Source organism: Curtobacterium flaccumfaciens (assembly GCF_004361695.1).
Classification (GTDB): Bacteria; Actinomycetota; Actinomycetes; order Actinomycetales; family Microbacteriaceae; genus Curtobacterium; species Curtobacterium flaccumfaciens_B.
Genome location: NZ_SNVW01000013.1, coordinates 55,700 through 102,906, shown reverse-complemented (window position 1 = coordinate 102,906; position 47,207 = coordinate 55,700). Strand labels below are relative to the sequence as shown.

Below are 47,207 nucleotides of genomic sequence, written 5' to 3'. Positions count from 1 at the left end.
AACGCCCGGTCACATTCCGAACCCGGAAGCTAAGCCTCTCAGCGCCGATGGTACTGCAAGGGGGACCTTGTGGGAGAGTAGGACGCCGCCGGACTTAACGTGCAACACCAGATGTGGCCATCGGCCCTCCATCGAGAACTCGTAGGGGAGACCCTCGTTCTCGGGAGGCCGGTGGCCATTTCTGTTTCTGCCGCAGGTCACTCGACGTGCGCGCTGGTCCGTGATGGACTAGGGCGGAGCACCGGGTGATCGGTGCGGCACCGACACAACGACACAGCGGACTATCGCACGGGCTCGAGCTCGTGCACGCAATGAGGAGCAACGGTGGCGAACGACGACGAGCAGCGACGGAACGACGGCGACCGCGGAGATCGACCTCGGCGTGATGGTGACCGATCCCCTCGGGGGGATGGTGGTAACCGGTGGTCGTCCGGCCCTCGTGACTTCGAGCGTCGGGAAGGGGAGCGTCGCGACGCCCCCCGCCGCGACGGAGATCGTCCGCGCACGGGTGGGCCCTCACGTGACGGCGGCCGGTCGTTCCGCGATGGGGATCGTCCGTCTGGTGATCGTGACCGTCGACCCGCGTGGCGCGGTGATCGTGATGACTCGAGCCGGCCTCCGCGCGGGGACGGACCTCGTGGCGCTGATCGACCGCGTCGTGACGGTGACCGGCCGTTCCGCTCGGACCGCCCGGCTCGTGATGGTGACCGTCCGTTCCGTGGGAACGACGACCGGCCGCGTCGCGACGGGAATCGTCCGTTCCGTTCGGACCGTCCTTCGCGTGACGGCGATCGTCCCCGTCGTGATGGTGATCGTCCGTTCCGGTCGGACCGTCCTGCCCGTGACGGCGACCGGCCGTACCGCTCGGACCGTCCTGCCCGTGACGGTGACCGTCCGTTCCGTGGGAACGACGATCGGCCGCGTCGCGACGGGGATCGTCCGTTCCGCTCGGATCGTCCTGCCCGTGATGGCGACCGCCCGTACCGCTCTGATCGTTCGGACCGCCCGGCTCGCGATGGAGACCGTCCGTTCCGTGGGAACGACGATCGGCCGCGTCGCGATGGTGACCGGCCGTTCCGTTCGGACCGTCCTGCCCGTGATGGTGACCGTCCCTACCGCTCTGACCGTTCGGACCGTCCTGCCCGTGATGGTGACCGTCCCTACCGCTCGGACCGTTCGGACCGTCCTGCCCGTGATGGTGACCGTCCGTTCCGTTCGGACCGTCCGGCCCGTGATGGTGACCGTCCGTTCCATTCGGACCGTCCTGCCCGTGACGGCGACCGCCCGCGTCGCGACGGAGACCGTCCGTTCCGCGGAGGTTCCGACCGTCCGCGCGAGGACCGCCCCCAGCGTGACGGTGACCGTCCGTTCCGAGGAGGCTCCGACCGTGACCGCGGTGGCCGTGACGACCGCCAGCGCTTCGGCGACGGCAGCCGTCACGCCGGCGCCCGGTTCGGTGAGGGTGCGCGTGACGACTGGGAGGACCGTGACCCGTACGGCGTCAAGTCCATCCGCCCGCGCCACGAGGACCCGGAGATCCCCGAGGAGATCACCGCGCGCGACCTCGACAAGGTGGCCCGTGCGGAACTGAAGACCCTCAGCAAGGACAACGCCGACTGGGTGGCCCGCCACCTCGTGGCCGCCGCGATGCTCGTCGACGACGACCCGGAGACGGCGAACCAGCACGCCCTCAGCGCGGCCCGTCGTGCCGGCCGCGTCGGTGTCGTGCGGGAGACCGCCGCGATCACCGCCTACCGGCTCGGCGACTTCGCCACGGCGCTCCGCGAGCTCCGGACCTACCGGCGGATCTCCGGGAGCAACGACCAGCTGCCGATGATGGTCGACTGCGAGCGCGGTCTCGGCCGTCCCGAGCGTGCGCTCGAGCTCGGTCGCTCGGTCGAGCGTGCGGCGCTGGACACCGCCGTGCAGGTCGAACTCGCGATTGCGATGTCCGGTGCTCGCCTCGACCTCGGGAATCCCACAGCCGCCCTCGGTGAGCTGGAGATTCCACAGCTCGACCCGTCCCGGGCCTACACCTGGTCCCCGGCGCTCTACAGTGCTTACGCGGCCACGCTCGAGGAGCTCGGCCGTCAGGACGAGGCCGACGAGTGGTGGGCCCGTGTCGATCGTGCGGCCGAGGCGCTGGCCGAGATCGCCGACGAGAACGCTTGGGAGACAGTTGATGTGGTCGAGGAAGAAGTCGAAGGACACGGAGACGACGAGTTCGACGGGGCTGCCGACGAGCACGACGAGCCCGAGCCCGAGCCCGAGCACGACGAGCCCGAACGCGGCCAGCACGACGAGCCCGGCGAGCCCGACCAGCTCGAGCCGCTCGGCGACCCCGAGCCCGAGCACGACGAGCCCGAGCACGACGAGCCCGACGACGACCTCGGCGAGATCGACGACGACAACTCCGTCGACGTCGACGGGTCCGCAGCCGACTGACACCCCGAAGCCGCCGACGGACGGTGTGGACGTCGTCCTCACCGACCTCGACGGCGTCGTGTACCGCGGTCGCAACGCCATCCCGCACGCGGTCGAGGCGCTCACACGCGCCTCGCTGACTGCGCGGGTGGGGTACATCACCAACAACGCGTCCCGTCGCCCGGTCGACGTCGCCGAGCACCTCGAGCGCTACGGGCTCGAGGTGTCGGCCGACGACGTGGTCACCTCGTCGCAGGCCGGCGTCCGGCTGCTCGAGACCCTCGTGCCCGCAGGGTCGACGGTCCTCGTCACGGGCGGCCTCGGTCTGACGAGCATCGTCGAGGAAGCCGGTTTCACCGTCACGGCCAGCGCCGAGGACTCCCCTGCGGCCGTCATCCAGGGGTTCTCGCCGGACCTCGGGTGGACCCACCTCGCCGAGGCGTCCTTCGCCCTCGCCGACCCGGACGTGCCGTGGGTCGCGACGAACATGGACTGGTCGATCCCGGTCGAACGCGGCATCGCGCCCGGCAACGGCACGCTCGTGTCCGCCGTGCACCAGGCGGTCGGTCGGATGCCGGTCGTCGCTGGGAAGCCCGAGCGGCCCATCTTCGACGCCGCGATCGCCCGTTTCGGCGGTGACCACCCGCTGTTCATCGGCGACCGGCTCGACACGGACATCAAGGGCGCGAACGACGCGGGCATCCCGAGCGTGCTGGTGCTGACCGGCATCGACACGGCGAAGCAAGTGCTCGCGGCCGACCAGCGCTCCCGGCCGACGTACATCCTCGGCGACCTCCGAGGCCTGTCGGAGCCGTACCCGGTGACGGTGCGGCGTGAAGACCCGGACGGCACGAAGTACGCCACCGTCGGCGACGTGACGGTCGCGATGCGCGGCCACGTCGTGCGCGTCCTGGACGACGGCGACGCCCTCGACCTGCTGCGTGCCGGCACGGCGCTGATCTGGGACTCCGGGCTCGCGATCTACGGCCTCGACGTCGACCCGAAGCTGTACGGCGGCGAGTAGCGTGTCCCACGTGCCGGACGACGAGCAGGGAACCGACGACTTCGCGCAGCGCACCGCTGCGGTCGAGGCGCTCCCGCTGACCGAGCGCGCGGACGCGTTCGCCGCGCTCCACGACGAACTCCGGACCCGGCTCGAGAGCGGTGGCTCGGCGAGTGCCTGACGACCCCACGGGCGGCCAGGACACTGCGCCCGTCCGGCTCGACGCGCTCCTCGCCGTGCGCGGGCTCGCGAAGTCGCGGACGGCTGCGGCCAAGCTGATCCAGGCCGGTCGTGTGACCGTGGCCGGGGCGCCGGTCGTGAAGCCCTCGACCGCGATCGCACCCACCGCGGCGATCGAGGTCGACACGGTCGACGAGTGGGTGTCCCGCGCAGCGCGCAAGCTCGTCGGAGCACTCGACACGTTCGGCGTCGACCCCACCGGCCGCGTCGCGCTCGACGTCGGCGCGAGCACGGGTGGGTTCACCCAGGTGCTGCTCCACCGAGGCGCGCGTCGGGTCGTGGCGCTCGACGTCGGTCACGGCCAGCTCGACCCCGTCGTCGCGCTCGACCCACGCGTCGCCGTGGTCGAAGGGGTCAACGCCCGCAACCTCACCGCCGCCGACTACGCAGCGCTCGACCCCGCCGCGGCCGAGACCAGCCTGGTGGTGGGCGACCTGTCGTTCATCTCGCTGCGCTTGGTCCTGCCCGCGCTGGTCGAGGCGGTCCCGGCGGACGACTTCGTGCTGCTCGTCAAACCGCAGTTCGAGGTCGGTCGCACCGGTGTGCGCGAGGGCATCGTCCGCGACCCGGCGCTCCGGAACGACGCGCTCATGAACGTGCTCTGGGCTGCCTGGGACCTCGGTCTCGGCACGACCGGGCTCGCTGCCTCGCCGGTCGTCGGCACGCACGGCAACCACGAGTACCTGGCGCGCTTCCAGCGGGATGTCGGTGCCAATCCGACAGAATGGATCGTCCGGGCGACAGAACTGACGGAAGGGACGGCATGAGCGACGACCGGCACATCCTCCTGGTGTCCCACACGGGTCGCCGTGACTCCATCGACGCGGCGGTCGAGGTCTGCGACCTCCTGCACGCGGCCGGCCTCGTGCCGGTGATGCCCTTCGACGAGTACGCGGACATCCGCCGTGCCGAGGCCTCGGTCGGCCAGGTCGACATCCTGGGCGTCGACATCCAGTCGGACCAGCTCGAGATCGTCATCGTCCTCGGTGGCGACGGCACGATCCTCCGGGCCGCCGAGCTCGTGCGGGGGACCGGTGCCCCGATCGTCGGCGTGAACCTCGGCCACGTCGGGTTCCTCGCCGAGAGCGAGCGCGACGGCTTGACCTCCACGGTCGAGCGCGTGCTGGCCGGCGAGTACCACGTCGAGGAACGCGTGACGCTGCAGGTCGACGTGGTCGTGGGGCAGAAGGTCGTCTACACGTCCTGGGCGCTCAACGAGGCGACGATCGAGAAGGCCTCGCGGGAGCGCATGCTCGAGGTCGTGACCGAAGTGGACGGCCGCCCGTTGTCGTCCTTCGGGTGCGACGGCGTCGTCGTCTCGACGCCGACCGGTTCCACGGCCTACTCGTTCTCCGGCGGCGGCCCCATCGTGTGGCCGGACGTCGATGCGCTGCTCATGGTGCCGCTCAGTGCCCACGCCCTGTTCGCCCGCCCGATCGTGGTGGGGCCGGACCGTGTCCTCGCGGTCGAGGTCCTGCGGCGGACCAGCGGAGTCGGCGTGCTGTGGTGCGACGGCCGGCGGACGCACGATCTGCCGCCGGGCGCACGTGTCGAGGTACGGCGGTCGCCGGACCCCGTGCGCGTCGCCCGCCTCAAGGACGCCCCGTTCACCGACCGGCTCGTGGCCAAGTTCCAGCTGCCCGTCGCCGGGTGGCGTGGCCCGCAGCAGGACGACGAGGACCAGCAGTGATCGAGGACCAGCAGTGATCGAGGAGATCCAGATCTCCGACCTCGGCGTGATCGGTGAGACCACGCTCGAGCTCGGCCCCGGCTTCACCGTCGTGACCGGCGAGACGGGTGCGGGCAAGACGATGATCGTCACCGCGCTCGGGCTCCTGCTCGGTGCCCGTGCCGACGCGACCTCGGTCCGCCGGGGCGCATCGAGCGCCGTGGTCGAGGGTCGCTGGCACGTGCCCGACCACGCCGCCGTCGCCGACCGCGTCGAGGACGCCGGCGGCACGGTCGAGGACGGCGAACTCATCCTGACCCGCACCGTCTCGGCCGAGGGCCGCAGTCGTGCGACCGTCGGCGGCCGGAGCGCCCCCGTGGCGGTGCTCGGCGAACTCGCCGACCAGCTCGTCACCGTGCACGGGCAGTCCGACCAGATCCGCCTGACCTCCGCGACCGCGCAGCGTGCGGCGCTCGACGGCTTCGGCGGTCCCGCGCTCGAGAAGGTCCTGCAGCGGTACGTCGCGGCGTACGACACGTGGCAGCAGCACACGGGGGACCTCGAGACCCTCACCCGCGACCGCGACGACCGTCTGGCCGAGGCCGAGCGGCTCCGCGCGGCGTCGGACGAGATCGAGGCCGCCGACCCGCAGCCCGGGGAGGACGTCGAGCTCGGCGAACGTGCCGATCGGCTCGGCAACCTCGAGGAACTGCGACTCTCGGCCGGGCTCGCGCACGAGGCCCTGTCGAGCGAGTCCCTCGACGGTGTGCAGGACGTGGTGGGACTCGTCGAGTCCGCCCGCCGTGCGATCGAGCGTGTGGCCGGCTCCGACGCGGCACTCCAGCCGGTGCTGGAGCAGCTGACGGAGCTCGGGATCCAGGCGAGCGAGGCCTCGGCGAGCCTGTCGAGCTACATCGGCTCGCTCGAACCGGACGCCGGACACGACCTCGAGCTCATCAACGAGCGCCGGGCGCTCCTGGCCGGGCTGACCCGCAAGTACGGCGACACCATCGACGACGTCATCGCGTACGGGCAGCGCGCGAGCGACCGCCTGCTCGAGCTCGACGGCGACGACGACCGGATCGTGGCGTTGCAGACCGCGGTCGAGCAGGACGAACAGGCGCTCGAGTCCGCCGCCGCTGCGCTCACGACTGCCCGCACGAAGGCCGCGGCGGACCTCGCGAAGCGCGTGACGGCGGAGCTGAAGACCCTCGCGATGGCCGGTGCGACCCTGGTGGTCGAGGTCACCGACGCGGGTGAGTACCGGCGGCACGGACGCGATCAGGTGTCGATCCTGCTCCAGCCGCACTCCGGCACGGACCCGCGCCCGATCAGCAAGGGCGCGTCGGGTGGCGAGCTCTCGCGGGTGATGCTCGCGATCGAGGTGGTCATGGCCGGCAGCACGACGGTGCCGACGTTCGTCTTCGACGAGGTCGACGCCGGCGTCGGCGGTGCCGCGGCGATCGAGATCGGCCGGCGCCTCGCGAAGCTCGCGGAGCGCACGCAGGTCATCGTCGTCACGCACCTGGCGCAGGTCGCGGCGTTCGCGAACAACCACCTCAACGTGGTGAAGGACGCCAGCGGTGCGGTGACCTCGTCGAGTGTGCGGCGGCTCGAGGGCGAGGAGCGCCTGCAGGAGATGGCGCGGCTGCTCTCGGGGCTGGGCGACAGTGCCAGCGGTATCGAGCACGCGCGCGAGCTGCTCGACGTCGCCGGCCAGAAGGCCTGACGGCCGCAACGCCGCACGGCCGCACGGCCGCAACGCCTGACGGCGTGACGGACAGGCACCCGACAGACCGGGCCGAGCGGGGCCCGGAGACCCGGCCACGCGCCCGGCGCAACGCCCACGGCGAACCGAGGTCGCGCCTCCCGGCAGTTCTGACGTACGATGGAATCCCGTGGCGGACACTCTCAGCAGCGGTACCCAGGCAAGCACCCAGAACTCGAACACCTCGACCCCCAAGGTGACGAAGCAGATCTTCGTGACCGGCGGGGTCGTCTCGTCTCTCGGCAAGGGCCTGACGGCCGCGAGCCTCGGCAACCTCCTCACGGCGCGCGGCCTCAAGGTCGTCATGCAGAAGCTCGATCCGTACCTCAACGTGGACCCGGGCACGATGAACCCGTTCCAGCACGGCGAGGTCTTCGTGACCGACGACGGCGCGGAGACGGACCTCGACATCGGGCACTACGAGCGCTTCCTCGACATCAACCTGTCGCAGGCCGCCAACGTGACCACCGGGCAGGTGTACTCGACGGTCATCGCCAAGGAGCGTCGCGGCGAGTACCTCGGCGACACGGTCCAGGTCATCCCGCACATCACCGACGAGATCAAGCGTCGGATGCGCGAGCAGGCGTACAACGACCCGCAGCCCGACGTGATCATCACCGAGGTCGGCGGCACGGTCGGCGACATCGAGTCGCAGCCGTTCATCGAGTCCGCTCGTCAGGTGCGCCACGAGCTCGGCCGCAACAACGTGTTCTTCGTGCACGTCTCGCTCGTGCCGTTCATGAACGCGTCCGGTGAGCAGAAGACCAAGCCGACGCAGCACTCCGTCGCCGCGCTCCGCTCCATCGGCATCCAGCCCGACGCGCTCGTGCTGCGCTCGGACCGCCCGGTGTCGGAGTCGAACAAGCGCAAGATCGCGCTGATGTGCGACGTCGACGAGGACGCCGTGGTGAACGCCGTCGACGTCCCCTCGATCTACGACCTGCCGACGCTGCTGAACAACCAGGGGCTCGACCAGGTCATCGTCGACGCGCTGCGGCTCGAGGCGGGTCCGGTCGACTGGACCTCGTGGACGCCGGTGCTCCGTGCCGTGCACGAGCCGAAGAAGGACGTCACGATCGCGCTGGTCGGCAAGTACATCGACCTGCCCGACGCGTACCTGTCCGTCACCGAGGCGCTCCGCGCGGGTGGCTTCGCGCACGACGCGAAGGTCACGCTGAAGTGGGTCGTCTCGGACGACTGCACCACGCCCGAGGGCGCGGCGAAGCAGCTCGGCGACGTCGACGGCATCTGCATCCCGGGTGGGTTCGGCGTGCGCGGCATCGAGGGCAAGCTCGGCGCGCTGCGCTTCGCGCGTGAGCAGGGCATCCCCACGCTCGGCCTGTGCCTCGGCCTGCAGTGCATGGTCATCGAGTACGCCCGGCACGAGGTCGGCCTGACCGACGCGTCGAGCACGGAGTTCGACCCGGAGACCTCGACGCCGGTCATCGCGACCATGGCGGAGCAGGTCGACATCATCGCCGGCGGCGACCTGGGCGGCACGATGCGCCTGGGCCTGTACCCGGCGTCGTTCACCGAGGGGTCGCTCGCGGCCGAGCTGTACGGTGCGCCGGAGGCCTCCGAGCGTCACCGTCACCGCTACGAGGTGAACAACAAGTACCGCGAGCAGATCGCGGACGCCGGCCTGGTCTTCTCGGGGACCTCGCCCGACGGCTCGCTGGTCGAGTACGTCGAGCTCCCGCGCGACGTGCACCCGTTCTACATCGCCACGCAGGCGCACCCGGAGCTCCGCTCGCGTCCGACCGACGCGCACCCGCTGTTCGCGGGGCTCGTCGCGGCCGCGATCGAGCGGCACGAGGCGTCCAGCCTCTTCGACCCGCAGACCGAGGAGCAGGTCGCGTAAGCGCCGGGTCCCCACGATCGGACGGGAGGCGCGGTGCCAGCTGGCACCGCGCCTCCCGTCCGTCCTGGGGTCGCGTCGGGGGCGCGTGCCAGGATGGTGCCGTGACTGACGCGCCCCTCTCCGACGAACCCGCCTCCTTCGAGGTCACCGACTCCACCGTCGTCTTCGAGGGGGCGGTGTGGGAAATCCGACGTGACACGATCGCCTACAACGACCACTCGATGGTCCGCGAGTACGTGGACCACACGGGCGCCGTCGCCGTCTACGCCGAGGACGACGAGGGCCGCGTCCTCGTGATCCAGCAGTACCGGCACCCCGTGCGGCTGCGCGATTGGGAGCTCCCCGCGGGCCTGCTCGACATGGAGGGCGAGGACCACCAGACCGCAGCCGCGCGCGAGCTCGCCGAGGAAGCCGACCTCGAGGCCGACACGTGGGAGCCGCTCGTCCGCTACAACACCTCGTCCGGTGGCAGCGACGAGTTCATCCAGATCTACCGGGCTCGCGGGGTCCGAGCGACGGCGTCGGCGTTCGAGCGCGAGGCCGAGGAAGCCGACATCGTGAAGCGGTGGGTGCCGCGGTCCGAGGTGATCGACGGGATCCTGGCGGGACGGCTCAACAACTCCGCGCTCGTCGTCGCGGCGCTCGCCGTCGAAGCGATCGAGCAGCGCGGGTGACCGGCTCGGCAGTGCAGGGTCTCCGCGACCTGCTCGACGTCGGCACGTGGACGCACGAGCCGGAGGCGGTGGTGCTCGACGGCGACGTCCTGCGCGTCACGGCGGTCGAGGGCAGCGACGCCTGGCGGACCACCTCGTACGGGTTCGTGCACGACTCCGAGCACGCGCTGCTGCAGTCGACCGACGGCCCGTTCTCGGTCGAGGCGTCGTTCGTCCTCGACTACACAGAGCAGTTCGACCAGGCAGGGGTGTTCCTCCGCGTCGACGACCGCACCTGGATCAAGGCGGGGGTCGAGTTCTCCGACGGTGTGCCGCAGCTCGGCGCGGTTGTCACGCGGGAGTTCTCGGACTGGTCGGTGGCACCCGTGCCCGAGTGGGCCGGCCGTGTCGTGACCGTCCGCGCGAGTCGTGACGGGGACGCGGTGACCGTGCGGGCGTGGGCGGGCGGCGAGGAGCCGCGGCTCGTGCGGGTCGCGTACCTCGATCCGGACGCCGTGGTGTCGGCGGGGTTGCTGTGCGCGGCGCCGACGCGGGCCGGGCTGACCGTGACGTTCACCGGGTACCGGGTGGGGGAGCCGGACGGGTCGTTGCACTGAGCGGGCGGGGTCGCTCTCGGTGAGGGTCCGGTCGCTCTCGGTGAGGGTCGTGTCGTTCTCGGTGAGGGTCCGGTCGTTCTGCGGTTAGCCTCGTGACGTGATGCCCCTCGACCGCGCGACGGAGACGTACCTGCGCCACATCGCGATCGAGCGCGGGCTCTCGCAGCACACCCTGTCGGCGTACCGGCGCGACCTCGCCACGTTCGCCGCGTGGCTGGGGACGGCCCCGGTCGTCGACTCCGACGGAGCCGATCGAGCCGGGGGAGCGGCCGTGGTCGACGACGTCGCCCGGATCGCCCGCGCGGACCTCGCCGGGTTCGTCGAGCACCTGGCGACCCGGCCGTCCGGACCGCTCGCACCACGGTCGATCGCCCGGATGCTCAGCTCCGTGCGGTCGTTCACCACGTTCGCCGCGGCAGAGGGCTGGCTCCCGCTCGACCCCGGCGCGTCCGTGCGACCGCCGAAGGCTCCGATGCGGCTGCCGAAGGCGATCTCCGTGCACGACATGGAGCGGTTGCTCGGTGCGGCTGCGACCTCCGACGACGACCCGGTGCAGCTGCGCGACCGGGCCCTGCTCGAGCTGCTCTACGCCACGGGGGCGCGCATCTCCGAGGCGGTCGGGCTGTCGGTCGACGACGTGACGACGCTGTCCGACGACTCGGCGCCCGACGCCGACGGGCTCGCCGTGGTGAAGGTCACGGGCAAGGGCAACAAGCAGCGCGTGGTGCCGCTCGGCAGCTTCGCCCGGGCGGCGATCGACGCGTACCTGGTGCGGGCGCGACCGGTGTTCGCGGCGCGGGGACCCTCGACGCCGGCGCTGTTCCTCGGAGCCCGCGGTGCACGGCTGTCGCGCCAGAGCGCCTGGCTCGTGATCCAGGCGGCGGCGTCACGCGCCGGGCTCGCCGACCACGTGTCGCCGCACACCTTCCGGCACTCGTTCGCGACGCACCTGCTCGAGGGTGGGGCCGACGTGCGGGTCGTGCAGGAGCTGCTCGGGCACGCGAGCGTCGCGACGACGCAGATCTACACGATGGTCACGGCGGACATGCTGCGCGACGTGTACCAGACGTCGCACCCGCGGGCGCGGCGGTAGGGGCGCGGGCGGGCGCGCAGGTCGTGCGCGCGGGTTCGCGGCGCGGGCTCGGGGCGTGCGCGGAGTGCGCGGCGCGGGCTCGCGCCGGCGCGTGCGCTGCGCACAACCGAAGTGCGTTCGAACCGCGGCGATCCACGGCTCGGGCGCACTTCGGTTGTGCGGCGCGACGCGACGGCGGGCGGGCAGCGCGGCGGCGGGCAGCGCGGCCGGCGGGCGTGCGGCCGGCGGGCAGCGCGGCCGGCGTGCGGCGCGGCGCGGGCCCTCGCGACCGCCCGCCCTCAGAACAGGTGGAACTGCGCGGACGCCGCCACCGCCGCCGTCGCGACGGCCACGACGATGGCGCTCGCCGAAGCACTGCGCGCGAGGACCCGCCAGCCGCCGGTCGCGCCGGGACGGAGCATCCCGACCACGCCGCAGAACAGCGCGACCGCGCTGCAGAGCCCCCACGGGTTGAACACGACCGAGGCCGCCGCCAGCAGGACCGCCAGCGAGGAGAACACGCTGACGCGGTGCACCCGGGAGCCGCCGGACGCCCACGACGCCGTCCGCACGACCGACGGCTGGACGGAGAACGACGGTCCGACCGGCGTCACGACCACCGGCACGATCGGCTCCGCGCGGCTCGGCAGCACACGGGTCGCCGCTCCCCAGGCGCGCCCGTCCCACCAGCGCAGACGGCTGGCGTCCTGCGGGTCCGGGAACCAGCCGGCGGCCGGCAGTGTCACTGGTGCTCCTCGAGGTGCGTCGGATGGTGCTCCTCGACGCTACGGGAGCGCGAGGAGCCGCCACAGTCCCATCCCGGGTGTCGGCAGGAAGGGGGACGTCAGGCGGGGACCGGCGCCGCGTCGACCTCGGTGAAGACGTCCTTCACCGCGGCGAGCAGCCGTGCGTTGAAGTCGACGCCGAGCTGGTTCGGCACGGTGACGAGCACGGTGTCGGCGGCACGGACGGCCTGGTCGGCCGCGAGTTCCGCGACGAGGTCCTCGGGCGACCCGATGTACGAGCGGCCGAAGCGGGCGAGCCCGCCGTCGAGGTGCCCGACCTGGTCCTGCCCCTCGACCTGTGCGCGCACGCCGAAGTAGTGCCGCGACTCGTCGTCGATGATCGGGATGATGCTGCGCGAGACGGAGACGCGCGGGGTGCGCTCCCAACCCGATTCCGCCCAGACCCGACGGAAGCGTTCGATCTGCTCGGCCTGCAGCTCGTCGAACGGCACACCGGTGTCCTCGGTGAGGAGCGTCGACGACATGAGGTTCATGCCCTGTTCGGCGGTCCACTCCGCGGTCGCGCGGGTGCCCGCGCCCCACCAGATGCGGTCGCCCAGGCCGTCGGAGAGCGGGGAGATCGCCAGCGACCCGACGGAGCCGGTCATCTGCGGGTTGGCGTTCGCCATCGGTTCGCCGGCGATCGCGCGGCGGAACACGTCGGTGTGCGCCCGCGCCATGTCGCCGCCGTTCTCGTCGGAGGCGTCCGGCACGTAGCCGAACTGCTGGTAACCGGCGAGAGCGGTCTCGGGTGAACCACGGGAGACGCCGAGCTGCAGTCGGCCGCCGGAGATGAGGTCGGCCGCTGCGGCCTCCTCGGCCATGTAGAGCGGGTTCTCGTACCGCATGTCGATCACGCCCGTGCCGATCTCGATCCGGTGGGTCTTCGCGGCGATCGCCGAGAGCAGGGGGAACGGTGCCGCCTGCTGCGGCGCGAAGTGGTGGACGCGGAAGTAGGCGCCGTCGACGCCCGCCTCTTCTGCGGCGACCGCGAGGTCGATCGCCTGCACGAGGGCCTCACGCCCGCTGCGCACCTTCGACCCCGGCACGTCGCGCCAGTGTCCGAACGACAGGAACCCGATCTTGGTCATGTCGATACGAACGCATCCGACGCCGGAGCCATTCCTCGCGACTACCGTGTCCGGCATGGACGACCCCCGCGCGGCCCTCGACGCCGAACGTGCACGCAACGAACGGCTCCTCGCCGACGTCGAGCGGAGCATGCGCGACGTGAGCGACGCCCGGCAGGACGCCAACTCGGACGACGAGCACGACCCGGAGGGTGCGACGCTCGCGTGGGAGCGCGGCTCGCTCGGGGCGGTCCGTGACGACGCGCGCGAGCGGATCCGTCTCGTCGACGCCGCGCTCGCGCGGCTCGACGCGGGCACCTACGGGCGGTGCGCCGTCGGCGGGGAGCCGATCCCGGAGGCCCGTCTCGCCGCCGTCCCGTGGGCCGCGACGTGTGTTGCACACGCATGACGCGCCTCCAGGCTGTCACGACCTGACGGACGGGAGGCGCGGGTCGGCGCCGCCACGCGCCTCCCGTGATGCGCATCCTGCGTCCACCGCGTGCGCCGCGGATTCCCAGCCGGGAGCCCTACCGTTTCGGCATGGAAGGCGACCCGAACGAGCGAGCCGTCGAGCTCCGGCCCGATGACGCTCCTCGTCAGCGCTTCCAGTGGTTCCACCGGATGCGCGCCTGGATCCACGCGCGCCCGCACGTGCACCTCTTCTACAAGGTGCTCATCGGGATCGTCGGCGGGCTGGTCGTCATCATCGGACTGATCCTGGTGCCGCTGCCCGGGCCCGGTTGGCTCGTGGTGTTCATCGGCCTGACCGTCCTGGCGAGCGAGTTCCACTTCTTCCACAAGATCATCGTGTGGCTCAAGGCGCAGCTGCACCGCTTCTGGGACTGGGCGAAGCGGCACGGTCCGAAGCGCCTGCGTGACGCCGCGGACCGGGGCAAGGCCGACGTCGATGCGGCGCACACCGGTGCCGCGCGGACCGTCGGGGTGCGCGCTCGTGCTCGCGGGACGAACTCGGCGCGGCCGGGGCACTAGCCGTCAGCTGGTGCGAGGTTGATCACTCCGTGCGGTGCTGTGGCCTCGCACCATGTGGTCAACCTCGCACCGAACGGGTGCCGGACGGCGGACGGTGGACGGCGGGCGCGCCTAGTCGGTCGGGGCGACGCGGATCGAGCCGGTGGCGGTGCGCTCGACGACCTCGGCGGCGGCCTCCTCGACGGCGGCGGCCTCCTTCGAGGTGAGCTGCAGCACGAGGGCGACGACGGCGGCGAGGACGATGAACCCGCCGTACCCGGCGATGACCGGCACGAGGCCGATCGAGGGTTCGAGCAGGCCGCCGATCACGGCGGGGACGCCGAACGCCAGGTAGCTCACGACGTAGATCGTCGACAGGAGTCCTGCGCGGTGGGTCGGGGCCGCGGTCGCGAGCAGCATCCGGAGCGGCGCCTGGAACCCGGCACCGAAGCCGACGCCGGCGATGGCGCTGCCGATGACCAGGCCGGGCAGCGAGTGCGCCATCACGAACGCCACGGTGACGACCGGGCCGAGCACCAGTGCGACGAGGCCGATGAGGACCGCCTTGCGGGCGTCCATCCGCTGGATCGCGAGCCCGGTGAGTGCGCCGACGCCGGTGACGACGGCGATGAGGGCTCCGGCGGCGAAGTGGTTCTCGATGCCGAACACGGCGCCGAGCGCCGACGGGACGAGCGACAGGAACATGCCGCCGAGGGCCCAGCTGGCGACGAGCGAGCCGGCGACGCTCCGGAACAGGCGACGCGAGGTCCGGGGCACGCTGATCCGGGGGCGCAGGGAGCGGAGCGCGCCGGGCCGGGGTGTGACCCGCTCGGGGGCGACCACGAGCGCGATCACCATGAGGACGAGCAGCGCACCGAAGAGGACGTACACGAGCTGTTCGGGCGCGGGACCCCACTCGACGAGGGCGCCGCTCGACAGCGCTCCGGTGGCGAGGGCGATCGGTGGGATGACGCCGTTCAGCACGCCCGCCAGCGCGGGGTGGCGCTCGAGCGAGTTGTCGATGAGCGCGGCGCCGAGTGCGCCGATGAGCAGGCCGACCGAGACGCCCTGCACGATGCGGTCGACGATGAGTGCCCCGACGCCGTCGGCGACCGCGAAGAGGCCGAGCGAGAGGGCGACGCCGAGCCCGCCGACGACGAGCACGGGCTTCCGGCCGACGTGGTCGGAGAGTCGGCCGGCGACGAGCAGGCTCGCGAGCAGACCGGCGACGTAGATCGCGAAGACGCCGGTGAGCATGAGTGGGGTGAGGTGCCACTCGGCGGCGTAGACGGGGTAGATCGGCGACGGGACCGCCGACGAGGCGACCGACACCAGGAGCATCGCCGCGAGGATCCAGAACCCGGCGACCGAGCGAGCTGACTGCGCCATCGGCGCCCCTTCCTTCGTGCGCCTCGGGGACGCTGATGTACGACTGCATTCGTACAGCAGATCGTTGTACGACGCAAGTCGTACTGTGAGGCGAACGGTGGTAGCGTCCCGTCCATGCCCGCGCACGTGGAAGCCCCCGAACACCTGCCGCAACCGTCCGTGGCGGAGATGGAGCTCCCGATCGTGATGGACGCCCTGAGCGACCCGATCCGGCTCGCGATCCTGCACCGCTACCTGGTCGACGCCGCCGGTGGCATCCGCAGCTGCGGCTGGGTCGGCATCGACCGACCGAAGTCCACGCTGACCCACCACTTCCGCGTCCTGCGCGAGGCCGGGCTCCTCGAACAGCACCAGGAGGGCCTCACCCGATCGAGTCGTGCCCGGGTCGAGGACGTCGAGCAGCGGTTCCCCGGCCTGCTCGACCTCGTGTTCGCCTGGCAGGTCCCCGCGGCCCTGATGCGCGACGAGGTCGCCCCGTGAGCGGCGGCCCGGCACGGGTGCACACCCTCCCGACGATCGTCGCCGAACGCGCGGTCACCGAGGCGCTCCGGCAGGACCTCACGACCGCGGGCTTCACCGTCGATCGGCTCGACGCGCTGTGGGGTGCCGAGGCTGCGGCGTCGCTGCACCGCGGCTCGCGCGTCGCCGCGCTCCGCGCCCTGGCCGCGCGGGACACCACGCCGCTGAGCACCCTCGCCACCCTGTTCGTCCTCGGGCTGCCGGTCCCGCGCACCGACGCCGAGGCAGCGTTCCCGGCGGCCGGGCTCGACGCGGTCGTGGCAGCCGGCCTCGTGCGCGCGGGTGAAGGAGCGGGCACGGGCAACGCAGGCGCGGGCAACGCGCACGTGGGCGCCGCGGGCCCGGGCGCCGCGGGCGACACGGTGCACCCCGCGGTCGACCTCCGTCCCTACGCCTTCGTCGACGACCTCGGCGCCGGCAGCTGGTGGATCGTGTCCGACCTCGGGGAGCTCGCGCTCGGCACGGCCCTCGGCGAGGAGCACGTCCTCGGCATCGGCGGCGCCACCACGACCCTGTCCGGCCTGCAGGTCCCCGTGCCCGTGCGCCGGGTGCTCGACCTCGGCACCGGCTGCGGCATCCAGGCCATGCACGCCCGACGCTTCGCCGACGAGGTCGTCGCCACCGACATCTCGCGCCGTGCGCTCGACATCGCCCGGTTCAACGCGCAGCTCAACGACATCGACGGCATCGAGTTCCGGTACGGGTCGCTGTTCGAACCCGTCGCGGGGGAGCGCTTCGACCGCATCGTCTCGAACCCGCCGTTCGTGATCACCCCACGCCGCGAGGGCGTGCCCTCGTACGAGTACCGCGACGGCGGGATGGTCGGGGACGGCCTGGTCGAGACGGTGCTGCGCGGGCTCGCGGACCACCTCGAGCCGGGTGGGACCGCCCAGCTGCTCGGCAACTGGGAGTACCGCTGGGGCTCCGACGGGCTCGACCGGGTGCGGTCCTGGTTCGAGGACGGCGACGCCACCGGGCGGGGCCTCGACGTGTGGGTGCTCGAGCGCGAACGGCAGGACCCCGCCGCCTACGCCGAGACCTGGATCCGCGACGGCGGCACGAAGCCCGGCACCGCGGCGTTCGACCAGCTCGTCGACGCGTGGCTCGACGACTTCGCCGACCGGCACGTCACCGGCGTCGGCTTCGGGTACGTCGTCGTGCGCCGCCCGGTTGCGGACGCGACCGGGCCTGGAGGCGCGGGGCACCTCCGTCGCTTCGAGCGCGTCCCCGAGACGCTCGGCTCCAACCCCGCGGGGCTCGGTGCCACCGTCGCCCGCGTCCTCGACGCGGCTGCCTGGCTCGGCGCGCACGACGACGAGGCGCTCGCCGCAGCGCACCTCCGCGTCGCCGGCGACGTGACCGAGGAGCGGTTCTACTGGCCCGGCAACGACGACCCCACGGTGATGACGCTCGTGCAGGGCGGTGGCTTCGGACGTCGGGTCGACGCGGACACGGCGCTCGCCGCGTTCGTCGGTGCGTGCGACGGGGACCTGTCCGTCGCGGCGATCATCGGCGCGATCGCCCAGATCACGGGCGCGGACGAGGGGGCGCTGACGGCGGACCTGCTGCCGCGCGCCCGTGACCTCGTGCTCGACGGCCTGCTGCTGCCCGCCGCCTGACGCGCCGGTCGCCGACCCGCTCGCCGCCCGGCCCGCCGCCCCGCCCGCCGACCGTCGATCAGGAGCGGTGGTTCCGCCAGGTGTGCTCGGGGGCGTAGCCGAGCAGCTCACGCGCCTTCTCGGAGGACAGCAGGGAGCTGACCCCGTCGATGTCCGCGCGGCGTTCGATGTCCGGCACGAACTGCTCGACGAGCTCGATCGTCGGGGTGTCCATGACGGTGTCCGGGCTCGCGATGACGAACGCCTCGAACCCGGTGAGCTCCGCCTCGAGCGCCTTCCGGACGGCCTGGGCGCCGTCGCGTGAGTCGATGTAGGACCACAGGTTGAAGGTCTTCGCCTCGGGGGTGGCGTCCCACGGGAACGCCGGGTAGTCCGACTCGTCCATGACGTTGGAGAACCGCAGGCCGATCATCTTCAGCTCCGGGTCCCAGCGGGTGAAGTGGCGGGCCATCTCCTCTTCCACGGCCTTGCCGAGGGAGTACGAGGACTGCGGGCGGACCGCGAAGTCCTCGTCCACCGGCAGGTAGGGCGGGTGGTGCTCGCCCATCGGGATGCCGAGCAGGGTCTCGCTCGACGCCCACACGACGTTCTTGATCTTCGCGGCGCGTGCGGCGTGGAAGACGTTGATCGACGACGTCACGTTGTTCGTGATGAGGGCGACGTCGGGCACCTGCCCCGGCGCCGGGACCGCCGCCAGGTGCACGACCGCGTCGACGTGGTCGTACCGGTCGTCGACGCCGAGCAGGACGTTGAGGACCTGGCCGTGGTCGGTCAGGTCGGTGCGGACGAACTGGACCCGTTCGGGCTTGTCGGGGGAGGGCACGCGGTCGATCAGGACCACGTCGTACCCGTGCGCGTCGAGGTCACGCACCACCGCTCGGCCGAGCTTGCCGCTGCCACCGGTCACCACTACACGCGTCATCGCGTCACTCCACATCGTCGTCGGGAGCCCCATCTTGCCGTGCGCGCCCTGGACACAGCCAGGCACTGGCGGTACCTGTCCGTCGGACGCTCCACGGGCCTCCTGGTCAGGCCGACGGGACCGTCTGCGCGATCGCGAGCCGCGCGACCAGCTCGACGTGCTCCGCCATGTCGCGCGTCGGGTCGTACAGCCACTGGATCTGCATGCCGTCGGACACCGCGAGCAGCACGCTCGTCAGCTCGACGGGGTCGACGTCGGCGCGGAGCCGCCCGTCCTCCTGCATGGCGCGGAAGTCGGCGGAGAGGTCGCGCCGGCTGCGTTCGTAGCGTTCGCGGAAGTACTCGTGCGCCGGGTGCTCCGGGTCGGTCGCGGCGGCGGCGGACAGGTTCACGAACATCTGCACGAGGCCGGGGACCTCGGTGTTGTGCCGGACGATCGCCGCGAGCAGGGCGGCCGGGTCCTCGGCGTGCCAGTCGTGGGCGAGGTCGATCTCATCACGGCGCCGGAGGATCTCGACCCAGAGCTCGTCCTTCGAGTCGAAGTAGTGCAGGAGCCCGGCCTGCGTGAGGCCCACCGCGTCGGCGATGTCCTTGATGCTCGTCCGCCGGAAGCCCTGCTGCGCGACGAGGTCGAGCGCGACCGTGAGGATCTCCTCGCGCTTCGCGATGCCCTTCGCGTACGAACCCCGTCGTGCCATGGCAGGACCCTACCGCCCACCGGCGATCCGCAAAACCTAGCGGTGCTTGGTTTTGGTGGTACGGTGGCCGGAGCCGCCGAGGGAGGCGTGCGAGTCACCGACGTCGGTGGCGTACCCGAGAGAAGGCTGCAGTGGCCAACGACGCCCTGACCGTTTCCGACACCCCGACCGCGGTCGCCCCGACCCGTGGCCGTGGCGGACCGCTGATGTACACGCTCGGCATGCCGATCGCGATGCTCGGCCTGTACATCGCGCTGCTGCCGCCGGTGCTCGTCGCCATGGCGCTCAAGGTCGCCGAGATCGCGCCCGACAACCAGGCCGGTGTGCTCGGCCTGGCCCTCGGCATCGGCGCGTTCGCAGCGATGGTCGCCAACCCCCTGGCCGGTCGTTTCAGCGACCGGACCGCCGGGAGGCTCGGCATGCGTCGTCCGTGGATCATCGGTGGCACCGTGGTCGGGTTCGCAGCCCTCGTGGTCGTCGCGACGACGTCGTCCACCGTCGTGCTCGTGATCGGCTGGGGTGTCGCGCAGATCGCCTACAACGCCACCATCGCCGCGCTCACCGCCGTCCTGCCGGACCACGTCACCCGCTCCCAGCGCGGTCGCGTGGCCGCGCTCCTCGGCCTCGCGCAGAACCTCGCCCTGGTCGGCGGGACCTTCCTGGTGCAGCTGTTCTCGACGTCGGCGACGCAGATGATCGTCCCGGGGGCGATCGGGTCGGCCGTGGTCGTCCTCTACGCGCTGCTCTTCCGCGACCGCGTGCTGACGAACCGTCCGACCTCGCGCCTCGGCATCGGGCAGCTCTTCGGCTCGTTCGTGTTCAACCCGGTGCAGCACCCCGACCTCGGCTGGGCCTGGCTGACGCGCTTCATGATGGTCGCCGCGCAGTACACGGCCGTGAGCTACCTCACCTACTTCCTCCGCGACGACATCGGGGTGAACGCCTCGAACCTGGCGAACGCGGTGTTCCAGGGCACGCTCTGGAACGTCGTCGGCATCGTCCTGACGTCGCTCGTCGCCGGCTGGCTGTCCGACAAGCTCGGCCGCCGCAAGCTCTTCGTCGCGGTCGCCGGCATCGTCGGCGTCGTCGGCCTCGTGCTCATCGCCATGGCCCCGTCGCTCGGCATGGTCCTCGTCGGCGAGTTCGTGATGGGCGCCGGCATGGGCGTGTTCTACGCCGTCGACCTCGCGCTCATCACCGACGTGCTGCCGTCCGATCAGGACAACGCCAAGGACCTCGGCGTCGTCAACATCGCGCAGGCCCTGCCGCAGTCGATCGTGCCCGCCGCCGCCCCCGGGGTGATCGCCCTGACCGGCGGCTACAGCGGCTTCTTCATCACCGGCGCCGTCGTCGGACTGCTCGGCATCGTCTCGGTGTCCCGCATCCGCGGCGTGCGCTGACCACGCTTCCCAGGCTCTGAACGAAAGGACCGACCACCGTGACCACCGTGAACGACGTGACCACTGCCTCCGGTACGGCCGAGCGCATCGACGCGCTCGTCGACCAGCTGACCACCGACGAGAAGGTGCAGCTGCTCACCGGGCGTGACTTCTGGACCACCTGGCCGATCGAGAAGATCGGGCTCCGTCGCATCCTGATGTCGGACGGCCCCTCGGGCGTCCGTGGCGAGGTCTGGGACGAGCGCGACCCGTCGCTGAACCTGCCGTCCGCGACCGCGCTCAGCGCGTCGTGGGACCGCGCGATCGCCAAGCGCTACGGCGCCGCAGCAGCCGTCGAGGCACGTCGGAAGGGCGTCGACGTCGTGCTCGGCCCGACCATCAACCTGCACCGCTCACCCCTGGGCGGCCGGCACTTCGAGGCGTTCAGTGAGGACCCGGTGCTCACGGGCGACCTGGCGGCGTCGTACGTCGACGGCGTGCAGGAGAACGGCGTCGCCGCGACCCCGAAGCACTACATCGCGAACGACTACGAGACCGACCGCTTCACCGCCTCGACCGAGGTGTCCGACCGAGCGCTGCGCGAGCTGTACCTGCTCGCGTTCGAGAAGGCCGTGACCGAGGCGCACGCCTGGGCGATCATGTCGTCCTACAACGCGATCAACGGCGTCACCGCGTCCGAGAACGACCTGCTCGAGACGCCGCTGAACTCCGAGTGGGGCTTCGACGGCATCGTCGTGTCCGACTGGACCGGCGTGCGCTCGGTCGACTCGGCGAAGGCGTCGCAGGACGTCGCGATGCCCGGCCCGAACCAGTGGTGGAGCGAGGGCCCGCTGCTCGCCGCCGTGCAGTCGGGTGACGTGCCGATCGAGGCGATCGACCGCAAGGTCCGTCGCATCCTGACCCTGGCCGCCCGCGTCGGCGCGCTCGAGGGCTTCGACCCCGTGGCCGCGCAGCCGGTGCACGTCGAGGACGGCATCGCGTTCGTCCGCGAGGCCGAGGCCGAGGGCACCGTCCTCGTCCGCAACACCGGCGTGCTGCCGCTCGACGCGCCTGCGGTCGCCCGCATCGCCGTCGTCGGCCACAACGCCGACCAGGCCCGCACGCAGGGCGGTGGCTCGGCCACGGTCGTGCCGTCCCAGGTGGTCTCCCCGCTCGACGGGATCCGCTCGGCGTTCCCGGGCGCGACGGTCGAGTACGCGATCGGCGCCGTCGTGCAGGAGGGCATCGCGGAGTTCCCGCTGTCCACCATCACGAACCCCGCGACCGGCGAACCCGGTGCACGGGTCGCGTTCGTCAAGGACGGCGAGGAGCTGTTCGTCGAGGACCGCCGTGCCACGGCGCTGTTCTGGTTCGGCGGTGACGCCCCCATCCGCGAGTCGGACCGGCTCGACGTCACCACGACGTACACGTCGCCCGTCGACGGGACCGTCCGGATCGGCATCGGCGCGGCCGGCCGGTCGCGGATGTGGATCGACGGCGAGCTCGTGCTCGACGAGGACGTGCCGTTCGAGGGCGACCAGCTCGGCGCGGCGTTCCTCAACCCGCCGGCGCGGTCCGTGCCGGTGTCGGTGACCGCCGGGCAGGACGTGGCGATCCGGATCGAGTACGACATCGTGCAGGACGAGACGCTCGGCGGGGTGCTCGCGTACCAGTTCGGCACCGAGCCCTCCGACGAGGACCCGACGGTGCTCATCGACGCCGCCGTGTCCGCCGCGGAGTCGGCCGACGTCGCCGTGGTCGTGGTCGGCACGAACTCGAAGGTGGAGTCCGAGGGCTACGACCGCACCTCGCTCGCACTGCCCGGGCACCAGGACGACCTGGTCCGCGCCGTGGCGGCCGTCAACCCGAACACGATCGTGGTCGTCAACGCCGGGTCGCCGGTGGAGATGCCGTGGCGGGACGACGTCGCCGCGGTCCTGCTGACGTGGTTCGGCGGCCAGGAGTACGGCAACGCCCTGGCCGACGTGCTCACCGGAGCGCGCGAGCCCGGCGGACGCCTGCCCACCACGTGGCCGGTCGCGATGGCCGACGTCCCCGTGCTCGACGTCACCCCGGTCGACGGGAAGGTCGCGTACGACGAGGGCGTGCACATCGGCTACCGGGCCTGGCTCCGCGCCGGGACCGAGCCGGCGTACCCGTTCGGCCACGGGCTCGGCTACACGACCTGGACGATCGACGGCGTCACGGCGACGCCGACCGTCCGCGAGGGCGACGCGGTGATCCTGACCGCGACCGTGACGAACACGGGCGACCGGGCGGGGAAGCACGTCGTGCAGGTCTACGCCTCGCGGGAGACGTCTGCCGTCGACCGTCCGGTGCGCTGGCTCGTCGGGTTCGCCCCGGTCCGGCTCGGCGCCGGGGAGTCCACCGAGGTCTCGATCGAGGTGCCGGCCCGGGCGTTCGCGCACTGGGACGGCTCGTGGCAGTACGAGCCGGGCACCTTCACGCTGCACGTGGGTGCGTCAGTTGCTGACACATCCGGCACGGTGGCCCTCGTTCTGGAGTGATTCGTCCGGTTTCCGCGCTGGACCGATGGTGATTCAGTAGCATCTACATGCGCCAGGCGGCTGGTTACCGTCGGCGCGCGCACCGAGAACGGGGTCGCCACGCGTGCGACACGGTCTCCTGATCCGGCCGATGGAGCCCTGGTGGCCCCGGTGCGTCAAGAATGCGTCCCCGCGTCCGCGCGGGGACGCATTCGTTTTTTCCTCACGTCAACCGATTGACTTCTTGCAGCGTCGAAGAAACGGGTGACCGATCGTCATGTTTCCGATCCACGAACCGCAAGTCAGTGTGACAAACCGCTCGGTAGGTGGAACGATGAGTGCACCATCCCGTGCGGATCAGGGACGAGATGGTCATCCGGCCGGGCTCCCGAGGACTCACCACCCTCGGTGCGGGCCCAGCCGGATGCCCTGGTCCCGGTGGTTGACACGGTGATCCCCGTCGGCCCGGCTCTGTCGTGGCCGTCGGCGGGTCAGCCCGCGGCGCGGATCGCCGGTGCGATCTCCTCGGCGACGATGCGCAGGATCCGCTCGTGGGACGCCGCGTCGCCGTTCGCCGGCAGGGTGATCACGAGCTCGTCCGTCGCGGTGACGGCCGGGTCGGCGAGCAAGGCGTCGACGATCGCGGACGGCTCGCCGGAGAGCACCGAGCTGAACCGGAACGGCGGCGTGCCCGACAGCGGGCGACCCTCGTCGTCCATGCCGGCGGCGTACCCGGTGAGGAACTCCTCGTGCACGGCGCGGTCGTGGTCGTCCAGGAGCGGCACGACGATCCGGCCGACGGCGACCTTCGACGTCCGCTCGGGGTGCAGGGCGGCGAAGCGCTCGCGGTACGCCGCGATCTGGTCCGCCTGCGCCTCGGCGAAGGGCGCGCCGGTGTCCTCGGTGTTGAGCGTCGAGCAGTGCAGCAGCAGGCCCTTCTCGGCCGTGCGCATCGCGGTCCCCATGCTGCCGCCACCCCACCAGACCCGGTTCCGGAGCTCGGGGCTGAGCGGCTGGAGCGTCAGGTCGGCACCGGCGGGGATGCTCTCGTAGCCCGTGCCCGCACTGCCGAGCGGCTCACCCCGCAGCACCTCGAGCAGGCGTGCGGCCCGCGCCTCGGCCTCGTCGCGGAAGCTCCGCTCCGAGCCGCCGAACACCGGGTCGAGGATCGGTCCGTAGCCGGCGATGCCCGTGCTGATGCCGAGCTGCACCCGGCCGCCGCTGAGCAGGTCGACCGTGCTGGCGTCCTCCGCCAGGCGCACCGGGTCCTCGTACCGCATGCCGAGCACGGCCGTGCCGAAGCCGATCGTGCTGGTCCGCTGCGCCGCGGCCGCGAAGAACGTCATCGGACTCGTCAGGAACGGCTCGAAGTGGCGCCCCCGGACCCAGCCGGTGCCGTACCCGAGGGACTCGGCCGTCTCGAACAGGCGGAGCCCGTCCTCGAGCGCGGCAGCCGCGCCGGCGGTGCCGCCGTGGTTCGGGACGAAGGAGAGGAAGCCGAGTTCGCGCACGACGCGAGTCTATGCGCACGTATCGAGAGACGCGCTGGTCCGGTACGGATCGGACTGGAGGCGCGGGGCGGCCCCGACCCGCGCCTCCCGTCCGCCCCGGTGGTACCTGGGAGGATGGACGCATGACGGACGTCACCACCCTGCCACCGCTCGTCGCGGCGCTCCCCGCGGCCGACGGCGGCGCCGTCGACCCCGACGAGGTCTACGAGGCGTTCGCCGCCTGGGCGGCCGACGGGGGCCGCCCGCTCTACCCGGCGCAGGACGAAGCGGTCATCGAGCTCGTGTCCGGAGCGAACGTCGTCCTCAGCACCCCCACCGGCACCGGGAAGTCCCTCGTGGCTGCTGGCGCGCACTTCGCGGCGCTCGCCGAGGGCAAGCGCAGCTACTACACGGCGCCGATCAAGGCGCTCGTCTCCGAGAAGTTCTTCCAGCTCGTCGACCTGTTCGGCGCGCAGAACGTCGGCATGGTGACCGGCGACTCGAGCGTCAACGCGGACGCGCCGATCGTGTGCTGCACCGCCGAGATCCTGGCGAACCTGGCGCTCAGGCAGGGCCCGGACGCCGACGTGGACGTCGTCGTGATGGACGAGTTCCACTTCTACGGCGACCCCGACCGCGGGTGGGCGTGGCAGGTACCGCTCCTCGTGCTCGAGCGGGCCCAGTTCCTCCTCATGTCAGCCACGCTCGGCGACGTGACGACCATCGCCGACGACCTGTCCCGGCGGACCGGACGGCCGACGGCGCGCGTCACCGGGGTCTCGCGGCCCGTGCCGCTCGCGTACGAGTACGTGATGACGCCCGTGCAGGAGACCGTCGAACGGCTGCTGGAAGAGGGCAAGGCGCCGATCTACATCGTGCACTTCGCGCAGGCCGCTGCGCTGGAACGGGCGCAGTCGCTCATGTCCGCGAAGGTCGCGTCGCGCGAACGGCGCGATCTCATCGCCGATGCCATCGCCGGGTTCCGCTTCAGCGCCGGGTTCGGGCAGACGCTGTCGCGGCTGATCCGGGCGGGCATCGGTGTGCACCACGCGGGCATGCTGCCGAAGTACCGACGGCTCGTCGAACAGCTCGCCCAGCGCGGGCTGCTGCCGGTGATCTGCGGGACCGACACCCTGGGCGTCGGGATCAACGTGCCGATCCGCGCGGTGCTGTTCACCGGGCTGACGAAGTTCGACGGCACCAAGATGCGGCAGCTGTCCGCACGCGAGTTCCACCAGATCGCCGGCCGTGCCGGACGCGCCGGGTACGACACCGAGGGCGACGTCGTCGCCGAGGCGCCCGAGCACGACATCGAGAACGCCCGGGCCGTCGCCAAGGCCGGCGACGACCCGAAGAAGAAGAACAAGATCAAGCGGAAGAAGGCCCCCGAGGGGTTCGTCTCGTGGGGGCAGGCGTCGTTCGAACGCCTCATCGCCGCCGAACCGGAACCGATGGTGTCCCGGATGCGGATCACCCACGCGATGGTGCTGTCCGTGGTGGCGCGCGGGGGATCGGTGTTCGAGGACGTCCGGTCGCTCGTGTTCGACAACCACGAGCCCCGGGCCCGGCAGCTCGCGATGGCCCGCCGGGCGCTCACCATCGCGCGGACGCTCATCAACGCGCAGGTCATCGAGCGGGTGCCGGGGCCGCCCGTCACGTACCGGCTCACCGTCGACCTGCAGGCGAACTTCGCGCTCAACCAGCCGCTGTCGCCGTTCGCGCTCGCCGCGTTCGAGCTGCTCGACCCCTCCTCGCCGACGTACGCCCTGGACATGGTGTCCGTCGTCGAGGCCACCCTCGACGACCCGCGAGCGATCCTGTCGCAGCAGCAGTTCAAGGAGCGCGGCGAGGCCGTCGCGCGGATGAAGCAGGAGGGGGTCGAGTACGACGAGCGGATGGAACTGCTCGAGGAGGTCACCTGGCCCAAGCCGCTCGACGAGCTGCTGACCGCGGCGTACGAGGCCTACGCCGCCGAGCAGCCGTGGGTCCTCGACTTCGCGCTGTCGCCGAAGGCCGTCGTCCGCGACGTGTACGAGCGTGCGATGACGTTCGGCGACTTCGTGCGGTTCTACCAGCTCACCCGCTCCGAGGGGCTCGTGCTCCGGTACCTCTCCGACGCCTACCGCACCATGCGGCAGACCATCACCGAGGAGCAGCGGACGCCGGAGCTCGACGACCTGATCGAGTGGCTCGGCGAGGTCGTCCGCCAGACCGACTCCTCGCTCGTCGACGAGTGGGAAGCGCTCATGAACGGGGACGTACTGCTCGCCTCGGAGGAGCACGACGAGATCGCGCCGCCGCAGCCCGCGCGCCTGACCGGCAACGTGCGCGCCTTCCGGGTGCTCGTGCGCAACGCGCTGTTCCAGCGGGTGCTGCTGGCCGCCGCCGACGACGTCCCCGGCCTCGCCGCCCTCGACGAGGCGGCGGGCTTCGGCACGGACGCGTGGGACGCCGTGCTCGAGGAGTACTACGACGAGCACGACGCGATCGGGACGGACGGCGACGCCCGTTCCATGCAGTACCTCGTGCTCGACGAAGCCGGCCCGGGGCGCACCTGGCGGGCCCGTCAGATCTTCGCCGACCCCGAGGGCGACAAGGACTTCGGGTTCTCGGCGACGATCGACCTCGACGCCTCGGACGAAGCCGGCGAGGCCGTCGTGCGGGTCACCGAGATCGGACGGTTCGACGGGTGGTCCGAAGTGGACGTGGACTGAGGCACATGGCCGTGACCGTGCGCGACCTCGGCGTCGACGACGTCGACGCGCTGCAGGAGCTGCTCGAGACCGTCCCCGACTACGCCGAGCGGATCACCGGGTACCCGCCCGGCCCCTCGGACGGGCTCAGCGCGCTGTTGTCGGTGCCGGAAGGGTTCGACCCGGACGGCCCTGGCGCCGTCGGGAAGTACGGCATCGGACTGTGGGACGACTCGGAGCTGCTGGCGTTCGCTGACCTGCTGATCGGGTACCCGTCGGCGTCGTTCGCGTTCATCGGCCTGCTGATCGTGCGGGGTGACCGGCAGCAGGAGGGGCTCGGCGCGGTGATGCACGACGCGGTCGTCGAGCGTGCCCGTTCGGCGCCCGGAGTCGCTCGGCTCCGGCTCGGCATCGTCGCGACGAACACGGCGGTCGCGGAACCGTTCTGGCGGGCACTCGGCTACGAGCCGACGGGAGAGCGGAAGCCGTACCGGTACGACCACCTCGAGAGTGCCGTCGCACTGTGGGAACGGCCGCTCTGACGAACGGGTACGTTCGACGCCAGCCCCGGACCGATCGGTCGTGGGGCCATCGAGAGGACACCCCCACCGTGCGCATCGGATCGAGCATCGCCCTGATCGTCATCGGCGCCATCGTGGCGTTCGCCCTGAACATCCAGCTTGCGGGAGTCGACCTGCGGCTGATCGGCTACATCCTGATGGCGGCCGGTGTGGTGCTGCTCATCATCAGCCTTGCGGTGGCCTTCGGCGGACGCCGGACCACCACGACCACCCGCTCGGGTGTCGACCCGGCGTCGGGGGAACAGATCACGCGGCAGGATCGCCGCGACGGCACGTACTGAGTGCCGCGCTCGCCGCGGTCGGTCGTTCGACCGGGCGCAGCGGGCGTGCAGGTCGTCGCGGCGCTGGTCAGAACAGGGTCGCGGGCGGGGTCGCCTCGGGCAGTGCGGCCGGCTCGGTGACCTCGACGCCGGGCCAACCCGGGCCGTGCGGCACGTCGGTGCCCTGCTGGTAGGCCGTCGCCGCACCACGGGCACGGACGTCGGCAGCCTCGTTCATCTCGTGCCCCATGTGGCCGCGCACCCACTCGAACGTGACCTTGCGCCCCTGGAGCTCGGCGTCGAGCTCCTTGATGATCTCGACGTTGAGGACCGGCTTGCCGTCGGCCTTCCGCCAGCCCTTGCGCTTCCAGCCCGCGAGCCACTCGGTGCACGCCTTGATGGCGTACTGGCTGTCGCAGAGGATGTGCAGCGGCTCGCCGGTGTCCTTCGTGGCCCGGAGCAGCTGGAGCACGGCGGTGAGCTCGCCCTGGTTGTTCGTCCCACGGGGCCAGCCACCGGCGGCCCAGCGGTCGTCGTCGACGTACCAGGCCCAGCCGGCGGGGCCGGGGTTGCCGAGGGCTGAGCCGTCTGCTGCGGCGACGATCGTCACGGTGGGACCTCCTGCTGGTGCGAGTGCTGGTCCACCGTAACGGACGGCGCCGACCCCTCAGCGCGCGGCTGCGACGAGGTCGAGCGTGGTGTCCTCGTAGATCCAGCCGTTCTTCCGCACCTGCATCGTCGGGTTGAGCCAGCGGAGTTCGGCGATCGAGATCCCGAAGCGCTTCGCGACGGTGGTCTGGTCGTCGCCGTGGGCCACCCGGTACGTGGTCGGCGTGCCGTGCCCGTCGTAGCGCTTGCCGTCCTGGTCGAACACGTACCCGTAGGCGCCGGGACGGTCCTTCCCGACGACGACCTTCATGTCCGGGAACGGGTTCGGGATCGTCCAGTGGAGCACGCCGAGCCCGAGGACCGAGCCGACCCAGGGACGAGCGGCGTCGTCACCGCTGGTGGACGGCGCGGGCACGAGGACCACGTCGTGCAGGTAGTCGGGGTGCGGCCCGGCCTCGTGCAGGTCGACCGTGGTGGGTGCGGGCTGGTCGGCGGTCCAGGTCGTCGTGGCGACCGCGCCGTTGTCCCAGTAGTCCCCGTACTTCGCGGTCCGACGGAACTCGATGCTCATCGGCTGCGGTTCCGTTGTGCGGTAGCCGGACAGGCGTGCCTCGAACGTGCCGTCGTCGTCGGCGACGACGCGGACGTGGATGCTCGTGTCGCCGCTCTTCGAGACGGCATCGGTCTCGGCGACGACGGTGCCGGCGGGGACGGCGTGTTCGGCCTGCACCTGCTCGGTCCCGGGGGTCGCGTTCGGCGCGGGCGTCCCGCCGCCGTCCACCGACGACTGCCGGGTCGGCTTCGGGACGCTGTCGTCCCCGCCGAACGCCGTGCACCCGGTGAGCAGCAGCCCCGTCACGACCGTCCCGATGATCGCCGCGGTGGCCGTGCGTCCCCGTCGCGGTGCTGCTCGCTGCGTCGTTGCTCGTTGCATCGTCGTTCCCCCTCGCCGAGATCGTAGCGAGCATGCCGGCCTCGGCCCGAGCGCCGTGACCGAACTGGTACCCGGGACCCACGGACTACCGTCCGGGACATGAGCGACAGCATCCCGACGGCACCCGGCCCCGAACCGTCCGACGACCGAGCCCGCACCGACGCCCTGCGCGAGCGGACGCAGCACGACGACGAGCAGGGTTCGGGGGAGCGGGAGCAGCGTGCCGCGGACACCTCGTACAGTCCGTCGAGCGAGCGGGAGACGGAAGCGTCGCAGACCCAGCAGCGGGACCGCGCCGATCTGGAGGAGGACGGCATCGACCCGTCGAGGATCGTCGCGGCCCCGGGGACCGGCGGCGCCGACGACGCGGGTGACGTCGAACCCGAGCCGGGCGACCTCCACCTGCCGTGGCAGTCGGAGGAGGACCGGAAGGCGTAGCGCCTGGGCCACCGAGTCCGGGTGCGGCCTGGATGCGGCCCTCGCTGGACGGTCGAGCGGCTAGGCCACCGAGTCCGGGTGCGAGCCCGTCCGCTGCCCGGACTCGAGCGACGCGATCGCCGCGAGGTCGTCGTCGCTCAGCACGAACCCGTCGACGTCGAGGTTCGACCGGATGCGCGACGGCGTCACGGACTTCGGCAGCACCACCACGCCCTGCTGCACGTTCCACCGCACGAGCACCTGTGCGACGCTCACCCCGTGGGCGTCGGCGATGCGCGTGAGGACCGGCTCGTCGATGAGCCGTCCGCGCCCGAGCGGCGACCACGCCTCGGTCACGATGCCGTGCCGCTGGTGGAAGTCCACCAGGTCGAGCTGCGGCAGCCACGGGTGCCGCTCCACCTGGTTGACGGCCGGCACCTCGCCGGTCTCGCCGATGATGCGCTCGAGGTGCGGCACCTGGAAGTTCGAGACCCCGACACTGCGTGCCCGGCCCGACTCCCGAAGCTCGACGAGTGCCCGCCAGGTGTCGACGTAGCGGTCGTTGGCAGCGGCCGGCCAGTGGATCAGGTAGAGGTCGACGGCGTCGAGTCCGAGGCGCGCGAGGCTCGCGTCGAACGCCCGCAGGGTCGCGTCGCGCCCCTGGTGGTCGTTCCACACCTTGGTGGTCACGAAGACGTCGTCACGGTCCAGCCTGGAGGCACGGATCGCCTTCCCGACGCCCGTCTCGTTGCCGTACATCTCGGCTGTGTCGACGTGGCGGTAGCCGGACTCGAGCGCCAGACCGACGGCCGTCTCCGCTTCGGCGTCGTCGACCTTGTAGACGCCGAAGCCGATCGCGGGGATGGTGGCGCCGTCGCGGAGGGGGACTGAGGTGACCATGCACCCATCCTGCCGATCGTGGCGGGGGTGTGCCGCGCCTCCAGGCCCGCCGGTCGACGACGTTCCGTCCCATAGCGGTCGCAGTGGGAGGCGGACTCGCTCGTAGGAGGTCAGAACTTCCTGCCTCCTACGAGCGATTCGGCTTCCTACGCGCGGAACGGCTTCCTACGCGCGGAACGGCTTCGGGTCAGGTGGGGAGGTTCACCGGCTCGGTGTCGGGGATGGGGCTGGCGTCGCGACCACGCAGGTCGGGCAGCCACCGCTTCGTGACGAGGGGCAGGACGACGCCGACGGCGGCCATCACGGCGCCGACGGTCATGCCGCCGCTCGCACCGTGCACGTCGATGAGGAAGCCGGCCACGGCGGACCCGCCGGCCGCGCCGATGAGCTGCCCGGTCCCCATCCAGCCGTAGGCCTCGGCCGTGTCCGAGAACTTCACCGTCGCGGACACCGAGCCGAACATGACCGCGAGGGCCGGCGCGATGCCCGCACCCGCGATGACGAGGGCGAAGCAGAGCCACCAGAAGTTCGTGCCGCCGACGGCGAGGGCCAGGCCGACGAAGACGATCGCCATGCGGGTCCACAGCGTGTTCTGCGAGATGGGACGGTGGCCGAGTGCCAGGCCGCCGATCAGGGAGCCGACCGCGAACACGGCGAGGACGATGCCGGCGTTCGGGCTGCCCTCGCCGAAGACGCTCGTGACGCTGGCCTCGACCGCGGCACACGCCCCGATGAGCAGCAGGCCGGTGAGGGTCGCCACGACCACCGACGGGCGCCTGAGCACGACACCGAACGCGCGCTTGGAGCGGGGGATGCGCACACGGCCGAGCTCGGGGGAGGCGATGAACCACGTGCCGCCGACGACGAGGAAGACCATCGCGACGACGATCGCCTGGACCGTGCCGACCTGCGTGGCGACGAACGTCGTGATGACCGGGCCGGCGACCCAGATGAGCTCCTGCGCGCTGGCGTCGAGGGAGAAGAGGGGAGTGAGCTGCGACGAGGTCACCATCTTCGGGTAGATGGTGCGCACCGCGGGCTGCACGGGCGGGACCGCCAGGCCGCCGAGGAAGCCGACGACGACGTAGCCCCACAGCGGCATGAGGACGAACGCGACGACGCCCATGCTCACGAGCGCGACGAGGCTGGTGAGGAGGAGGACGGGCCGCATGCCCCAGCTGCCCATCCACCGGCTGGTCAGCGGACCCGCGAGCGCCTGCCCGACGCTCGTGGTGGCGAGGACGAGCCCGGCCGCCCCGTAGGAGTGGAACACGTGCTCGACGTGGAGCAGGTAGGCGAGCGACAGCATGCCGAACGGGAAGCGTGCGGTGAGCTGCGCGGCGATGACGCGACCGACTCCGGGGGTCTTCAGCAGGGGTCCGTACGTGCTCACGGGACGAGTGTACGGACCGGGCGGATCGGGGTGTCACCCGTCCGGGGGAGGCGGTGGATCGACCGTCCGGATCGCCCCCTGTGGAGGACGCACGCGACACGCCGAGGTCGAGTCTCCACACCGGGGGACAATCTGCTCCACAAGGTGTGGATGGATGTCAGAGGTCGGTGCGAGAGTGGCGGAAATCCGGCCTTCGGGACGGGGTCACAGACCATCCACACTGTGGACGGCCTGTGGAGAACTACACGGCTGTAACACTTTCTCTTGTGGTCGCTCGCGCTGTCGGCCACTAGATGTAGTATCGAGTCACCGGAAAGCACTCGCCCCGGAACTGCGCCCAGTCGGCTTCGACGGGCACCGTTCACCAGGCGCAGAGACGCCGGCCCACAGGCACCAGAACAACCACCACAGCAACAGCAGAACCAGGGGAGATCATGGCCGTCACCGTCTACACCAAGCCGTCCTGCGTCCAGTGCACCGCGACGTACCGCGCGCTCGACAACAAGGGCATCGAGTACGAAGTGCACGACGTCTCCACCGACGAAGCCGCGCTCGAGCACGTCAAGAGCCTCGGCTACATGCAGGCCCCCGTCGTCGTCACCGATGACGACCACTGGTCGGGCTTCCGTCCCGACAAGATCGCGACCCTCAGCGCCGAACTGGCGTAAGGCGTCTGCCGTCCGGCGGACGGTGACCGAGCTCGTTCAGGACGCTCGGCCCGCCGCCGCCGGACACCCCGGTCCGTCTGTCCGCACCTTCTCACCCGGAGGGGCACCATGAGCCGACTGGTCTACTTCTCGAGCGTGTCCGGGTACACCGCGCGCTTCGTCGAGAAGCTCGGCCGCGACGCGGACCGGATCCCGCTCTACCCGAGCGAGCCCTTCCTCCACGTGGACGAGCCGTACGTGCTGTTCCTGCCCACCTACGGTGGCGGCAACGGTGAGGGCGCGGTCCCCAAGCAGGTCATCAAGTTCCTCAACGACGCCCACAACCGCTCGCTCATCCGCGGCGTGGTCGTCGGCGGCAACACGAACTTCGGCGAGGCCTACGGTCTCGCCGGGGACGTCATCGCGCAGAAGTGCAACGTCCCCCTTCTCTACCGTTTCGAACTCTTCGGGACCCCTGACGACGTGTCGGCGGTCAACTCAGGATTGGATGCATTTTGGACGCAGCAGTTGCAGACGTCGATCTGACGTCGCCGCAGACGGGGATGGACTACCACTCCCTCAACGCGATGCTCAACCTCTACGACGCGGACGGGAACATCCAGTTCGACAAGGATCGTGAGGCCGCCAAGCAGTTCTTCCTGCAGCACGTCAACCAGAACACCGTCTTCTTCCACAACCTGAAGGAGCGGCTCGACTACCTGGTCGAGAACGAGTACTACGAGCGCGAGACGATCGACATGTACTCGCTCGAGTTCATCCAGAAGCTCAACGACCTGGCCTACTCGAAGAAGTTCCGGTTCCAGACGTTCCTCGGCGCGTTCAAGTACTACACGAGCTACACGCTCAAGACGTTCGACGGCAAGCGTTACCTCGAGCGCTTCGAGGACCGCGTCGTGATGAGCGCCCTCGGCCTGGCCCAGGGCAACGAGCAGCTCGCGATCGACCTCGTCGAGGAGATCATCTCCGGTCGCTTCCAGCCCGCGACGCCGACGTTCCTCAACACCGCGAAGGCCCAGCGCGGCGAGCTCGTCTCCTGCTTCCTCCTCCGCATCGAGGACAACATGGAGTCGATCTCGCGCGGCATCAACTCCTCGCTGCAGCTCTCGAAGCGCGGCGGCGGCGTGGCACTGCTCCTCTCCAACATCCGCGAGGCCGGCGCACCGATCAAGCAGATCGAGAACCAGTCCTCGGGCATCATCCCCGTGATGAAGCTGCTGGAAGACTCCTTCTCCTACGCGAACCAGCTCGGCGCGCGTCAGGGCGCTGGCGCCGTCTACCTGTCGGCGCACCACCCCGACATCATGAAGTTCCTCGACACCAAGCGCGAGAACGCCGACGAGAAGATCCGCATCAAGACGCTGTCGCTCGGCGTCGTCGTGCCGGACATCACGTTCGAGCTCGCGAAGAACAACGAGGACATGTACCTGTTCTCGCCGTACGACGTCGAGAAGGTCTACGGCGTCCCCTTCGGCGACGTCCCGATCTCCGAGAACTACCGCGCGATGGTCGACGACTCGCGCATCAAGAAGACGAAGATCAAGGCGCGTGACTTCTTCACGACCATCGCCGAGATCCAGTTCGAGTCGGGTTACCCGTACATCGTGTTCGAGGACACGGTGAACAAAGCCAACCCGATCAAGGGTCGGATCAACATGTCCAACCTGTGCTCGGAGATCCTGCAGGTCAACACCCCGACCACCTTCAACGAGGACCTCTCGTACAAGGAGATCGGCAAGGACATCTCCTGCAACCTCGGCTCGCTGAACATCGCGCTGACGATGGACTCGCCGGACTTCGGCAAGACCATCGAGACCGCCATCCGCGGCCTGACCTCGGTCTCGCAGATGTCGCACATCAACTCGGTGCGTTCCGTCGAGGACGGCAATGACAAGTCGCACGCCATCGGCCTCGGCCAGATGAACCTGCACGGCTACCTCGCTCGTGAGCGCGTCTACTACGGCTCCGAAGAGGGCATCGACTTCACGAACATCTACTTCTACACGGTGCTGTTCCACGCCCTGCGCGCGTCGAACAAGATCGCGATCGAGACCGGCGAGACCTTCGACGGCTTCCGCGACTCGAAGTACGCGTCGGGTGAGTTCTTCGACAAGTACACCGACCAGGCCTGGACGCCGGCGACCGCCCGTGTCGCCTCGCTGTTCGACAACGCGAGCATCACGATCCCGACGCAGGACGACTGGAAGGCGCTGAAGGCGTCCATCCAGGAGCACGGCATCTACAACCAGAACCTGCAGGCCGTCCCGCCGACCGGTTCGATCTCGTACATCAACCACTCGACGTCGTCGATCCACCCGATCGCGTCGAAGATCGAGATCCGCAAGGAAGGCAAGCTCGGCCGCGTCTACTACCCGGCGCCGTTCATGACGAACGACAACCTGGACTACTACCAGGACGCGTACGAGATCGGCCCGGAGAAGATCATCGACACGTACGCCGCGGCGACGCAGCACGTGGACCAGGGCCTGTCCCTGACGCTGTTCTTCAAGGACACCGCCACCACGCGCGACATCAACAAGGCGCAGATCTACGCATGGCGCAAGGGCATCAAGACGATCTACTACATCCGTCTCCGCCAGCTCGCGCTCGAGGGCACCGAGGTCGAGGGCTGCGTGTCCTGCATGCTCTGATCGCTCACGCGATCACCTTTGGACTGGAGGCGCGGGGCGGCCCCGCACCGCGCCTCCAGTCCGTCACTTAGTCACCATCTCTTGAAGGAAACGTGCGTTGGTCGAGAAGCTGAAGCTCATTGATCGGGTCCAGGCCATCAACTGGAACCGCATCCAGGACGACAAGGACGTCGAGGTCTGGAACCGCCTCGTCAACAACTTCTGGCTGCCCGAGAAGGTGCCGCTGTCGAACGACGTGCAGTCGTGGAACACGCTCACGCCGGCCGAGCAGAAGCTCACCATGCGCGTCTTCACCGGCCTGACCCTGCTGGACACCATCCAGGGCACCGTCGGCGCCGTGTCGCTCATCCCCGACGCGGTCACCCCGCACGAGGAAGCCGTCTACACGAACATCGCGTTCATGGAGTCGGTGCACGCCAAGTCCTACTCGTCGATCTTCTCGACCCTCGCGTCGACCCCCGAGATCGACGAAGCCTTCCGCTGGTCTGAAGAGAACCCGAACCTGCAGAAGAAGGCGTCCATCGTCATGGACTACTACCAGGGCGACCAGCCGCTGAAGCGCAAGGTCGCTTCGACGCTGCTCGAGTCGTTCCTGTTCTACTCGGGCTTCTACCTGCCGATGCACTGGTCCTCGCGCGCGAAGCTGACCAACACCGCCGACCTGATCCGCCTGATCATCCGTGACGAAGCCGTCCACGGGTACTACATCGGGTACAAGTACCAGAAGGGCCTCGAGCAGCTCACGCAGGCCGAGCGCGACGAGCTCAAGGACTACACGTTCTCGCTGCTGTTCGAGCTGTACGAGAACGAGGTGCAGTACACGCAGGACCTCTACGACGAGGTCGGGCTGACCGAGGACGTCAAGAAGTTCCTGCACTACAACGCCAACAAGGCGCTGATGAACCTGGGCTACGAGCCGATGTTCCCGAAGAACATCACGGACGTGAACCCGGCGATCCTGTCCGCCCTGTCGCCGAACGCCGACGAGAACCACGACTTCTTCTCGGGGTCGGGGTCGTCGTACGTGATCGGCAAGGCCGTGAACACTGAGGACGAGGACTGGGACTTCTGAGTCTGGTCTGACTCGTGGGGATGCCCCGCTGGCTTCGGCTGGCGGGGCGTTCTGCGTTGCCGGGTGCCGGCTTACATGGGCACCTCGTCGGATCTGAATCGCGCGGTCTAGGCGAAACGGACGTGCTCCAACCATCCCGTCGATCGCTGGGTGTCACCGGAGAGACTATATTCGGACGCTGCGAGAGAGAAAGACCTGCTCAGTGGCCTGCTTGGCATCCGCGCGATAAGTTTGTCACCGATGCATCGCGGTGCCAGATCCCGCCCCGCGGTGACGCATTGTCCGTTGTCGCATGCCGACCGTAGGGTCTGACGCACAAACTGAGGTGAGGAGACATCATGGCCAGGACGGTTTTTTATAGCTTCCACTACAAGCAGGATGTTCACAGAGTGCAACTCGTGGAGAAGATCGGTGCATTAGAGGGGCAGCCGATTCTAAATTCGCAGGATTGGGAGAGCATCCAGGCCCGAGGTGAGAACGCCATCCAAGAGTGGATCGACGATCAGATGAGGTACAAGCGGGCCGTGGTTGTACTGATCGGCCGCTACACCTCCCAGCGACCTTGGGTTCGGTACGAAATCGAGAAGGCCTGGGCAGACCAGCGCCCGCTGCTGGGTATCCGCATCCACGGGATCTCCTCAATGGGCTCTGTCGACGCGGAGGGTGCTAACCCGTTCGACGTGGCCGACGTCCCTAGCCACTCGATTCCAGTCTTCGACCCCACTCGGCGGGACTGGGCTGGGAACATTGATTCGAAGTCCACCTACAACTACCTCGTCGAGAACATCGAGTCATGGTCCGCGCAAGGTGCGACGGCCTAACGAGATGGACAAGTGCGCGTTTTGCCGGATCGCTCTGGGTGAGGACCCGGACGCCATCGTGCTTTACGAGGATGAAAAGACGATCGCGTTCGTTCCCCTGCAACCTGCGACTCGGGGTCATGCGCTCGTCATACCCAAGACCCATACCTCTCGGCTGTGGGAGTTGGGGACCGAGGACGCAGCCGCTGTGATGAGCACGGTAGTTGCGGTGGCAAAGTCACTCCGGTATTCCCTTCACCCGAAGGGGATCAACGTGATTCAGTCCAATGGGTCGGCGGCAACACAAACAGTCAATCACGTGCACGTGCATTTGGTGCCGCGATGGAAGCGAGACCGACTGGTTCTGCGCTGGCCCCGCAAAGCGGCGGAATCACGGGATCAGCAGCGCGCTACCGCCGCCACTATCCGGGGCGGGCTGCAGGGGAGAAGCTTCGTCTCACCACTTCTGGTCAGCTCCCCAGAGGACCGACGTCAACACCTGAGCTTCATCCAAGGTGTCATCTCGAGAATGGCGTCCGCATCTGCGTCTGCAAAAACATGGCTGCTTCCGATCATTACCGCTGCATACGGATATGCTTTCGTAGAGCATAGTTGGCCGATTGCGGTCTTAGGGATGGCCGCGGTGGCGGTGTTCGCTTTGCTTGACGCGAACTACCTCAAACAAGAACGTTCTTTTCGCGCCCTTTACGATCGTGTTGCCAGCGGGGGTGCGATACCACCGTTCGCGATGAATCCGACCGTCGCTGGCCCCGACGACCGCACGGAAGTCAACTACTGGCCCGACGCGCAGGACTGGAAATCCTGGGCGATCGCCCCGTTCTATCTCCCCTTCCTTTTCGTCGGCGGCACACTTGTCACGTACATCCTGAGTATTTGCTGAAAACTCGCCGGTCCTCTCGACGAAGCTCCTTGTGAGGCGCAGCGGTCTCGGGGGCTGGCGACTCTTCACCCTTGGACGCGGTCCAACATCAGCCCAGTCGAGACCGGCCCAGCACATGGACGTGCCAGCTATGCTGCCTGTCGTACCTATATCGCCATCGATCCACGGAGTATCTTTCCTCCCCAGAGGTCGACTAGGGCTACAAGTTGTCAGCAGTTCCGCGTATCCTAAGGAAATGCGGTAGCCCCTACGCTGCCGCTCCGATCTAGGGGGTTTCATGCGTAAGGTATTCTTCAGTTTTCACTTCGAACGCGACGCTTGGCGGGTAGGCCAGGTGCGAAACAGCAACGTTGTTGGCGAAGGGTTCGTCAACCCGTATTACGACCGCGCCGCGTGGGAGACTATCAAGAAAGGTAGTGATGCGGCCATCAAGAAGTGGATTGATGGTCAAATCAAGGGCACTTCCGTGACGGCTGTGTTAATTGGGAGTGAGACCGCTAGCCGCAAGTGGGTCCAGTATGAAATTGAAGAAACGATCCGGCAAGGGCATGGGCTGATTGGAATTGATATCAGCAAAATCAAGGATAAAGACTTGCAGACAGATCCTACAGGCGTTAACCCGCTGCCTGTAGGAACGCCTTACTACGCCTGGAACAGGGATAACGGTCGCGAGAATCTGGGAACCTGGATCGAAGAGGCGGCGAAGTAACTAGATCGTCTCAACCATGTGAGTATGTACTTGGTTGGTGCTGGCGTCCGGCGCGGTCGTCCATGCCGAAAGAGTCAACTCCGAAAAAGCCACTGCCGACGTCTACGCCCTCGCGAAACCACTTCACGCCGCTGGCGAGATTGTCAATGCGCTCATCCGGCAGGAACGGGCCCGCTTATTGTTTGCCTGATCCGCCCCTCCGCCACCGCCCGCACCGCCGCATCCGGATGGTGCCCGAAGATCGCCAACTCCACCCACAGGTCGTAGAACGCCAGTCGCGCCGAGAGCGACGGACGCGCGAACAACTCCGGGTACGCCTCCTCCAACCACCCCGCCACCGGAGCCAACGACGCAGCATCGAGCCCCCGCGACGACGGCGTCGGCGGGAACTCCTCCGGCCGCGAACACCACCGCAGGATCGTGTCGAGCTCGACGTCCGCGGGCTGCGCCACGGCCTCGGCGAAGTCGATCAACCCCGTGACCTTCCCGTCGTCGACCATGATGTTCGACCCGTGCAGGTCCCCGTGGACGAGCACGTGCGGATCCGCGTCGAACAGTGGCAAGTGGGATGAAACCCAAGAAGCGAGCGACGGGGAGGAAAGCCCGGCGGTCGCCGCATCCTCGACGAGCGACATTGCCGCACCCACGACCGACGGGTGGTACGCCGGCCACGACCCGCCCTCCAACGCTCCGCGGAGCCACGGCGGCATCAGCCCAGCGGGAGCCGGCACGCGGTGGAGCGCACGCAACGCGTCCCCGAGCGTGTGGATGATCGACCGACGCTCGGCGACCGAGGCAGTCGGCCATGTGTCGTGCAGTGTCCGACCGGGCAAGCGAGAGGACACGTACCACGAACCCTCAGCCGAGGTCCCGTGCGCGATGTGCCGAGCGTGCGGCACGTCCGTCCCGGCAAGCAACGCCACGACGGACGCCTCGTGTTCGTATGCGCTCGCCGCCGCGGCGTCACCGACCCGCACGACGTACGACGACCCGACCCACGCCCGACTGACCCACCCACCCTTCACCTCGTAGTGTCCATCGGACGGCAGGCCGGCGGCAGCGAGCACCGCGGCCAACGAGCCTGACACGCTCACGTCGACTGCCGCGGCACCAGGAAGCACTCCGCCGTCCTGACCCCGCCCTCGACGGCCTCCCCGCCGATCTTCCGCATGAGCAGGTCCGCCGCCTGCCGTCCGACCTCGCGCAGGTTGAGGTCGACTGACGTGATCGAAGGCCGCGCAGCGTCGGTGATCACGCTCCAGTTGTCGACCCCGACAACCCCGACCTGTGTCGGCACGGCGATCCCCGCTTCGCGCAGGCAGTCGACGACGCCCCGGGCGATCTGGTCGCTCGTGCAGAACACCCCGTCGAACTCGGTGCCGAGCAGTCGCGTGGCAGCTTCGTACCCCCACCGCTCGCTCCACTCGCCGTACAGGGCGTCGCCACCGGCGAGCGTCGCCCCCGCGGCAGCGATGGCGCGTTTGGCGCTCTCGACACGGTGCGAGCTGGCAGTGTGCCGGCGCGCGCCCGAGATCACCGCGATGGAGCGTCGGCCGGAGCCGATCAGGTGGTCGATCGCGCGGGCGGCGCCGGCTTCGTCGTCCGGCACGATGGAGACGTCGTCGGGGTCCAGCGACGGTGAGAGGGCGTACACGGCGGGCACGCCGAGCAGCCCGGTGATCGAGGGCCGCGGGTCGCTCGAGCGACCGGTCACGACGATCCCGTCGACGCGCTGGTTCAGGAACGTCTGCACGTAGTGCGCCTCGCGGATGGGGTCGCCGCGGCTCTCGGCGAGCAGCATCGACACCTCGCCCGGCCCGAAGGTGTCCTCGGCTCCGGTGAGGATCGGGATGGTGAACCGTCCGTAGGCGTCGGTGGAGAGCACCCCGACCAGGAAGGACCGGCCTGGAGGCGCGGCTCGCGTCTCGGCGCGCACGCTCAGTCCCAGCTCGGTCGCCGCTGCAGCGACGCGTTGCCGCGTCCCCTCGGCGATCTGCCCACGCCCGTTGAGGACCTTGGAGACGGTTCCGACGGAGACGCCGGTCTGGGCGGCGACGTCGGCGAGCGTCACCTCACGTCGGTTGACCACGGCGTCCTCCTTGCGATGCGAGCGTACGGCACTCGGCAAACCTTGCCGCATCACGATTGAGACGTCAAGCATTGACACGGCCCGTGGTGCACTCTAGCGTCGGCAAATACAGCAAAGCTTGCCGCAACGATGCGGCAAGGAGCGATTTGGAGATGACGATGAAGACATCCACGATCCGGCGGACCGCGACCCTGGCCGCCGCCCTCACGGTCGCGGCACTCGGGTTGGCCGGGTGCTCCTCGAGCGGGACGGCCGACAGCGGGGGCTCCGCGAAGGGCACGGTGACGCTCTGGCAGCGCGACGGCGGCGTCGACCTGACCGACCAGGTGAAGGCCTACGAGAAGGCGAACCCCGGCATCACGGTGAAGCTCTCCACGATCCAGGCCGACCAGTACCTCACGAAGCTCGCGAACTCCGCTCGTGCGGGATCGGTGCCGGACCTCGTCAGCTACGAGATCGTCAACACGCCGCTGCTCGCGACCCAGGGACTGCTCGCCGACGTCACCGACAAGGTGAAGAGCCTGCCGAACAAGGGCGACCTCGCGCCGGCCGGTGTCGAGATCGGCACGCTCGACGGCAAGAACTACGCCCTGCCCGTGGCGCTCACCGGCTCCCAGATGTTCTGGAACAAGTCGCTGTTCACGAAGGCCGGCCTCGACCCGACCAAGCCGCCGACGTCCCTCGCCGAGGTGAAGGCCGCGGCCGAGAAGATCCAGGCACTCGGGGGAGGCGTCACCGGGTTCTCGACCCTCGGCGGAGTCGGGCAGGCGTGGACCGGGTTCCCGAGCTCGTGGGCGAAGAGCGGCAGCGTCCTGACGGCGGCGGGCAAGAGCCAGAAGGCGGAGTTCACCAGCCCGGAGCTCGTCGGGATGGTCGACTGGTACCAGGACATGTGGAAGTCCGGGCTCATGCAGAAGACCGACCAGCCGAACCAGGACCCGGGCAACGTCGGGCAGGAGAACGCCCTGAACGGCAAGGTCGGCATCCTGTTCGGCGGCGCGAACACCCTCACCGCGAAGAAGGCCGACTTCGGCAGCGCGGTCGGGATCCCCGGGGTGGAGGGCGGCTCCGGCTCGTTCCTCGGTGGTGACGAGATCGGCATGACGGCCGGCGCGAAGAACGCCGACGGCGCGTGGTCCCTCATGAAGTGGCTCGTCAGCTCGATGAAGGCCGCCGAGATCGACCTGTCGCAGGGTTGGATCGCGCCGGACCTCACGGTGGCGAAGAGCCTCGCGACGGACGACTGGTCGAAGGACATCGTCGACACGCTCGCGATCGGCAAGCTCCCGAAGAGCATCGCCTACAACGCGGTGATCAACGACCCGAACGGTCCGTGGGCGCAGCAGTCCCAGAAGGTCATCTTCCAGGGCGCCGACGCGGAGACCGCGCTGGCGACCGCCGAGAAGCAGGCCAACTCGCTCATCGAGCAGGCGTACAGCCAGGTCGGGCAGTGACAGCCGTCACCTCCTCGGCGCTCGCCGGGGTCGCGGACGGGGCGAAGCGCTCCCGTCCGCGGTCCGCGAGTCGTCGTCGCCAGACGCTCGCGTGGGTGCTCGTGGCGCCGGCGCTCGTCCTCGCGGTCGTGTTCTTCGTCGTGCCGATGGTGCTGCTCGTCGGGATGTCGTTCTCGAACTGGCCGCTGCTCGGCAAGGTCAGCGTCGCTGGCGTCGCGAACTACACGCAGGCGTTCCAGGACACCGCGTTCTGGCGTTCCCTCGGCTTCTCGCTGCTCTTCACGGTGGTGTCGGTGCCGCTCGGGATGGCCGCGAGCTACGCCGCCGCGACGATGGTCCGCGGTGAGGGCCGACTCGTCTCCTTCGTCCGGACGGCGTTCTTCATGCCCGTGGTCATCGGCTTCACCGCCGCGGCGTACATGGCGAACGTGCTCCTCGTGCCGGGGACCGGCGTGATCAACGTCCTGCTGAAGTCGATCGGGCTGACGAACGGGGACACCGCCTGGTTCACGTCGCCCGACACCGCGTTCTGGGCGGTCATCGTCCTGACGGTGTGGAAGTCGATGGGCGTCGCGATGATCCTCCTCATGGCCGGTATGCAGGCCGTACCGACCGAGGTGATCGAGGCGGCGAAGATCGACGGCGCCGGGTGGTGGCGACGCGAGGGTTCGGTGGTCTTCCCGCTCGTCCGGCGGCAGTTCGCGCTGTGCATGCTGCTCGCGGTGTCCGGGTCGATCCTGGTGTTCGATCAGTTCTACGTGCTGACCAAGGGCGGCCCGAGCGGGTCGACCACGACGACCGTGATGTACACGTACCAGCAGTCGTTCGTCCGCTACGACCTCGGCTACGGCGCCGCCCTGTCGATGATCCTCACCGTGATCATCCTCGTCATCGCGATCGTCCAGCTCCGGGCCCTGCGCTCCACCGGACAGGAGGACGAGCGATGAGTGCGACCGACGTGACCAGACGGACGACCGCAGCGTCCCGACGCGACGCGAGCCGCGCCTCCAGGCCGGATTCGCCGGGTGCTCCGGGCCGGACCGACCTGCCGGGCGTCACCCCGCCGCGACGTCGTCGGGTGCACGCGAGCGGCGTCGCGTACGTCGTCGTGGGGACAGTGCTGGCACTGCTGTTCATCGCGCCGGTCCTGTACATCCTGTTCCGGTCGTTCCTGCCGGCGGACGCCGACGCCCGGGGGATCGGGTTCGAGTCGATCGCGACCCTCACGCTCCGGAACTACACGAAGGTGTTCGACCCCTCGGTCGACCTGCGACAGAACATCGTCAACTCGTTCGTCGTCGCGATCTCGGTCGCCGTGCTCGTCGCCATCGTGTCCACGCTCGCCGCGTACGCGTTGTCGAAGATCCGGTTCCGCGGGTCGACGATCGTGTTCGTGCTCCTGCTGGCGCCGCTCGTCGTGCCGTTCCAGGGCCTGCTCACGCCGCTGTCGATCGTGCTCGGCAAGCTCGGGCTGCTCGACTCGCTCGCCGGGGTCGTGCTGGTGCTGGTGACGCTCCAGCTGCCGTTCTCTGTGTTCGTGATGCGGAACACGTTCGACGGCATCCCATCGGAGCTCGAGGACGCCGCGGCCATCGACGGTGCCGGCACCGGGCGGATCCTGCGTTCGGTGATGCTGCCGCTCGCGTGGCCTGGACTCGTCACCACCGCACTCTTCGGCTTCATGGCCGGCTGGAACGACCTGCTCAGCTCGGTCACGTTCCTGTCGACCGACAGCAAGTACACACTCCCGCTCGCGCTGTCGAGCATCAGCACGTCCTTCAAGATCCCCGGCGTGCCGGTGATCGACCCGGGACTCCTCACCGCCGTCGCGTGCGTCGCGACCGTCCCGGTGGTCGTGCTGTTCCTCGCACTGCAGCGGTACTACACCAGAGGTCTCATCGGAGGATCCATCAAATGACCATCACGGACATCCCGACCACCGGCACCGCTGCCGACGCTCCCAGCCCCGGCGGTCGGCCGCACCGGCCCCTGCCGCTCGGGAGCATCACACCCGGCGGCTGGCTGCTGGACCACCTCCGGCTGCAGGCCGACAACATCACCGGGCAGCTCGAGGCGCTCTGGCCCGACGTCGGACCGGACAGCGGCTGGCGCGGCGGAGCAGGTGAGAACTGGGAACGCGGGCCGTACTACCTGGACGGACTCGTGCCGCTCGCGCACGTGCTGCACGACGACAGACTGCTGGCGCTCGCGACGCCGTGGATCGAGTGGATCCTCGGCTCGCAGCGCGAGGACGGGTTCTTCGGACCGACCGGCAACGACGACTGGTGGCCACGGATGGTCGCGTGCAAGGTGCTCACACAGCACGCCGACGCCACCGGGGACGAGCGCGTCGCACCCTTCCTGGCACGGTACTTCCGGCACCAGCTCGAACACCTGCCCGGGCGCCCGCTCACCTCGTGGGGTCGTGCCCGCGGAGCGGACGCGGCGCTGTCGGTGTGGTGGCTGTACGAGCAGACGACCGAGGACTGGCTGCTCGACCTCGTCGACGTGCTCGCGGCACAGACGATCCGGTGGGACGAGTACCTGGCCGGTGACCTCATCACCGGCGCTGCACGGGTGTTCTCGCACCGCACCCACGGACCGAACGTCGCGATGGGGCTGAAGACCGGTGCGGTGGACGCCCTCCGTGACCGCGACCTCACCGGACACGCCGCCCGTACGGAGTCGGCGTTCGGGAACCTCGATCGGTGGCACGGGCAGGCCCACGGGTGGTTCTCCGGCGACGAGTGGCTCGGGGGACCGTTCGCGACGGCGGGCGTCGAGACGTGCCAGGTCGTCGAGATGATGTTCACGCAGGAGGTCCACGCGCAGGTGTACGGCCGGGCGATCGACGGCGACCGGCTCGAGCACCTCGCGTACAACCTGCTGCCGGCGTCGAGCGACCCCGAGATGCGCGGACACCAGTACCACCAGCAGGCGAACCAGGTCGAGGTGTCCGTCGCCCGCCGCGAGTGGAGCTTCTCGTCGGACGACGCCGGGATCTTCGGCCTCGAGCCGCACTTCGGCTGCTGCACCGCGAACCTGCACCAGGGATGGCCGAAGTTCGTCGCGAACTCCTGGTTGCGTGATGACGACGGGCTGCGGGTCGTGGCGTACGCGCCCGTGGCGCTGCGGACGTCCGTCGGACCCGATCCCGTGGCGATCGAGGTCGACACGGCGTACCCGTTCGACGAGACCGTCACCATCCGCGTGGAGACCGAGCGGACGACACCGTTCGCGCTCCGACTCCGCATCCCGGAGTGGGCCGACGACGCCCGGCTGACGGTCGGCGGCACCCCGGTGGCGCTCGCCGGTGAGTCGCGGCTCCCGGCCGAGGACGGCTACGTGACCCTGGAACGCGACTGGTCGACGGCCGGTGACGTCGTGCTCGTACTGCCGATGCGGGCGAGGGTGACGCGACGCGAGCGGCAAGCGGCGGCGGTCCGGCTCGGGCCGCTGACGATGGTCTACTCGCCGGGGGAGCGCTGGGTGGAACACGAAGGCGCACCGGGCATCGGGGAGTGGGAGATCCACCCGCGCGGGTCGTGGAACTGGGCGCTGGACCAGGTCGGATCAGCCGCCTCGTGGCGGGTGACCCGCGGAACCGTTCCGGCGGCGCCGTGGTCGCTCCGCGACCGGCGGAGCGCTCCGGTCGTGCTGCACGCGCCCGGCGCCCGAGCGACCGAGTGGCGGATGGCGGGCGCGCAGGCCGACGTTCCCCCGGCGAGTCCGGTGCTCGACCACGGGCCCGATGACGACCTGCGCCTCGTGCCGTACGGGTCCGCGCGGCTGCGGGTGACGGAGTTCCCGGTGATCGGGAACTGGCGGGACGTGGACGATGTGGAGGAGCCGGGGCGGTAGCGGGTGGCGGCTTTCCGGACTGGAGGCGCGGTGCCGGTTGGCACCGCGCCTTCAGTCTGTCCGTGGTGGCCGAACGGGCCCCGATGGCATCGCATCCGCAAGGTGGACCAGACGTTCGCAAGCTGATACACAAGTACTCACGCATCAGATTGGAGTTCGAAGATCGAGTCGAAGACGAGGCTTACAGCCGCCGTCTGCAGCGAGAGGAACACAAGTGCGGAATCCGCTTGAGAGTTCCGGCCACTGGCGCGCGAGTCTTCGTGCAGGCGATGGCTGGCGAGCCGTCCGTGAGCCCCGCGGCCCGTACGCCACCGCCTCGATGCTCGAGTGGGGGAGCATCACGAAGGGACCAGTGGGCGCGACAGCCTGGCTCACCCTCGAGGTCGAGCGGCCGGTCGCGCACTACCTCCCCGCGATCCCCGATTCCGAGATGACGGTTGCTGACCTCGTCCACCACACCTCGGGCTTGCCGCGGCTACCAGCCGTGATGCGCGACCGCCTGTTCGGTGACCCATACCGAAAGGCTGCAGGGGTTCCTCTGGACCTGGCGGCTGCGGTACCGGCC

45 protein-coding genes and 1 rRNA gene (1 of these 46 cut by a window edge) are annotated in these 47,207 nt (G+C 69.9%); 33 read left to right on the top strand and 13 right to left on the bottom strand.

The window, feature by feature from the left end; genetic code table 11:
* A 5S ribosomal RNA gene (rrf, locus tag EDF64_RS16030) occupies nt 1-94 on the top strand; the annotation flags it as partial.
* 422 nt (nt 95-516) lie between these two features.
* Here the strand turns inward: rrf and EDF64_RS16025 are convergent.
* On the bottom strand, nt 517-1,686 hold the full coding sequence (locus EDF64_RS16025; protein ID WP_166645769.1) for a hypothetical protein: 1,170 nt from the start codon (nt 1,684-1,686) through the stop codon (nt 517-519).
* On the opposite strand from EDF64_RS16025, the gene EDF64_RS16020 reads away from it, so the two are divergent.
* From EDF64_RS16020 to EDF64_RS15980, 10 genes are all read left to right on the top strand, one after another.
* Nucleotides 1,621-2,445: a hypothetical protein gene (locus EDF64_RS16020; protein ID WP_243736426.1), complete on the top strand. Its 825-nt coding sequence runs from the start codon at nt 1,621-1,623 to the stop codon at nt 2,443-2,445. The two genes, EDF64_RS16025 and EDF64_RS16020, sit on opposite strands and share 66 nt — an antisense overlap.
* A 25-nt stretch (nt 2,446-2,470) precedes the next feature.
* Entirely contained in the window at nt 2,471-3,448 is a 978-nt protein-coding gene (locus EDF64_RS16015; protein WP_133520949.1) for an HAD-IIA family hydrolase, read from the top strand.
* A 10-nt stretch (nt 3,449-3,458) separates the two neighbouring features.
* On the top strand, nt 3,459-3,608 hold the full coding sequence (locus EDF64_RS18320; protein WP_166645777.1) for a hypothetical protein: 150 nt from the start codon (nt 3,459-3,461) through the stop codon (nt 3,606-3,608).
* Complete coding sequence (locus EDF64_RS16010; protein WP_133520948.1) at nt 3,601-4,434, top strand: TlyA family RNA methyltransferase; 834 nt, start codon at nt 3,601-3,603, stop codon at nt 4,432-4,434. Before EDF64_RS18320 ends, EDF64_RS16010 begins: the two co-directional genes overlap by 8 nt.
* Nucleotides 4,431-5,357 carry an NAD kinase gene (locus EDF64_RS16005; protein WP_133520947.1) on the top strand — a complete coding sequence of 309 codons (927 nt, stop codon included), beginning with the start codon at nt 4,431-4,433 and terminating at the stop codon, nt 5,355-5,357. Before EDF64_RS16010 ends, EDF64_RS16005 begins: the two co-directional genes overlap by 4 nt.
* A gap of 13 nt (nt 5,358-5,370) precedes the next feature.
* Complete coding sequence (gene recN / locus EDF64_RS16000) at nt 5,371-7,065, top strand: DNA repair protein RecN (RefSeq protein WP_133520946.1); 1,695 nt, start codon at nt 5,371-5,373, stop codon at nt 7,063-7,065.
* Between the two features lie 169 nt (nt 7,066-7,234).
* Nucleotides 7,235-8,965, top strand: a complete 1,731-nt coding sequence (locus tag EDF64_RS15995) for a CTP synthase (protein ID WP_133520945.1) — start codon at nt 7,235-7,237, stop codon at nt 8,963-8,965.
* A gap of 101 nt (nt 8,966-9,066) precedes the next feature.
* Nucleotides 9,067-9,639, top strand: coding sequence for an NUDIX domain-containing protein (locus EDF64_RS15990; RefSeq protein WP_133520944.1), 573 nt, complete (start codon nt 9,067-9,069; stop codon nt 9,637-9,639).
* Complete coding sequence (locus tag EDF64_RS15985) at nt 9,636-10,235, top strand: DUF1349 domain-containing protein (protein WP_133520943.1); 600 nt, start codon at nt 9,636-9,638, stop codon at nt 10,233-10,235. The genes EDF64_RS15990 and EDF64_RS15985 overlap by 4 nt, the downstream gene beginning before the upstream one ends.
* Nucleotides 10,236-10,335: 100 nt before the next feature.
* The gene (locus EDF64_RS15980; RefSeq protein ID WP_133520963.1) at nt 10,336-11,328 is read left to right on the top strand and encodes a site-specific tyrosine recombinase XerD; all 993 of its coding nucleotides are present in this window, start codon (nt 10,336-10,338) and stop codon (nt 11,326-11,328) included.
* A 278-nt stretch (nt 11,329-11,606) separates the two neighbouring features.
* Here the strand turns inward: EDF64_RS15980 and EDF64_RS15975 are convergent, their stop codons facing one another.
* Together EDF64_RS15975 and EDF64_RS15970 are read right to left on the bottom strand one after the other, a co-directional pair.
* Nucleotides 11,607-12,053: a DUF2510 domain-containing protein gene (locus EDF64_RS15975; protein WP_133520942.1), complete on the bottom strand. Its 447-nt coding sequence runs from the start codon at nt 12,051-12,053 to the stop codon at nt 11,607-11,609.
* A gap of 98 nt (nt 12,054-12,151) precedes the next feature.
* A complete protein-coding gene (locus EDF64_RS15970; protein ID WP_432207036.1) occupies nt 12,152-13,183 on the bottom strand; it encodes an LLM class flavin-dependent oxidoreductase in 1,032 nt (343 codons plus the stop codon).
* 55 nt (nt 13,184-13,238) lie between these two features.
* Between EDF64_RS15970 and EDF64_RS15965 the strand changes: the two genes are divergently transcribed.
* Together EDF64_RS15965 and EDF64_RS15960 are read left to right on the top strand one after the other, a co-directional pair.
* A complete protein-coding gene (locus tag EDF64_RS15965; protein ID WP_133520941.1) occupies nt 13,239-13,571 on the top strand; it encodes a TraR/DksA family transcriptional regulator in 333 nt (110 codons plus the stop codon).
* A 131-nt stretch (nt 13,572-13,702) separates the two neighbouring features.
* Nucleotides 13,703-14,152, top strand: coding sequence for a TIGR02611 family protein (locus EDF64_RS15960; RefSeq protein ID WP_243736425.1), 450 nt, complete (start codon nt 13,703-13,705; stop codon nt 14,150-14,152).
* A gap of 111 nt (nt 14,153-14,263) precedes the next feature.
* Here the strand turns inward: EDF64_RS15960 and EDF64_RS15955 are convergent, their stop codons facing one another.
* A complete protein-coding gene (locus EDF64_RS15955; protein ID WP_133520940.1) occupies nt 14,264-15,520 on the bottom strand; it encodes an MFS transporter in 1,257 nt (418 codons plus the stop codon).
* Nucleotides 15,521-15,634: 114 nt separating this feature from the next.
* Between EDF64_RS15955 and EDF64_RS15950 the strand changes: the two genes are divergently transcribed.
* Both EDF64_RS15950 and EDF64_RS15945 read left to right on the top strand, forming a co-directional pair.
* Entirely contained in the window at nt 15,635-16,000 is a 366-nt protein-coding gene (locus EDF64_RS15950) for an ArsR/SmtB family transcription factor (RefSeq protein WP_133520939.1), read from the top strand.
* Nucleotides 15,997-17,658 carry a DUF7059 domain-containing protein gene (locus EDF64_RS15945; RefSeq protein ID WP_243736424.1) on the top strand — a complete coding sequence of 554 codons (1,662 nt, stop codon included), beginning with the start codon at nt 15,997-15,999 and terminating at the stop codon, nt 17,656-17,658. Before EDF64_RS15950 ends, EDF64_RS15945 begins: the two co-directional genes overlap by 4 nt.
* A gap of 58 nt (nt 17,659-17,716) precedes the next feature.
* Here the strand turns inward: EDF64_RS15945 and EDF64_RS15940 are convergent, their stop codons facing one another.
* Together EDF64_RS15940 and EDF64_RS15935 are read right to left on the bottom strand one after the other, a co-directional pair.
* A complete protein-coding gene (locus tag EDF64_RS15940) occupies nt 17,717-18,580 on the bottom strand; it encodes an NAD-dependent epimerase/dehydratase family protein (RefSeq protein WP_166645776.1) in 864 nt (287 codons plus the stop codon).
* A gap of 106 nt (nt 18,581-18,686) precedes the next feature.
* Nucleotides 18,687-19,277 carry a TetR/AcrR family transcriptional regulator gene (locus tag EDF64_RS15935; protein WP_133520938.1) on the bottom strand — a complete coding sequence of 197 codons (591 nt, stop codon included), beginning with the start codon at nt 19,275-19,277 and terminating at the stop codon, nt 18,687-18,689.
* A 131-nt stretch (nt 19,278-19,408) separates the two neighbouring features.
* Between EDF64_RS15935 and EDF64_RS15930 the strand changes: the two genes are divergently transcribed.
* Nucleotides 19,409-20,677, top strand: a complete 1,269-nt coding sequence (locus EDF64_RS15930; protein ID WP_243736423.1) for an MFS transporter — start codon at nt 19,409-19,411, stop codon at nt 20,675-20,677.
* A gap of 38 nt (nt 20,678-20,715) precedes the next feature.
* Nucleotides 20,716-23,184 carry a glycoside hydrolase family 3 protein gene (locus EDF64_RS15925; RefSeq protein WP_133520937.1) on the top strand — a complete coding sequence of 823 codons (2,469 nt, stop codon included), beginning with the start codon at nt 20,716-20,718 and terminating at the stop codon, nt 23,182-23,184.
* 470 nt (nt 23,185-23,654) lie between these two features.
* Here the strand turns inward: EDF64_RS15925 and EDF64_RS15920 are convergent, their stop codons facing one another.
* Nucleotides 23,655-24,674: an LLM class flavin-dependent oxidoreductase gene (locus EDF64_RS15920; RefSeq protein ID WP_133520936.1), complete on the bottom strand. Its 1,020-nt coding sequence runs from the start codon at nt 24,672-24,674 to the stop codon at nt 23,655-23,657.
* 122 nt (nt 24,675-24,796) lie between these two features.
* Between EDF64_RS15920 and EDF64_RS15915 the strand changes: the two genes are divergently transcribed.
* The 3 genes from EDF64_RS15915 to EDF64_RS15905 all read left to right on the top strand — a co-directional run bounded on the left by EDF64_RS15915 (nt 24,797) and on the right by EDF64_RS15905 (nt 28,208).
* A complete protein-coding gene (locus EDF64_RS15915; protein ID WP_133520935.1) occupies nt 24,797-27,367 on the top strand; it encodes a DEAD/DEAH box helicase in 2,571 nt (856 codons plus the stop codon).
* A 5-nt stretch (nt 27,368-27,372) separates the two neighbouring features.
* Nucleotides 27,373-27,888, top strand: coding sequence for a GNAT family N-acetyltransferase (locus tag EDF64_RS15910; protein WP_133520934.1), 516 nt, complete (start codon nt 27,373-27,375; stop codon nt 27,886-27,888).
* 68 nt (nt 27,889-27,956) lie between these two features.
* Nucleotides 27,957-28,208 (top strand): DUF6458 family protein, encoded by a 252-nt coding sequence (locus EDF64_RS15905; RefSeq protein ID WP_071291234.1) that lies wholly within the window; start codon nt 27,957-27,959, stop codon nt 28,206-28,208.
* Nucleotides 28,209-28,275: 67 nt separating this feature from the next.
* On the opposite strand, the gene EDF64_RS15900 is transcribed toward EDF64_RS15905, so the two are convergent.
* Nucleotides 28,276-28,797 (bottom strand): ribonuclease H family protein, encoded by a 522-nt coding sequence (locus tag EDF64_RS15900; protein WP_133520933.1) that lies wholly within the window; start codon nt 28,795-28,797, stop codon nt 28,276-28,278.
* Nucleotides 28,798-28,854: 57 nt separating this feature from the next.
* Complete coding sequence (locus EDF64_RS15895; RefSeq protein ID WP_133520932.1) at nt 28,855-29,730, bottom strand: LysM peptidoglycan-binding domain-containing protein; 876 nt, start codon at nt 29,728-29,730, stop codon at nt 28,855-28,857.
* A 99-nt stretch (nt 29,731-29,829) separates the two neighbouring features.
* On the opposite strand from EDF64_RS15895, the gene EDF64_RS15890 reads away from it, so the two are divergent.
* Nucleotides 29,830-30,168, top strand: a complete 339-nt coding sequence (locus tag EDF64_RS15890) for a hypothetical protein (RefSeq protein WP_133520931.1) — start codon at nt 29,830-29,832, stop codon at nt 30,166-30,168.
* A 60-nt stretch (nt 30,169-30,228) separates the two neighbouring features.
* Here the strand turns inward: EDF64_RS15890 and EDF64_RS15885 are convergent, their stop codons facing one another.
* Both EDF64_RS15885 and EDF64_RS15880 read right to left on the bottom strand, forming a co-directional pair.
* A complete protein-coding gene (locus tag EDF64_RS15885) occupies nt 30,229-31,047 on the bottom strand; it encodes an aldo/keto reductase (protein WP_133520930.1) in 819 nt (272 codons plus the stop codon).
* Between the two features lie 187 nt (nt 31,048-31,234).
* Entirely contained in the window at nt 31,235-32,440 is a 1,206-nt protein-coding gene (locus tag EDF64_RS15880) for an MFS transporter (RefSeq protein ID WP_133520929.1), read from the bottom strand.
* A 434-nt stretch (nt 32,441-32,874) separates the two neighbouring features.
* Between EDF64_RS15880 and nrdH the strand changes: the two genes are divergently transcribed.
* From nrdH to EDF64_RS15845, 7 genes are all read left to right on the top strand, one after another.
* Complete coding sequence (gene nrdH, locus EDF64_RS15875; RefSeq protein ID WP_017886897.1) at nt 32,875-33,108, top strand: glutaredoxin-like protein NrdH; 234 nt, start codon at nt 32,875-32,877, stop codon at nt 33,106-33,108.
* Nucleotides 33,109-33,216: 108 nt separating this feature from the next.
* A complete protein-coding gene (nrdI, locus tag EDF64_RS15870; protein WP_133520928.1) occupies nt 33,217-33,633 on the top strand; it encodes a class Ib ribonucleoside-diphosphate reductase assembly flavoprotein NrdI in 417 nt (138 codons plus the stop codon).
* A gap of 17 nt (nt 33,634-33,650) precedes the next feature.
* A complete protein-coding gene (gene nrdE, locus EDF64_RS15865; RefSeq protein WP_133520927.1) occupies nt 33,651-35,756 on the top strand; it encodes a class 1b ribonucleoside-diphosphate reductase subunit alpha in 2,106 nt (701 codons plus the stop codon).
* A gap of 97 nt (nt 35,757-35,853) precedes the next feature.
* The gene (gene nrdF / locus EDF64_RS15860; protein WP_022906554.1) at nt 35,854-36,828 is read left to right on the top strand and encodes a class 1b ribonucleoside-diphosphate reductase subunit beta; all 975 of its coding nucleotides are present in this window, start codon (nt 35,854-35,856) and stop codon (nt 36,826-36,828) included.
* A 338-nt stretch (nt 36,829-37,166) separates the two neighbouring features.
* Complete coding sequence (locus EDF64_RS15855; protein WP_243736422.1) at nt 37,167-37,649, top strand: TIR domain-containing protein; 483 nt, start codon at nt 37,167-37,169, stop codon at nt 37,647-37,649.
* 4 nt (nt 37,650-37,653) lie between these two features.
* Nucleotides 37,654-38,529 carry an HIT family protein gene (locus EDF64_RS15850; RefSeq protein WP_133520925.1) on the top strand — a complete coding sequence of 292 codons (876 nt, stop codon included), beginning with the start codon at nt 37,654-37,656 and terminating at the stop codon, nt 38,527-38,529.
* 277 nt (nt 38,530-38,806) lie between these two features.
* Complete coding sequence (locus tag EDF64_RS15845) at nt 38,807-39,238, top strand: TIR domain-containing protein (RefSeq protein ID WP_133520924.1); 432 nt, start codon at nt 38,807-38,809, stop codon at nt 39,236-39,238.
* 152 nt (nt 39,239-39,390) lie between these two features.
* Here the strand turns inward: EDF64_RS15845 and EDF64_RS15840 are convergent, their stop codons facing one another.
* On the bottom strand, nt 39,391-40,263 hold the full coding sequence (locus EDF64_RS15840; RefSeq protein ID WP_133520957.1) for a phosphotransferase: 873 nt from the start codon (nt 40,261-40,263) through the stop codon (nt 39,391-39,393).
* A gap of 65 nt (nt 40,264-40,328) precedes the next feature.
* Nucleotides 40,329-41,327, bottom strand: coding sequence for a LacI family DNA-binding transcriptional regulator (locus EDF64_RS15835; protein WP_166645775.1), 999 nt, complete (start codon nt 41,325-41,327; stop codon nt 40,329-40,331).
* Nucleotides 41,328-41,479: 152 nt separating this feature from the next.
* Here EDF64_RS15835 and EDF64_RS15830 point away from each other — a divergent pair, with 152 nt between their 5' ends.
* The 5 genes in view from EDF64_RS15830 to EDF64_RS15810 are tightly spaced (each overlapping or abutting the next) and all read left to right on the top strand, a layout consistent with a single transcriptional unit that may run on beyond the window.
* Nucleotides 41,480-42,781, top strand: a complete 1,302-nt coding sequence (locus EDF64_RS15830; protein WP_133520922.1) for an ABC transporter substrate-binding protein — start codon at nt 41,480-41,482, stop codon at nt 42,779-42,781.
* Nucleotides 42,778-43,728, top strand: coding sequence for a carbohydrate ABC transporter permease (locus EDF64_RS15825; RefSeq protein WP_133520921.1), 951 nt, complete (start codon nt 42,778-42,780; stop codon nt 43,726-43,728). The genes EDF64_RS15830 and EDF64_RS15825 overlap by 4 nt, the downstream gene beginning before the upstream one ends.
* The gene (locus EDF64_RS15820; RefSeq protein ID WP_123681930.1) at nt 43,725-44,699 is read left to right on the top strand and encodes a carbohydrate ABC transporter permease; all 975 of its coding nucleotides are present in this window, start codon (nt 43,725-43,727) and stop codon (nt 44,697-44,699) included. Before EDF64_RS15825 ends, EDF64_RS15820 begins: the two co-directional genes overlap by 4 nt.
* Complete coding sequence (locus EDF64_RS15815) at nt 44,696-46,642, top strand: beta-L-arabinofuranosidase domain-containing protein (RefSeq protein WP_133520920.1); 1,947 nt, start codon at nt 44,696-44,698, stop codon at nt 46,640-46,642. The genes EDF64_RS15820 and EDF64_RS15815 overlap by 4 nt, the downstream gene beginning before the upstream one ends.
* Nucleotides 46,620-47,207 carry the 5' portion of a serine hydrolase domain-containing protein gene (locus EDF64_RS15810; protein ID WP_133520919.1) on the top strand. The gene runs 495 nt beyond the window's last position, so 588 of the gene's 1,083 nt are visible here — the first part of the coding sequence; the start codon lies at nt 46,620-46,622; its stop codon lies off the right edge, out of view. Before EDF64_RS15815 ends, EDF64_RS15810 begins: the two co-directional genes overlap by 23 nt.

Coding starts and splice junctions, on each gene's coding strand:
- EDF64_RS16005 (WP_133520947.1), top strand. CDS start 4,431: ATGAGCGACGACCGGCACATCCTCCTGGTGTCCCACACGGGTCGCCGT.
- EDF64_RS15980 (WP_133520963.1), top strand. CDS start 10,336: ATGCCCCTCGACCGCGCGACGGAGACGTACCTGCGCCACATCGCGATC.
- EDF64_RS15970 (WP_432207036.1), bottom strand. CDS start 13,183: ATGACCAAGATCGGGTTCCTGTCGTTCGGACACTGGCGCGACGTGCCG.
- EDF64_RS15965 (WP_133520941.1), top strand. CDS start 13,239: ATGGACGACCCCCGCGCGGCCCTCGACGCCGAACGTGCACGCAACGAA.
- EDF64_RS15960 (WP_243736425.1), top strand. CDS start 13,703: ATGGAAGGCGACCCGAACGAGCGAGCCGTCGAGCTCCGGCCCGATGAC.
- EDF64_RS15955 (WP_133520940.1), bottom strand. CDS start 15,520: ATGGCGCAGTCAGCTCGCTCGGTCGCCGGGTTCTGGATCCTCGCGGCG.
- EDF64_RS15950 (WP_133520939.1), top strand. CDS start 15,635: ATGCCCGCGCACGTGGAAGCCCCCGAACACCTGCCGCAACCGTCCGTG.
- EDF64_RS15940 (WP_166645776.1), bottom strand. CDS start 18,580: ATGACGCGTGTAGTGGTGACCGGTGGCAGCGGCAAGCTCGGCCGAGCG.
- EDF64_RS15935 (WP_133520938.1), bottom strand. CDS start 19,277: ATGGCACGACGGGGTTCGTACGCGAAGGGCATCGCGAAGCGCGAGGAG.
- EDF64_RS15915 (WP_133520935.1), top strand. CDS start 24,797: ATGACGGACGTCACCACCCTGCCACCGCTCGTCGCGGCGCTCCCCGCG.
- EDF64_RS15910 (WP_133520934.1), top strand. CDS start 27,373: ATGGCCGTGACCGTGCGCGACCTCGGCGTCGACGACGTCGACGCGCTG.
- EDF64_RS15895 (WP_133520932.1), bottom strand. CDS start 29,730: ATGCAACGAGCAACGACGCAGCGAGCAGCACCGCGACGGGGACGCACG.
- EDF64_RS15890 (WP_133520931.1), top strand. CDS start 29,830: ATGAGCGACAGCATCCCGACGGCACCCGGCCCCGAACCGTCCGACGAC.
- EDF64_RS15885 (WP_133520930.1), bottom strand. CDS start 31,047: ATGGTCACCTCAGTCCCCCTCCGCGACGGCGCCACCATCCCCGCGATC.
- nrdH (WP_017886897.1), top strand. CDS start 32,875: ATGGCCGTCACCGTCTACACCAAGCCGTCCTGCGTCCAGTGCACCGCG.
- nrdI (WP_133520928.1), top strand. CDS start 33,217: ATGAGCCGACTGGTCTACTTCTCGAGCGTGTCCGGGTACACCGCGCGC.
- nrdE (WP_133520927.1), top strand. CDS start 33,651: ATGGACTACCACTCCCTCAACGCGATGCTCAACCTCTACGACGCGGAC.
- EDF64_RS15855 (WP_243736422.1), top strand. CDS start 37,167: ATGGCCAGGACGGTTTTTTATAGCTTCCACTACAAGCAGGATGTTCAC.
- EDF64_RS15850 (WP_133520925.1), top strand. CDS start 37,654: ATGGACAAGTGCGCGTTTTGCCGGATCGCTCTGGGTGAGGACCCGGAC.
- EDF64_RS15845 (WP_133520924.1), top strand. CDS start 38,807: ATGCGTAAGGTATTCTTCAGTTTTCACTTCGAACGCGACGCTTGGCGG.
- EDF64_RS15830 (WP_133520922.1), top strand. CDS start 41,480: ATGACGATGAAGACATCCACGATCCGGCGGACCGCGACCCTGGCCGCC.
- EDF64_RS15820 (WP_123681930.1), top strand. CDS start 43,725: ATGAGTGCGACCGACGTGACCAGACGGACGACCGCAGCGTCCCGACGC.
- EDF64_RS15815 (WP_133520920.1), top strand. CDS start 44,696: ATGACCATCACGGACATCCCGACCACCGGCACCGCTGCCGACGCTCCC.